The sequence below is a fragment of the Flavobacterium pasteuri genome (genome assembly GCF_048286615.1).
Lineage (GTDB): Bacteria > Bacteroidota > Bacteroidia > Flavobacteriales > Flavobacteriaceae > Flavobacterium.
This window is the reverse complement of record NZ_JBLVPN010000002.1, coordinates 461,372-519,042: the sequence shown is the minus strand read 5'-3', so window position 1 is coordinate 519,042 and position 57,671 is coordinate 461,372. Positions and strand designations below refer to the sequence as shown.

At 33.8% G+C, this 57,671-nt stretch carries 36 protein-coding genes (2 of these 36 running past the window's edge); 30 read left to right on the top strand and 6 right to left on the bottom strand.

The features are described 5' to 3' along the window. The 9 genes from ACNQF6_RS04900 to queG all read left to right on the top strand — a co-directional run. A protein-coding gene (locus ACNQF6_RS04900) for a TAT-variant-translocated molybdopterin oxidoreductase (RefSeq protein WP_417963763.1) crosses the window boundary here: on the top strand, window positions 1–1,151 show its end. The gene continues 1,906 nt to the left of window position 1, outside the view; 1,151 of the gene's 3,057 nt are visible here — the last part of the coding sequence; its start codon lies off the left edge, out of view; its stop codon occupies window positions 1,149–1,151. Between the two features lie 38 nt (window positions 1,152–1,189). After that, entirely contained in the window at window positions 1,190–2,593 is a 1,404-nt protein-coding gene (gene nrfD, locus ACNQF6_RS04895) for an NrfD/PsrC family molybdoenzyme membrane anchor subunit (RefSeq protein ID WP_099714288.1), read from the top strand. Then, window positions 2,586–3,110 carry a DUF3341 domain-containing protein gene (locus ACNQF6_RS04890; RefSeq protein WP_315206273.1) on the top strand — a complete coding sequence of 175 codons (525 nt, stop codon included), beginning with the start codon at window positions 2,586–2,588 and terminating at the stop codon, window positions 3,108–3,110. Before nrfD ends, ACNQF6_RS04890 begins: the two co-directional genes overlap by 8 nt. Window positions 3,111–3,118: 8 nt before the next feature. Continuing rightward, window positions 3,119–3,664: a c-type cytochrome gene (locus ACNQF6_RS04885; RefSeq protein WP_282710861.1), complete on the top strand. Its 546-nt coding sequence runs from the start codon at window positions 3,119–3,121 to the stop codon at window positions 3,662–3,664. Window positions 3,665–3,691: 27 nt separating this feature from the next. Beyond that, complete coding sequence (locus tag ACNQF6_RS04880; protein WP_417963761.1) at window positions 3,692–5,167, top strand: quinol:cytochrome C oxidoreductase; 1,476 nt, start codon at window positions 3,692–3,694, stop codon at window positions 5,165–5,167. A gap of 19 nt (window positions 5,168–5,186) precedes the next feature. Then, window positions 5,187–6,344 (top strand): cytochrome c oxidase subunit II, encoded by a 1,158-nt coding sequence (locus tag ACNQF6_RS04875; RefSeq protein ID WP_417963759.1) that lies wholly within the window; start codon window positions 5,187–5,189, stop codon window positions 6,342–6,344. A 29-nt stretch (window positions 6,345–6,373) separates the two neighbouring features. Further along, window positions 6,374–8,170, top strand: coding sequence for a cytochrome c oxidase subunit I (locus tag ACNQF6_RS04870; protein WP_417963757.1), 1,797 nt, complete (start codon window positions 6,374–6,376; stop codon window positions 8,168–8,170). A 155-nt stretch (window positions 8,171–8,325) separates the two neighbouring features. After that, window positions 8,326–9,348 (top strand): Holliday junction branch migration DNA helicase RuvB, encoded by a 1,023-nt coding sequence (gene ruvB, locus ACNQF6_RS04865; RefSeq protein ID WP_099714294.1) that lies wholly within the window; start codon window positions 8,326–8,328, stop codon window positions 9,346–9,348. A 142-nt stretch (window positions 9,349–9,490) separates the two neighbouring features. Beyond that, window positions 9,491–10,411: a tRNA epoxyqueuosine(34) reductase QueG gene (gene queG, locus ACNQF6_RS04860; RefSeq protein ID WP_417963815.1), complete on the top strand. Its 921-nt coding sequence runs from the start codon at window positions 9,491–9,493 to the stop codon at window positions 10,409–10,411. A 7-nt stretch (window positions 10,412–10,418) separates the two neighbouring features. Here the strand turns inward: queG and ACNQF6_RS04855 are convergent, their stop codons facing one another. From ACNQF6_RS04855 to ACNQF6_RS04830, 6 genes are all read right to left on the bottom strand, one after another. Beyond that, entirely contained in the window at window positions 10,419–11,459 is a 1,041-nt protein-coding gene (locus tag ACNQF6_RS04855; RefSeq protein WP_417963755.1) for a LacI family DNA-binding transcriptional regulator, read from the bottom strand. A 231-nt stretch (window positions 11,460–11,690) separates the two neighbouring features. Beyond that, window positions 11,691–12,710, bottom strand: coding sequence for a LacI family DNA-binding transcriptional regulator (locus ACNQF6_RS04850; protein ID WP_417963753.1), 1,020 nt, complete (start codon window positions 12,708–12,710; stop codon window positions 11,691–11,693). A gap of 130 nt (window positions 12,711–12,840) precedes the next feature. After that, the gene (locus ACNQF6_RS04845) at window positions 12,841–14,586 is read right to left on the bottom strand and encodes a glycoside hydrolase family 13 protein (protein WP_417963751.1); all 1,746 of its coding nucleotides are present in this window, start codon (window positions 14,584–14,586) and stop codon (window positions 12,841–12,843) included. A gap of 58 nt (window positions 14,587–14,644) precedes the next feature. Continuing rightward, window positions 14,645–15,541 (bottom strand): carbohydrate kinase family protein, encoded by an 897-nt coding sequence (locus tag ACNQF6_RS04840; RefSeq protein WP_417963749.1) that lies wholly within the window; start codon window positions 15,539–15,541, stop codon window positions 14,645–14,647. Window positions 15,542–15,543: 2 nt separating this feature from the next. Then, window positions 15,544–16,872, bottom strand: a complete 1,329-nt coding sequence (locus ACNQF6_RS04835) for a sugar porter family MFS transporter (RefSeq protein WP_417963747.1) — start codon at window positions 16,870–16,872, stop codon at window positions 15,544–15,546. A gap of 46 nt (window positions 16,873–16,918) precedes the next feature. Beyond that, on the bottom strand, window positions 16,919–18,508 hold the full coding sequence (locus ACNQF6_RS04830) for a glycoside hydrolase family 32 protein (protein WP_417963745.1): 1,590 nt from the start codon (window positions 18,506–18,508) through the stop codon (window positions 16,919–16,921). Window positions 18,509–18,734: 226 nt separating this feature from the next. On the opposite strand from ACNQF6_RS04830, the gene ACNQF6_RS04825 reads away from it, so the two are divergent. The 21 genes from ACNQF6_RS04825 to cyoE all read left to right on the top strand — a co-directional run. After that, the gene (locus ACNQF6_RS04825; RefSeq protein WP_417963743.1) at window positions 18,735–20,711 is read left to right on the top strand and encodes a glycosyl hydrolase family 95 catalytic domain-containing protein; all 1,977 of its coding nucleotides are present in this window, start codon (window positions 18,735–18,737) and stop codon (window positions 20,709–20,711) included. A 660-nt stretch (window positions 20,712–21,371) separates the two neighbouring features. Then, window positions 21,372–24,344, top strand: coding sequence for a SusC/RagA family TonB-linked outer membrane protein (locus ACNQF6_RS04820; RefSeq protein WP_417963741.1), 2,973 nt, complete (start codon window positions 21,372–21,374; stop codon window positions 24,342–24,344). A 10-nt stretch (window positions 24,345–24,354) separates the two neighbouring features. Further along, window positions 24,355–25,875 carry a RagB/SusD family nutrient uptake outer membrane protein gene (locus ACNQF6_RS04815; RefSeq protein WP_417963739.1) on the top strand — a complete coding sequence of 507 codons (1,521 nt, stop codon included), beginning with the start codon at window positions 24,355–24,357 and terminating at the stop codon, window positions 25,873–25,875. Window positions 25,876–26,041: 166 nt separating this feature from the next. After that, window positions 26,042–29,359, top strand: coding sequence for a VCBS repeat-containing protein (locus tag ACNQF6_RS04810; RefSeq protein WP_417963737.1), 3,318 nt, complete (start codon window positions 26,042–26,044; stop codon window positions 29,357–29,359). Then, the gene (locus ACNQF6_RS04805) at window positions 29,352–32,612 is read left to right on the top strand and encodes a VCBS repeat-containing protein (protein ID WP_417963735.1); all 3,261 of its coding nucleotides are present in this window, start codon (window positions 29,352–29,354) and stop codon (window positions 32,610–32,612) included. The genes ACNQF6_RS04810 and ACNQF6_RS04805 overlap by 8 nt, the downstream gene beginning before the upstream one ends. Window positions 32,613–32,646: 34 nt before the next feature. Further along, window positions 32,647–34,002, top strand: a complete 1,356-nt coding sequence (locus ACNQF6_RS04800; RefSeq protein ID WP_417963813.1) for a vanadium-dependent haloperoxidase — start codon at window positions 32,647–32,649, stop codon at window positions 34,000–34,002. Then, on the top strand, window positions 34,002–34,919 hold the full coding sequence (locus ACNQF6_RS04795) for a GyrI-like domain-containing protein (RefSeq protein WP_417963733.1): 918 nt from the start codon (window positions 34,002–34,004) through the stop codon (window positions 34,917–34,919). Before ACNQF6_RS04800 ends, ACNQF6_RS04795 begins: the two co-directional genes overlap by 1 nt. Window positions 34,920–35,054: 135 nt before the next feature. Further along, window positions 35,055–36,359 carry an MFS transporter gene (locus ACNQF6_RS04790; RefSeq protein WP_417963731.1) on the top strand — a complete coding sequence of 435 codons (1,305 nt, stop codon included), beginning with the start codon at window positions 35,055–35,057 and terminating at the stop codon, window positions 36,357–36,359. 16 nt (window positions 36,360–36,375) lie between these two features. Further along, window positions 36,376–37,302 (top strand): carbohydrate kinase family protein, encoded by a 927-nt coding sequence (locus tag ACNQF6_RS04785; RefSeq protein ID WP_417963729.1) that lies wholly within the window; start codon window positions 36,376–36,378, stop codon window positions 37,300–37,302. 6 nt (window positions 37,303–37,308) lie between these two features. Then, the gene (locus ACNQF6_RS04780; RefSeq protein WP_417963727.1) at window positions 37,309–39,045 is read left to right on the top strand and encodes an alpha-amylase family glycosyl hydrolase; all 1,737 of its coding nucleotides are present in this window, start codon (window positions 37,309–37,311) and stop codon (window positions 39,043–39,045) included. Between the two features lie 95 nt (window positions 39,046–39,140). Then, window positions 39,141–40,355 carry an MFS transporter gene (locus tag ACNQF6_RS04775; protein WP_417963725.1) on the top strand — a complete coding sequence of 405 codons (1,215 nt, stop codon included), beginning with the start codon at window positions 39,141–39,143 and terminating at the stop codon, window positions 40,353–40,355. After that, window positions 40,352–42,217, top strand: a complete 1,866-nt coding sequence (locus ACNQF6_RS04770; protein WP_417963723.1) for a trehalase family glycosidase — start codon at window positions 40,352–40,354, stop codon at window positions 42,215–42,217. Before ACNQF6_RS04775 ends, ACNQF6_RS04770 begins: the two co-directional genes overlap by 4 nt. Before the next feature lie 70 nt (window positions 42,218–42,287). Then, window positions 42,288–42,713 carry a CBS domain-containing protein gene (locus ACNQF6_RS04765; RefSeq protein ID WP_099714312.1) on the top strand — a complete coding sequence of 142 codons (426 nt, stop codon included), beginning with the start codon at window positions 42,288–42,290 and terminating at the stop codon, window positions 42,711–42,713. Between the two features lie 159 nt (window positions 42,714–42,872). Then, entirely contained in the window at window positions 42,873–45,161 is a 2,289-nt protein-coding gene (locus ACNQF6_RS04760) for an NADP-dependent malic enzyme (RefSeq protein ID WP_417963720.1), read from the top strand. Window positions 45,162–45,256: 95 nt separating this feature from the next. Then, window positions 45,257–45,838 carry a Holliday junction branch migration protein RuvA gene (ruvA, locus tag ACNQF6_RS04755; RefSeq protein ID WP_417963718.1) on the top strand — a complete coding sequence of 194 codons (582 nt, stop codon included), beginning with the start codon at window positions 45,257–45,259 and terminating at the stop codon, window positions 45,836–45,838. Window positions 45,839–45,862: 24 nt separating this feature from the next. Further along, entirely contained in the window at window positions 45,863–53,011 is a 7,149-nt protein-coding gene (gene sov, locus ACNQF6_RS04750; protein WP_417963716.1) for a T9SS outer membrane translocon Sov/SprA, read from the top strand. A gap of 93 nt (window positions 53,012–53,104) precedes the next feature. After that, the gene (gcvH, locus tag ACNQF6_RS04745; RefSeq protein WP_099714316.1) at window positions 53,105–53,485 is read left to right on the top strand and encodes a glycine cleavage system protein GcvH; all 381 of its coding nucleotides are present in this window, start codon (window positions 53,105–53,107) and stop codon (window positions 53,483–53,485) included. Next, window positions 53,478–53,855, top strand: coding sequence for a VanZ family protein (locus tag ACNQF6_RS04740; protein WP_417963714.1), 378 nt, complete (start codon window positions 53,478–53,480; stop codon window positions 53,853–53,855). The genes gcvH and ACNQF6_RS04740 overlap by 8 nt, the downstream gene beginning before the upstream one ends. A 221-nt stretch (window positions 53,856–54,076) precedes the next feature. Beyond that, window positions 54,077–54,820: a deoxyribose-phosphate aldolase gene (gene deoC, locus ACNQF6_RS04735; protein WP_417963712.1), complete on the top strand. Its 744-nt coding sequence runs from the start codon at window positions 54,077–54,079 to the stop codon at window positions 54,818–54,820. A gap of 19 nt (window positions 54,821–54,839) precedes the next feature. After that, on the top strand, window positions 54,840–56,963 hold the full coding sequence (locus tag ACNQF6_RS04730) for a gliding motility protein RemB (RefSeq protein WP_417963710.1): 2,124 nt from the start codon (window positions 54,840–54,842) through the stop codon (window positions 56,961–56,963). Window positions 56,964–57,044: 81 nt separating this feature from the next. Then, window positions 57,045–57,671, top strand: partial view of a heme o synthase gene (gene cyoE, locus ACNQF6_RS04725; protein WP_417963708.1) — the 5' portion only. 276 nt of this gene lie beyond the right edge of the window; the window shows 627 of its 903 coding nt (coding positions 1–627); the start codon lies at window positions 57,045–57,047; the stop codon falls past the right edge of the window.

Genomic DNA, 57,671 nt, shown 5'->3' with positions numbered 1-57,671 from the left:
TTCAACCAGGTCAAGCTGTTGGGACTATTGGTCTAGCATTAGGTTACGGTCGTAAAGCGGCTTTGAAAGAAGAAATGATAGTGGGTTTAAATGCCTACTCTTTATATAAAGGATTTGATAATGTACAGTCCGTAACATTGGCGAAAGCTGGAGGAGAACATGAGTTTGCTTGTGTTCAAGGTCAGAAAACATTGATGGGAAGAGGTGATATCATTAAAGAAACTTCTTTAGAGATTTTCAATACAAAAGATGCTAAAGAGTGGAATGAGCAACCAATGGTTTCATTGGATCACAAACTAGTTGAAGCAACTAAAGTTGATTTATGGGATTCATTTGATCGTTCAACTGGACATCATTTTAATCTTTCTATTGACTTGAATGCTTGTACCGGTTGTGGTGCTTGTGTAATTGCTTGTCATGCTGAAAACAACGTTCCTGTTGTTGGAAAATCAGAAGTTAGAAGAAGCCGTGATATGCACTGGTTGCGTATTGACAGATATTATTCTTCTGAAAGTACTTTTGAAGGCGATAACGAAAGAAAAGAAAATATTGCAGGTTTATCAAGTTCATTATCTACATTTAATGAAATGGAAAAAGCTGGGGATAATCCACAAGTTTCTTTTCAACCTGTAATGTGTCAACATTGTAATCATGCACCTTGTGAAACAGTTTGTCCAGTTGCTGCAACTTCACACTCTCGTCAAGGTCAAAATCATATGGCTTATAACAGATGTGTTGGAACGCGTTATTGCGCTAACAACTGTCCATATAAAGTACGTCGTTTTAACTGGTTCTTGTACAATAAAAACAGTGAATTCGATTATCATATGAATGACGATTTAGGACGTATGGTATTGAATCCAGATGTTAATGTTCGTTCTCGTGGAGTTATGGAGAAATGTTCAATGTGTATTCAAATGACACAGGCGACTATTTTGAAAGCAAAAAGAGAAGGAAGAGCAATCGTTGATGTTGAATTCCAAACTGCATGTTCAAATGCTTGTTCTACTGGAGCAATGATTTTTGGAGATGTAAATGATAAAGAAGCGGAAGTGACTAAGTTAGCTGCTGACGAAAGAATGTATCATTTATTGGAGCATGTTGGAACAAAACCAAATGTGATTTACCACGTTAAAGTTAGAAATACCTAGTACAAAAAATAATTAATTAAGAATCAATATAAAGGATTATGTCGTCTCACTACGAAGCAACCATTAGAAAACCCTTAGTTATAGGTGATAAATCTTATCACGATGTAACTGTAGATGTAGCTGCGCCTGTTGAAGGTAAAGCAAACAAACATTGGTGGATTGTATTTTCAATCGCATTAATAGCCTTCCTTTGGGGACTTGGCTGTATAATTTACACCGTATCTACAGGTATTGGAACATGGGGATTAAATAAAACTGTAGGATGGGCTTGGGATATCACGAACTTTGTTTGGTGGGTTGGTATTGGTCACGCAGGAACTCTTATTTCGGCGGTATTATTACTTTTCCGTCAGCGTTGGAGAATGGCGATTAACCGTTCTGCAGAAGCAATGACAATTTTCTCGGTTATTCAAGCAGGTTTATTTCCAATCATCCACATGGGTCGTCCATGGTTAGCATATTGGGTTTTACCAATTCCGAATCAATTTGGTTCTCTTTGGGTAAACTTTAACTCACCATTACTTTGGGATGTATTTGCAATTTCAACATATCTTTCTGTTTCATTAGTATTCTGGTGGACTGGTTTATTACCTGATTTTGCGATGTTACGTGATAGAGCTATTACTCCTTTCAACAAAAGAGTGTATTCTATATTAAGTTTTGGATGGAGCGGTAGAGCAAAAGACTGGCAACGTTTTGAAGAAGTGTCATTAGTACTTGCAGGTTTAGCTACTCCACTTGTACTTTCTGTACATACTATTGTATCGATGGACTTTGCTACATCTGTTATTCCAGGATGGCATACTACAATTTTCCCTCCGTACTTTGTTGCTGGAGCAGTTTTCTCAGGATTTGCGATGGTTAATACTTTGCTTATCATTATGAGAAAAGTATCTAATTTAGAAGCTTACATTACGATTCAACACATTGAGTTGATGAATATAGTTATCATGATTACTGGTTCTATTGTTGGGGTTGCCTATATAACGGAACTATTTGTTGCATGGTATTCTGGTGTAGAGTACGAACAATATGCTTTCTTAAACAGAGCAACCGGACCTTACTGGTGGGCATATTGGTCAATGATGACTTGTAATGTTTTTTCTCCGCAATTCATGTGGTTCAAAAAATTAAGAACAAGTATCATGTTCTCGTTTATAATTTCGATAGTTGTAAATATTGGAATGTGGTTTGAGAGATTTGTAATTATCGTAACTTCGTTACATAGAGATTATTTACCATCTTCTTGGACAATGTTTTCACCAACATTTGTTGACATTGGAATTTTCATCGGAACAATAGGTTTCTTCTTTGTATTGTTCTTACTGTATTCAAGAACATTCCCTGTAATTGCACAAGCAGAGGTAAAAACAATTTTGAAAGGAACTGGAGATAATTACAAAAGAGAAAGAGAAGCAAATAAAGATTCACATCATGAGTAATAAAGTAATATACGCCATTTATAATGACGATGATATATTGATGGATGCGGTTAAAAAAACCAGAGCAGCTCATCATCATATTGAAGAAGTTTTTACTCCATTCCCTGTACACGGTTTGGATAAAGCTATGGGAATTGCACCTACAAGATTAGCTATTTGTGCTTTCCTTTATGGTTGTGTTGGAATCTCAGTAGCAACAGCTATGATGAATTATATTATGATTCAAGATTGGCCACAAGATATTGGTGGTAAGCCAAGTTTTAGTTATATTGAAAACATGCCAGCTTTCGTTCCAATTATGTTTGAACTTACAGTTTTTTTTGCTGCTCACTTAATGGTTATTACTTTTTATATGAGAAGTAAATTATGGCCTTTCAAAGAAGCAGAAAATCCAGATGTAAGAACTACAGATGACCATTTTTTAATGGAAGTCTCTGTAAATGATAATGAAGAAGAATTAGTTTCTTTTTTCCAAAGTACGGGAGCTGTAGAAGTTAAAGTAATAGAAAAGCATTAATTATAGATATGAAAAGCGTATATAAAATAACACTTTTATTTGGAATAACTATTTTAGTTTCATCTTGCCATAATAATGCGAAACCGAACTATCAGTATTTTCCAAATATGTATGAGTCAGTAGGGTATGAAACTTATTCTGAATCAAATGCATTTAAAGATGGTAAAGAGGGTCAGCTTCCTGCTGCAGGAACTATCAATAGAGGTTTTGAACCTTTTGAATATGAAAATTCTACTGCAGGGTATGAGTTGGCAAAAGCAAATCTTAAATCTCCTTTAGATTCGTTAAGTAGAGATTCTGATAAAGGAAAAGAGCTTTTTGAAATATATTGTATCAGTTGCCATGGAGCTTCTGGAAACGGTAAAGGAAAGCTTGTAGAAAGAGAAAAATTTCTGGGTGTTCCTAGTTATAAAGATAGAGTTATCACTGAAGGAAGTATTTTTCATGTTATAACTTATGGTTTAAATTCAATGGGTTCACATGCTAACCAATTGAGTGCCCATGAACGTTGGTTAGTTACTGACTATGTTCTAAAACTAAAAAGCGAATTATAATTGTTGAACAAACTGATCGTAATAGATATGTATACATTTTCAAGTAAATTAAAAACTTTTTCTTTCGTCTTAATGGCTGTAGGTCTTTTAGGAATTGGATATGGTTTTTTAACTGCACCTAAAGATATTCAAGAAGTTGAAAAGCTTCTTGCGGCCGAAAGTCATGGTGGTCATGGTGAATCTAAACATGAAGCGACTTCTGCTGCTGAACCTTCACATGAAGCTTCTGCTGGTCATAGTGAAGCTACCGAAGAGAAAAAAATGGAAGAATCTCATGAAGCTGTTGCTCTAACTGATGATACTACTAAAGTTGCTGAAGCAACGCATGCTGAACCAGTACACGCTGAGGCAGCTGTTAAAAAAGAAGGTCATGAAGTTAGTGAAGAGGCTGAACATACTGAGCATTTGAATCATGTTTTACACCAACTACAAAACAAACCTTGGTCTGCTTTATACGTTGCTTGTATTTTCTTTATGCTTGTCTCTCTTGGTGTTTTAGTATTTTATGCTATTCAACAAGTAGCTCAGGCTGGATGGTCTCCTGTATTATTTAGAGTTATGCAAGGTATAACTTCTTATTTACCGGTTGGTTCTATTATCTTTTTTGTTATTCTAATATTATGTGGTTTGCATCTTAATCACATTTTTATATGGTTAGATCCGGAAGTTGTAGCTAGTGACAAACTGATTGCTAATAAATCTGGTTATTTAAATTTTCCTTTTTGGATTATTAGAGCTGCTATATTTTTGACTGGTTGGAGTTTATATCAATATTTTTCAAGAAAGAACTGTTTGGCACAAGACGAAGCAAATGATAACTCATTTTACAAAAAAAACTTCAATATTTCAGCGATGTTTTTAGTTTTCTTCATTGTATCAGAATCTATAATGTCTTGGGATTGGATAATGTCTATTGATCCTCACTGGTTCAGTACATTATTTGGATGGTATGTATTTGCTAGCTTCTTTGTTAGTGGAATTACGACTATTGCTTTAATTACTTTATATTTAAAATCTAGAGGATATCTAGAGCATGTAAATACAAGTCATATTCACGATTTAGCAAAATTCATGTTTGGATTAAGTGTTTTCTGGACGTATTTATGGTTCTCACAATTCATGTTGATTTGGTATGCAAATATTCCTGAAGAGGTAACATATTTTATCACTAGAATTGAATTGTATAATCTTCCATTCTTTGGTGCTGTAGTAATGAATTTTTTATTCCCTTTGTTAATATTAATTAATACAGATTTCAAGAGAATTACTTGGGTACTAGTTATGGCAGGTATTGTAATACTAGCTGGTCATTATATTGATTTCTTTAATATGATTATGCCGGGAACTGTAGGAGACAGATGGTTTATTGGTATACCTGAAATAGCATCAGTTCTTTTCTTCTTAGGATTATTTATTTATGTTGTTTTCACAGCCTTAACTAAAGCTCCTTTGTTAGCAAAAAGAAATCCTTTCATTGAAGAAAGTAAACATTTTCATTATTAATATTTAAAGAAAAAAACAGATGACAAGTTTGTTGGTAATTATAGTTTTAGTTTTATTAGCTGTTGCTTTATGGCAATTGACTAAAATATTCGACCTGACGCAAGTTGGATCTAATTCAGATAGTTCAGAAATAGCTACAGATAACGATAATAACGTTCAAGGTTATTTGATGTTTGGGTTTTTGGCTTTCATTTATATTTTTTCAATTTACGGATTGTTTAAATGGGGACCTCTTGTTCTTCATACTCCTGCTTCAGCCCATGGAGGTGAAGTAGATAATTTGATGAATATTACATGGATTCTTATCTTTATAGTACAGGCTATAACTCAAGTGTTATTGCATTATTTTGCATTCAAATACAGAGGTAAAAAAGATCAAAAAGCACTTTATTTCGCAGATAATAATAAGTTAGAAGCTATCTGGAGTGTTATTCCAGCTGTAGTTTTAGCAGGTTTGATTCTTTATGGTCTTTTTGCTTGGACAAATATTATGTTTGTTGATGAAGACGAGGATACTATAGTTATTGAATTATATGCACAACAGTTTAACTGGAAAGCTAGATATTCAGGTAATGATAATGTATTAGGGAAAGCTAATGTTAGATTTATCGAAGGAGCTAACGCTGTAGGTGTTGATTTAGCGGATCCTTATGCACAAGATGATATTGTTGTTACAGAATTACATATCCCTAAAGGAAAAAAGATTCTTTTTAAAATGAGATCACAAGATGTTTTGCATTCAGCTTATATGCCTCATTTTAGAGCACAAATGAACTGTGTTCCTGGTATGGTTACGCAATTTGCTTTTGAACCGATATACACGACATCAGAATATAGAGAATTGCCATTTATGGTAGAAAAAGTAGCTAATATTAATGCTCTTAGATCTAAGAAAAGTATTGATTTAGTTGCTAAGGGTGAAACTGCTCTAGATCCTTACACGTTTGATTACTTATTGCTTTGTAATAAAATTTGTGGAGCATCTCATTATAATATGCAAATGAAAATTATTGTAGATACACCTGAAGACTATAAAGCATGGTTGAAAGATAAAGCTACAATTGTAAGTGAAGTAAAAGCTGCAATGGCTGAACCTGCTGCTACTGATGGAGCAACTGGTACAGATTCTACTAAAGCAAAGGATACTGCAGCAGTTGCCGTAATGGCCATGAAATAATTAACAAGAAAAATTTAAAGTAAACATATATGTCAGCAGAAGGTCACGATCACGCAATAGATCACGAACACGAACATCACCATAAAGACACTTTTATTACTAAATATATTTTTAGTATTGATCATAAAATGATTGCCAAACAATACCTAATTACGGGTATTATTATGGGAATTATAGGAGTAGGGATGTCTATGCTATTTAGAATGCAATTAGCATGGCCAGAAGAATCATTTAAAATTTTTAATATTTTACTTGGTGATAAATTTGCCCCTAACGGAGTAATGACTAATGATATTTATTTGGCTTTAGTTACCATACACGGTACGATAATGGTATTCTTTGTATTAACAGCCGCTCTAAGTGGTACTTTTAGTAACTTATTGATACCGCTTCAGATTGGAGCACGTGATATGGCATCTGGTTTTATGAACATGGTATCATACTGGTTGTTCTTTCTGTCCAGTATTATTATGGTTAGTTCCCTTTTTGTTGAAGCTGGACCAGCCTCTTCAGGATGGACAATTTATCCGCCTTTGAGTGCATTGCCACAAGCTATTCCTGGTTCAGGTTTAGGTATGACGTTATGGTTAGTCTCAATGGCTATCTTTATCGCATCTTCCTTGATGGGTTCTTTGAATTACGTTGTAACAGTAATCAATTTAAGAACTAAAGGTATGACTATGACTAGATTGCCTCTTACAATTTGGGCTTTCTTTGTAACAGCAATTATTGGTATCGTTTCTTTTCCTGTTCTTTTATCTGCAGCTTTATTGTTGATTTTCGATAGAAGTTTTGGAACATCATTTTTCTTGTCTGATATTTATATTGCTGGAGAAGTATTGCATTATCAAGGAGGTTCACCAGTATTGTTTGAACACTTGTTTTGGTTTCTAGGGCATCCTGAGGTTTATATAGTTTTATTACCTGCTTTGGGTATTACTTCGGAAGTTATAGCAACAAATTCACGTAAACCAATTTTTGGTTATAGAGCGATGATTATGTCAATTTTGGCTATCGCTTTCTTATCAACAATTGTTTGGGGTCACCATATGTTTATCTCGGGTATGAATCCATTTTTGGGATCAGTATTTACCTTTACAACATTATTGATTGCTATCCCTTCAGCTGTAAAAGCGTTTAATTACATCACAACACTGTGGAAAGGCAACTTACAGTTGAATCCGGCTATGTTGTTTTCAATTGGTTTAGTTTCTACATTTATTACAGGTGGTTTGACGGGAATTATTCTTGGAGACAGTACTCTTGATATTAATGTTCATGATACGTATTTTGTTGTAGCTCACTTTCACTTAGTAATGGGTATTTCTGCTCTTTATGGAATGTTTGCCGGTATTTACCATTGGTTTCCAAGAATGTTCGGAAGAATGTTAAACAAGAACCTTGGATATGTACACTTTTGGGTAACTGCAATCTGTGCTTATGGAGTTTTCTTCCCAATGCACTTTATCGGATTAGCTGGTTTACCAAGACGTTACTATACAAACACAAACTTCCCATTATTTGATGATTTACAAAACGTAAACGTTTTAATCACAACATTTGCATTAATTGGTGGAGTTTTTCAATTGGTTTTCTTATACAACTTTTTCGTTAGTATCTTCTACGGTAAAAAATCTGTAATGAATCCTTGGAAATCGAATACATTAGAATGGACAGCACCAGTTGAGCACATTCACGGTAACTGGCCAGGTGAAATTCCTCACGTATATCGTTGGCCTTATGACTACAGTAATCCAGCACACGATGTGGATTTTGTACCTCAAAACGTTCCAATGAAAGAAGGTGAAGAAGTTTTACATCACTAAAATATAAAGAAAAGCCTCTGCAAAAGTAGAGGCTTTTTTTGTGGCGTTTATTATTCTTGTTTCCCTTGTCATACTTTTTGTTCAGATCCTTTTTTAATTTTTAGCATTTAAAATTTAAAATTTATAATTCAAAATTGCTTTGCTATCTTTGTTACATGAATGAAAATTTAGACCCAACATCAAACAGTTACAATTCCGAAGAACTTGATCTTGAAAAAAAATTAAGACCGCTTTCTTTTGATGATTTTGCAGGACAAGACCAAATATTAGAAAATCTAAAAGTTTTTGTGCAAGCTGCAAACCAACGAAATGAAGCACTTGATCACACGCTGTTTCATGGTCCTCCCGGTTTAGGAAAAACGACTTTAGCTAATATTCTAGCTAATGAACTTCAAGTAGGAATCAAAATTACTTCTGGTCCGGTTTTAGACAAGCCAGGGGATTTAGCAGGTTTATTGACTAATCTTGAAGAAAGAGATGTTTTGTTTATTGATGAAATTCATCGTTTGAGCCCTATAGTTGAGGAGTATTTGTACTCTGCTATGGAGGATTTCAAAATTGACATCATGATTGAATCAGGGCCAAATGCAAGAACTGTCCAAATCAATCTAAACCCATTCACATTGATTGGAGCCACTACGCGTTCCGGTTTATTGACGGCTCCTATGAGAGCTCGTTTTGGAATATCTTCCCGTTTGCAATATTATACAACGGAGCTATTAACCACAATTGTGGAAAGAAGTGCTACGATATTTAAAATGCCTATATCAATGGAAGCTGCCATTGAAATTGCAGGTAGAAGCAGGGGAACACCTCGTATTGCAAACGCATTGTTGCGCCGAGTGCGTGATTTTGCCCAGATAAAAGGAAATGGTACAATTGATATAGAAATTGCTCGTTACGCCTTAAAAGCGCTTAATGTTGATGCACATGGCTTGGATGAAATGGACAATAAAATTTTAACCACAATCATCGATAAATTCAAAGGTGGACCGGTTGGTTTAACTACTTTGGCGACAGCCGTATCCGAAAGCAGCGAAACAATCGAGGAAGTCTATGAGCCGTTTCTGATTCAGGAAGGATTTATCATGCGAACACCACGAGGTAGAGAAGTTACGGACAAAGCTTACAAGCATTTAGGGAAATTAAATACAAACATTCAAGGAGGTTTATTCTAATTTTTTAGGAGCTATTTCCCGCTATCCGCTATATTCCCGATTAACAAAAACTACGGCTAAAAAAGCCTTGTTTTTCTAAATCGGGTGATGCCGCTGCTATCAGGGCTAGGGAATCCATTTATTAACTTCTATTTTTATAAGCATCAACCATAAGGCTACATATACGCAATTTATCAAATCCGAAGCACAGCGTCTCGGCTTTTTATCTTGTGGAATATCCAAAGCCGGCTTTTTAGAACAAGAAGCACCACGTTTAGAAAACTGGTTAAAGAACAACAGGAATGGTCAAATGTCTTATATGGAAAACCATTTTGACAAGCGTCTAAATCCAACTTTACTGGTTGATGATGCTAAAAGTGTAGTTTCTTTGCTGCTTAATTATTACCCTGAGCAACTTCAAAATTCAGATTCTTATAAAATTTCAAAATATGCGTATGGGCAGGATTATCATTTTGTAATAAAAGCAAAATTAAAAGAATTTTTATTTTCTATTCAATCAACAATAGGAGAAGTTTCCGGTCGTGCCTTTGTAGACTCGGCTCCAGTACTCGATAAAGCTTGGGCTGCCAAAAGTGGTTTAGGCTGGATAGGCAAAAACAGCAATTTATTGACGCAAAAAGTAGGCTCTTTTTACTTTATAGCAGAACTCATTATCGATTTAGATTTAGAGTATGACAATCCTACAACCGATCATTGTGGCACATGTACCGCTTGTATCGACGCTTGTCCTACCGAGGCCATAGTTGCGCCTTATGTAGTTGATGGTAGCAAATGTATTTCTTATTTCACGATTGAATTAAAAGAGAATATTCCTCAAGAAATGAAAGGAAAGTTTGCTGATTGGGCTTTTGGATGTGATGTTTGTCAGGATGTTTGTCCTTGGAATAAGTTTTCAAAAGCACATAATGAACCTCTATTTAACCCAAATCCAGAATTACTTTCCATGTCAAAAAAGGATTGGATTGAAATTACAGAAGAAACATTTAAAGCAGTATTTAAAAATTCGCCACTTAAAAGAGCTAAGTTTCAAGGAATAAAAAGAAATATTGATTTTTTAGAATAACAGTATCTTACAATTCAATTTGTTTGAATTTTATAGAAGATTCTCTAACGATAACGTTAGTTTCTAATTCAACAGTTCTTGGCGTAAAAGGAATTCCTTCTTTATGACAATTCATTTCTTCCAACAATAAGTTAAAAGATTCAATTCCCATTTCATGACTTGGCTGATTCACAGTGCTTAATTTTGGTGTCAATACTTGTGACATAAACCAATTACTAAACCCAATTACGGCTACTTGTTCTGGTACTTTTATTTTATTTTCATTGAAATAGGCTAATGCGCCTACCGCAACCAAATCAGTAATTGCAAAAACACCTTCGATGTCAGGGTGCTCATTAATAATTTGCTTGGCAAAATCTCTGCCTTCTTCAAAAGTTACGGTTTCACATGTATAGACTAATTTATTGTCAAAAGGTATATTGTTTTTCTCTAACGCTTTCTTATAGCCAATGTATCTGTCTATAGCATTTTGAGGATTCAATGGACCACGAATATGTGCAATTTTCTTGCAGCCATTATCAATTAAGTGTTGGACCGCATTAAAAGCTGCTTTTTGGTCGTCAATTATTACTTTTGAACATTTAGATAGTTTCGCAATCTTGTCAAACATCACAAAAGGAATATTTCTATTCATTATTTCTTTGATGTGATCATCATTGTTAGATTCATTGGATAGCGACATGATAATGCCGTCTACCCTCTTGTTTATAAGAAGTTCTACTTGTTTTTTTTCTAAAGCTAATGTTTCATTAGACTGTAAGATAATAACAAGATATCCATTTTTTTCGGCTTCATTAATAATGGCATTTACCACATTAGAAAAAAAGTGATGTACTACTTCAGGTATGATTAAACCAATAGTTTTTGATTCTTTTGTTCTTAAATTTACGGCAAAACTATTAGGAGTATAATGTAGCTTTTGAGCGAGTTCAATTACCGCTCTCTTAGTTTTTTCACTAACATCCGGATAGTTTTTCAGTGCTTTTGAAACAGTAGTTATTGAAATCCCCAGTTTTGTTGCAATTTCTTTAAGAGTAATATCTTTCATGAATCGAATTTCTACGTATTTAATTTAAGAAAATATTTTTAGAAATGACTTTGTTTTAAGTCTCCATGGGTTTAATTTGTGCCTAAAAAAATAGACTCTAACTTAAAATATTCTTTACCAAGATATTAATTTTTATCTTATTTATGAGTTTTTTGTCAAAATAAACAAATTAATATTGATTCGTTAAAATAAGTAAAGTAGCGTTGGTTGTTTATTGAAGAATCCATTTTTTTATGTAGATTCTCTCTCAATCATATTGGTTTCTAATTCAATTGACTGAAAAGTTACTGGTGAATTATTCTTTTTTAGCTTGATTTCATCAAATAAAATCGATGCAGACCTTCTTCCAATTTCAAATCCAGGTTGGTTGATTGTTGAAAGTTTTGGTGATATAACGCTTGACATAAACCAATTACTGAAACCCAAAACAGCTATTCTTTGCGGAATGGAAATCCCTGTTTCATTGAAGTATTTAATGATTCCAATGGCGACTAAATCAGTAACGGCAAAAATCGCATCAATCTCGGGATGTTCATGAATCACTTTTTTTGCATTTTCATAACCATCTTCAAAATCTGTGTTGTTCTCACATACAAAAACCAGTGACGAATCATAAGAAATACCGTTGTCCTCAAGAGCTTTTTTATATCCTAAAAACCGATCAATAGCATTTTGGGGTAAATAAGAACCTCTAAAATGAGCTATTTTTTTGTATCCTTTTTTTATAAGATAGCAAACCGCGTCGTATGCGGCTTTTTTGTCATTAATGGTTACTTTTGAGCAGTTCACAAGCTTTGCAATTTTATCAAAAAGTACCAGTGGAGTCCTATTAGCAATAATCGATTTTAAATGTTCAAAATCACCAGTTTCATTTGACAAAGACATCAAAATACCATCTACTCTTTTGTTCAATAATAAATCAATTTGTTTTTTTTCAAACTCTAATTTTTCATTGGATTGTAAAATGATAACCATGTAGTCCCGCTTCTCAGCTTCTTCCAGAATTCCCTTTATTACACTCGAAAAAAAATCATGAACAAGTGTAGGGATTATCAATCCTATAGTTTTTGATTCTTTCGTTCTAAGATTTACTGCAAAACTATTAGGAGTGTAATGTAATTTTTGAGCAAGTTCAATAACTGATTTTTTTGTTTTTTCACTGACGTCTGAATATCCTTTTAGTGACTTTGAAACTGTGGTTATTGAAATTCCCAATTGGGCGGCAATTTCTTTGAGAGTGGGATTGTTCATAGTGCAATACTCTATTTGTGAAAGCCAAAAAAACTGCTTCCTGAAAACGAATTTACAATTTATTTATTTATTGTAAATCAATTTTCAAAAAACAGTTTGTTAATTCGACACTGTTTTGAAGGGTTAATTTCTATTTTAGCTCAATTATTACCGCTTCAAATGGACGTAAAATATTCTTTTTTAAATTTTTAGTATTCGTATAATTATCCAAAATAATTTTAGATTTAGTGATGGGAATTCCTATGTTGAATGAAGATTCTTTCTCTGAGAAATTCAATAAAACCAATACTTTTTTGCCTTCTAAATCTCTAGTGTATGCAAATATATTAGGGTTTTCTCTGTCTAGCAGCGTATATTTTCCATAAACAAAAACAGGTTCCTTTTTGCGTAATTGTACTAATGTTCTAAAATAGTTTAAGGTTGAATTTGGGTCTTTTTCTTGTGCTTCGGCATTTATTATCGTATAATTTGGATTTACTTTCAACCAAGGTTTTCCGGTTGTAAATCCGGCGTTTTTAGTTGTATCCCATTGAAAAGGTGTTCTTCCATTTTCCCTTGAAGTTTGTTTTTGCCCTTCTAAAAAAGCTTTCAAATCGCCTCCTTTATTTTTTAATCCAATGTATTTATTTCGGGTATCCACATCGTGATAATCTTCTATAGAATCAAAGCGAATGTTAGTCATTCCTAATTCGTCACCATAATAATAATAGGGAGTTCCACGCATGGTCATTACAAATGTAGAAAGCATCTTTGAAGAGATTTCTCTGAATTCAGGAGTGTCATTGCCAAATTTACTTACCATTCTGGGTTGGTCGTGATTGGCTAGGAAAATCGAAAGCCAACCTTTATCTTTAAAGGTTTCATCATACCTTGAAAAAATATCTTTATATTTAACAATACCAAAATCGTTGATATGTTTACCAATGTCAACACTTTCAAAATGATAGGCCATGTTTAATTCTTTCCGGTCTGGATCCACAAATAGCATTGCTTCTTCTGGAGTACTTCCGGCACCTTCAGCAACGGTCATAATATCATATTTACTAAAAACTTCGCGGTTCATTTCCTGTAAATAATCATGTAAATGCGGACCAACTCCGTAGTATTTTATGATGTTTTTTTCATATCCTTTGGGTAATTCTGGCCATGTAGTATCTTTTGAGGCAAACTGAAAAGCATCCATTCTAAAACCATCAATCCCTTTGTCTAACCAAAAACGCATCATCTCATATATTTCTCGTCTTAGCTTTGGATTTTCCCAATTTAAATCGGGCTGCTTTTGGGAAAAATAATGCAAATAATAGGCGTCAGTTTGTGCATCATATTTCCAGGCATCGCTATTCACATCAAAAAAACTCCATCGGTAAGGTGGTTTTCCTTTTTCGGCTGGCCACCAATGGTAGTAATCTCTGTATTTATTATCTCTTGAACTTCTGGACTGTTTGAACCATTCGTGCTCATCGCTGCTATGATTTACCACTAAATCCATGATGAGTTTGATCCCGCGTTCATGCATCCCTTTTAGCAAAAGATCAAAGTCTTCCATAGTTCCAAAATCCGTCATGATTTGTCTATAATCACTGATGTCGTACCCATTATCATCATTTGGAGAAGTATAAATCGGATTAAGCCAAACCGCATCGATTCCTAGGCTTTTTATATAATCTAATTTTGAAATGATTCCTTTTAAATCTCCAACTCCATCGCCGTCACTGTCTTTGAAGCTTCTAGGATATACTTGGTACACAACAGCTTCTTTCCACCATTTTGAATCGTTTTTTTGACTTGTTTTTACAAAATTGTTCTGAGCAGATGTACTCTCAGAGAAAAATATTGTAAGAGCAGAAAACATGCATAATGAGAGAATAGCTTTCATGGTTGTTTGTATTTATAGTTTTTTACTTTTTAAGTTATTTGAAATTAAGATTAGAAAATTATCGGTTTTGTATAGGATTCATAAATGCATTGATTTCTTTACTGGAAATTTTTGGATTTGCCCCTTCGTTTTTTGCTACAATTGCCCCTAGTGCACAAGCAAAATCAATTGCTTTTTGAGGGTTACTATTAATAAGCAACTCGCTTAGCAATCCTGCTAAAAAGGAATCTCCAGAACCTACCGTATCCACAACATCAATTTTATAACCACTATTGTAATACATTTTTTCATTGTAATACAAAACAGCGCCATGACTTCCTTTGGTTACACAAATGTGTTTAGTGTTTGTCTGTTCTGAGATAAAAAGTATATTTTGTTCTAATGAATGGTAAGGAGAATTCATGAAAGCACTTATTTCATACAATTCATCATCATTAAATTTTATAAAATCTGACTGCATCATCAAATTAATCAGTATTTCTTTTGTGTAAAAAGGAACACGTAAATTAACATCGAAAACAGCATATTTTGCATAGTTTATTATTTCTAAAAGTGATTCTTGCGAAACAGAATCTCGGCATACAAGACTTCCAAAAACAAGTGCATCCGCTTTTTTGACCATAATTTCGTCTTCCGGAATACAAATAATTTTGTCCCAGGCAACAGGGTAATTGATGGTGTAGGAAGCAGAACCCTTCTCGTTTAAATGAACAATAACTTGCCCGGTTGATAAGTTTTTGTCTATTTGAATCGTATCGGTATCAACTCCGTTTTTTTTAATAAAAGCAAGGAGTTCTTTTCCAATTTCATCATTACCTACACGACTTATTATATGGGCATTGATGCCAAGTGATGCCAAGCGCAGTGCCACGTTCAATGGTGCTCCTCCAATTTTTTTATGCGTTGTGAAAACGTCAAACAAAACTTCGCCGAAACAGATTATATTTTTAGTCATAGTTATTCTTTTTTTGATAAACTTTCAGATAGTTCTTCTAATGTTCTTCCTTTAGTTTCCGGCATTTTTGTGAATACCCAAAGCAATTGGAAAATCATCATTATGCAGAATATGGCAAAAACAGTTGTAGTTCCAATTTCTTTAAACAAAAACGGAATAAAAGAAGGAATCAATGCAGCTAAAACCCAATGAACAGAAGTCCCAAAAGAGGTTCCGGCCGCTCTTAGTTTATTTGGGAATAATTCAGAAATAAATACCCAAATTACGGCTCCTTGTCCTATCGCATGGGAGGCTATAAACAAAAAGAAAAATAACGGAACAGCCATTCCTTTCCACTCAAAATAAAAGGCGGTTGTCACTAATCCTAAAGAAATTATATATCCTACAGAACCTAAATACATCAATGTTTTTCTTCCATACTTATCGATTAGCGAGATTCCAATCATGGTAAATATCAAATTAATCACTCCTATTCCGATACTACTCAAAAAAGATGCTGATTTTTCTAATCCTGCCAATTCAAAAATTCTAGGCGCGTAATACAGAAAAGCATTAATCCCGGAGAGCTGATTGAAAAAAGCAATAAAAAAAGCTAATAGTAATGGTTTTCTGTATTTTGCCATGAAAATGGATTCGTTTTTCCCTTCATGAGTAGTTTCTTTTTCGATAGCTGCAATTTCTGCTTCTACTGCTGCGTCACTGTTAATTTGTTTCAAAATGGCGACTGCTTTTGCTCTGTCTTTCTTGTATTCTAAAATCCAACGCGGACTTTCCGGGATTCCAAATACTAGAATTGTGTATAAAAAGGATGGGAAAGCCTGTATTCCTAACATCCAACGCCAGGCATTTTCTCCAATATCCTGTAAATAATAGTTAGATGTAAAAGCGATTAAAATTCCAAAAACAATATTGAATTGGTATAAAGCAACCAATTTTCCGCGGTCTTTTGCAGGAGCAATTTCAGAAACGTAGGTTGGAGCCGCAATAGTAGATGCACCGATACCAATTCCGCCAAGAAATCTAAAAATGGAAAAGAAAATAGGATCATTTGCGAATGCAGTTCCAATGGAAGAAACAAAAAATAACAATCCTATAATTATTAAAGTCTTTTTCCGACCTAAAATATTCGTTGGAAACGCACCAAAAATAGCGCCAATAACCGTTCCCCATAATGCGGATGACATCACTACTAGTCCATGAAACAAATCAGAAGAACCCCATAATTGCTGCAATTGTTTATCGGCTCCCGAAATTACTACAGTGTCAAATCCAAATAAAAATCCTGCAAATGCAACGACAATGGACCAATAAAGTATTTTTTTGTTATTCATTAGTTTGTTTTTTGGTTAATTATTTTGGTTATTATAAAGAATTCTTCTACCAGATTTCCTTTACTTTAGAAATGGTAATGTTTTTAATTTCCTGATTTCCATTTGATTGAATTCTAAGTTTGGTGTACGGTTTGCTAGGGAAAATTTGTTCCGTAAAACTATATACGCCACCGTTCAGAAAAATTTCAATTGAGGACCAATCTACTATGATTTGATAATCAATTGTTTCAGTTCTAATGTTTGGAATTTTGGTGTTGTGAATTTTTCCTCCAAAACTTTTTTCGAAGTTTATTATTCCGGAATGTGTTCTGTCAATAGCAAAAGTCTTTAGCTTCGCATCGTAATTGATAACCAGAGAATCCGTTACTTCATTGGAAAAAACCAATTTTAAGTTTTCATTTTTAGCATTCAATTGTACTACTGACTGATTCAAATATTGGTAATCAACTGTAGTTTTTTGATTCGGTTTTAAGGTGATTTTATCTTTGGAAAAGGCTGTAGTTCCTTGTTTTTTGAACTGCTCAACAGGAGCGCTTTTCAGGATATAATTACCATTAATTTTAGCCAGTGAAAGTTCTCTTGGCAATGTCATAGCGCTTCTCCAGTTTTTTGTTGGCGTGTTTCGGGCATATGACCAATTGCTCATCCAGCCTATGAATATTCGTTTATTGTCAGGTGTATTGTTGTAGGTGACACCGGCATAATTATCAGCGCCATTGTCAATCCATTTGATGTCTTTTTGAGTTGTTTTAAAACTTTCCCCATCAAAATCACCTACGAAATATTGTGTTCCAGAACCTCCATTTGGAGCGCCAGGATTGATACTGATAAGTAAAACCCATTTTTCTTCATTGGTACCGGCAACTTTTAATTTAAAAATATCGGGACATTCCCATACACCGCCATGTGCTCCTATATTTTTACCAAATTCACTTTCAAGAGTCCAACTGATTAAATTTTCGGAAGTGTAAAATTGTGCGTGATCTCCCGCTACTAATACCATATTCCAAAGATTGCTATCGGTATTCCAGAATACTTTAGGATCTCTAAAATCTTTCATACCGGAATTTTTAACAATTGGATTACCATCATATTTTACCCAAGTCTCGCCTTCGTCGAGACTATATGCTAATCCTTGCGTTTGATAGTTTGTTCTTCCCGCTTTTTCACCAGCCATGTCGTGATAGGTGAAAATGGCAATCATTGGTGGGTTTTCTTTTGTCCCAAGGCCAGAAGTGTTTTTTAAATCTACCACGGCACTTCCTGAAAATATCATTCCTAATTTGTCAGGAAACAAAGCGATTTTTTTATGTGTCCAATGGATTAAATCCGTACTTGTCGCGTGTCCCCAATGCATCGGTCCCCACACAATGTCGTCCGGATAATATTGGTAAAACAAATGATAAATTCCTTTGTAGAAAACCATTCCGTTTGGATCATTCATCCATTTTTTTTCTGGAGAAAAATGAAATTGTGGTCTGTAAAGTTCTTTGTATTGCACCGTGGAATCAGTTTTTATACTTTCGGAAGAAGCTATTGTTATAACTCCATTTTCCGCTTCTTTTTTACAAGAAAACAAGAATAAAGAGGCTCCAAATACTAAATAAAAGGGAAGTATTTTATTTGTGAACTTCATTAAAATAAGGTTTAATTATTATATTATCTTCATAAAAATAGAATTATATTCTTTAATTAAACATAATTGAGTTATCGAAAACGTTTTTGATAAGTCGAAAACGTTTTCGTTTTGTATTCGACATACATTATGAAACTATTCAATATTTCTACCTAAAAAATATATAAGTTTGGAAATATTATTAAAAAATTAAACTATGGTTTCAAAAGTTAAAAGTTTGTTGTTTATGCTCTTACTAACTACAGTCGTTTTTAGCCAAAGCAAATCAGATGAGTGGCACTTATTCGCAAATTCCAGGGAAAATTATTATGGTGTTGCCATGGCTAACGGTCAAATAGGAATTGTTACAGACGATACGCCTTTAAAAACAAAAGAAATTATTCTGAATGGCGTTTACGATGGCAGTCCCGAAAATGGAATCAGTAGAATAGTTCGAGGAATTGAGTTTTTGAATCTGCACATGAATATAAATAATCAAGAAATTAAATCAGACAATATTGATAACTGGAGCCAAGTAGTTTCTATGAAAGAAGGGACGAGTACCACTTCATTTTCATTTAAAGATTTGGCGACTATTAATTACACGATTTTAGCCAATAGAGCTATTCCTTTTTCAGCGATGGCAATTGTCGAAATCATTCCTACTAAGGATATAGAAATTACGGCTAACAATTATATGGTTGTTCCTGACGAATTGAAAGACGCTAAAAGTCAGTTTAGGATTTTGAAAGATAATCAATATTTAATGCCAGTTTTTGGAACAACAGCTAAAACGCTAACTGGGAAATATACGGTAGCGGCTTCAACTACATTTCTTTTTGACGGGCTATCCGAAACCTTAAAGCAAACCGGAAATGAAGTTGGTTTTACTAAAAAATTAGTTAAGGGTGAAAAATACCGTTTTGCAGTTGCAGGAGGAATTTGCACTTCAAAAGATGTTACGGATCCTTTGAATGAATCCGAAAGACAGCCCATTTATGCTTTACAAGAAGGAATTGATAAATTATTGAACCGCCATAAACAAGCTTGGGCTGAGTTATGGAATACGGGCGACATACAAATTGAAGGTGATCTGGATGCGCAGCAACGCGTTCGTTTTGCATTGTATAATTTATATTCGTACATCCGTCCTGAAACCAGACAAAGTATAGCCCCTATGGGATTGTCCTCGCAAGGTTATAACGGACATATTTTTTGGGACACCGAACTATGGATGTATCCAACACTTTTAGCACTGCAACCGGATATGGCAAAATCATGTTTGGATTACCGTTCAGATCGTTTGCAAAAAGCAAAACAAAAAGCCTTTATTTATGGATATAAAGGAGCGATGTATCCTTGGGAGTCTGATGATACGGGTGAAGAAGCAACTCCAACTTGGGCCTTGACTGGAATTTTTGAACAACATATCACGGCGGATGTTTCAATCGCATTTTGGAATTATTACAGCTATACACAAGATAAATCTTGGTTGAGAAAAGAATGGGCAGTTTTAAAAGAAACTGCAGATTTTTGGGTAAGTCGTGTAGTTAAAAATCTGGATGGAAGTTTCTCTATTTTAAATGTAGTTGGTGCTGATGAATATGCACAACATATAGATGATAATGCCTTTACAAATGCATCAGCTATTGAGTCTTTGAAAAATACAATTAAAGCGGCAACAATTTTGAACGAACCGATTAATCCGAAATGGATTGAAGTGTCGGAGAAATTAGTCATTCACAAAGAGAATGGGATTACACAAAATTATAAAGGCTATCAGGGGCAAATGATAAAACAAGCGGATGTAAATTTGTTAGCGTATCCTTTACACATAATCACTGACAAAGTTCAAATTGAAAAAGATTTAGAATACTACGCCGAAAAAATTGATAAAAAAGATGGTCCTGCGATGGCCTCGGGTGTTTTATCTGTTTTGTACGCACGATTAGGCGATAGAGAAAAAGCGTATAGTTATTTTGTGAAGTCCTATTTGCCAAATAGCCGCCCTCCTTTTGGAGTGTTTTCGGAATCAGCAAATAGTAATAACCCATATTTTGCTACAGGGGCAGGAGCAATGCTTCAAGCTGTTATTTATGGTTTTGGTGGAGTGGAACAAACAGACCTTGGATTGAAATACAATAAAGGACTGTTGCCAAAACAATGGAAATCGTTAAAGATTGTTGGAATTGGTGCTGACAATAAAACCATTGTCATAAAATAATACGTTAAATAATTTTTTTTGCCACGAATACAGGATTCAATCTGTTTGTAATAGATTTAATTGCTGGATCCGTGGCTTTTTTACTCCCTTTTATGCATTGTAATCAAGGCATGGCATAAACAAACTAAATTTTTAAATGTGTTTGTGAACTTGATGCAATGTAAAACAGATTGATATTTTGCATAAATATATTGATAGTGTATCTAAATCTTTATGTTAATATGTTTTTGTTAGATTACTATTTTGTTAGAGTTATGAAATGGAAAATAAAGCAGATGTGGTTTTTTTAGCCAAATGTTTTGAGGTACATTTATTTAGTCAAATTCAGATTGTTGATTTAGAGCAAAAAACGAGATTGCTTTAAATAATTCGCAATGTTCTTTCTTATTAGGCTCTTTTTTTGATTAAAACGCAATGATTTTTTGCTGTAAAAGCTTAAATAATACAATAATGATTTTTTTATTGCCTTTTTTTTATGTTTATTATAATTTTAGTATTAATTTTTTAAAGGATTAATTTTAAAATCGAAAACGTTTTCGGCACAACGAAAACGTTATAGTTTAGTAAAATCTTAATATTATCATAAAATTATAATTATGTTTGAACTTAATATTTAAACAAACCATTAAAACAAATTATTAACCAACTTATTTATTACGTATGAAAAATAGTCTAATTAAAGGCTTGATGGTGTTTCTAACGATGCTATGTACAAGTTTGACATATTCGCAAGATGTGTCTGGAACTGTATCTGATGCTAGCGGTCCGCTTCCAGGGGCTTCTATCTTAGTTAAAGGAACAACAAATGGAGCGCAAACTGATTTCGATGGAAAATTTACTATCAAGAATGTTGGCTCAAACGCAGTTTTAGTTTTTAGTTACATTGGTCTTAAAACTCAAGAGGTAAATGTAGCAGGAAAAAGCACAGTTAATGTAGTATTAAAAGAAGACTCAGCTGAATTAAAAGAAGTTGTAGTTATTGGCTACGGTTCAGTTAGAAAGAAAGATGCAACTGGTGCAGTTGATCAAATTGGAGCAAAAGATTTTGACAATGTAGCATCTCCTTCGCCTGCTCAATTATTGAGAGGTAAAGTAGCAGGTGTACAAGTAACACAATCAAGTGGGGAGCCAGGAGGTGGAGTTGCAATTAGAGTTCGTGGAAATACTTCTATTCGTTCAGGTAATGGACCACTTATCGTTATTGATGGTGTACCATTAGATGGAGGAAACGTTTCTGGTGGTGGTGATAATTTATTAGGTGCTTCTTCAGCAAGAAACCCTTTGAATTTCGTTAATCAAAATGATATTGAAAGTATCAGTGTATTAAAAGATGCTTCTTCTACAGCGATTTACGGTTCTCGTGGAGCTAATGGTGTAATTGTGATTACAACTAAAAAAGGAAAATCTAAAGTACCACAATTAGCATACAGTTCTTCTGTGACATTTAGTAAAATGGCAGGTGATTTTGATGTAATGACTCCGGAGCAATTCGTTGCTGCAGGAGGTGATGATAAAGGATCAAGAAGTTACAACTGGAAAGATGCTGTTTTGCAAAAAGGTTTTTCTATGAATCACGATTTATCTTTTACAAAATCAACTGAGAATTCTAATACAAGAATCTCTTTGGGTGCATCTAATACAGATGGTATCGTTAAAAACACAGGTTTAGATAAATATTCAGCTACAGTTTATAACTCAAATGACTTCTTTGGAGGGGCTTTGAAAGTAGAAGAAAGAATTATGTATGCTTCATTGAAAGATGATACTACTATCTTGTCTAACGATGCTGGTTATATTGGAAACATCATTGGTACTTCTTTGTACTGGAATCCAACTTTACCTATCTATAAAGCTGATGGTACATATAATGTAGTTAGTAATACCTATTTGAATCCAGTTCAATTGTTGAATTCGTATAAAGATTTTACAAATACTAATAAATTTTTGGGAAGCATCAATACTACTTGGAAAATTAACAGTAAATTGAAATATCAATTCTTATTTGGTATTGAAAGTTCTACTTCTAGTAGAAAAAGTCAATTGTTGCCAACTATGGATATTCAGAATGTGGCACAAGCTTCAGTTCCTGGATCTACAGATGTTAAGTATGGTCAAGCATCAATTAATTCTCAAAATAAATTTAATAAAACTTTTGAGCACACATTGAATTATAACAATGACTTTAGTGATAATTTTAATTTAGATGCTTTAGTTGGTTATTCTTATTATGACTATACTGCAGATGGACATGTTGCAATAGGTAAAGGGTATGATAAGGCTCAAACTAACTTAATTGATAATATTGAAGGTGGTCTCCAAAATGAATTCAGAGTGTTTTCTTATAGAAACAGATCAGAATTACAGTCTTATTTTGCAAGAGTAAATGCTACTCTATTCAATAAGTTAATTCTTACTGGAACGTTACGTTCTGATGGTTCTACTAAATTAGGAGTTAATAACAAATACGATTATTTTCCATCTGCAGGTATCGCTTACAAAGTAGTTGAAAACAAAGACGGAATTGTAAATGATTTCAAGATTAGAGGTAACTTTGGTAAAACAGGTAACCAAGAATTTGCACCTAACTCGGCTATTTCTAGAGGTGCTTATGGTCTAAACGGAAGTTTGAATGTAGATAGTAATGCAAATGCTGATTTGAAATGGGAAACTACTAGATCTTATGGAGTAGGTGCTGATTTTGAATTATTCAACAATAGATTGACTGGTACAGTTGATTATTTCCAAAAAGATACTAAAGATTTAATCTTCCCAGTTCCTGCTGCTGCAACGCAACCAGGTCCTCCATCTCCACGTTTCAAAAACTTACCAGGAAACTTAATCAATAAAGGTTTTGAAGTTTCTTTAAGCTATAAAGTGATTGAGAAAGAAGATTTAACTTGGGATGTTTCTGGAAATGCTTCATTCTTAGCTAATAAAATGACAAATTTTGCTGGGTTTATTTCTACAGGTGGAATTAACGGTCAAGGTTTATCAGGGGCTTATGCACAAGTTATTACAAATGACAAGCCAATTTATTCTTATTACATGTATGAGTGGAGAGGATATGATGCAACTGGAAATTCAATTTATGCTGATGCAGCAGGAAATGATACTGGTTTAGGTACAGCAGCTAAAATATTATTAGACAAACAACCTTTACCAAAAATCAATGTTGGTTTCAATACAAACTTTACTTACAAGAATTTTGATTTAGGAGCTTCATTCTATGGTGCTTTTGGACATTACATCTACAACAATACAACGAATGCTTATTTCTTTAAAGGAGCTTTCTTAGGTGGTAGAAACGTAACTCAAGAAGCAGCTACATCTGCTCAAGCGCAAGGAGATCCAAATTCACCTTCTACTAAATATTTAGAAAAAGGAGATTTCTTGAGAATGGGTAACCTAACTTTTGGTTATACAGTTAAAGGAGCTATTTTAGATAAACTTAAAATGTCTACTGCAAGATTATATGTAAATGCTTCTAATTTATTTATAATCACGGGTTATTCAGGAACAGATCCAGAGGTAGATACTGATAAATCATTGAACGGTGTTCCTTCAGCAGGTATGGAATATTTATCATATCCAAGAGATAAAAGTGTATCTGTAGGTCTTAACGTAACATTTTAATTAAAAAACGATGAAAAGAATTAATATTATAAAAGGCATCTTATTAACTAGTACTATTGTATTAGGTGTAAGTTGTACTAATCTAGATGAAGAAGTATTAGATGGTGTAGTTATATCTAATGCTGGTGGAGGAACAGTAAACGCTGCTTCACTTTTAACTAGTTCTTATGAAGGTTTAAGAGGCTTTCAAACGCAAGGGCAAATGTTTGCTTTAGACGAAATGTCATCTGATGCATTAGTTGGACCAACACGTGGAGGTGACTGGGATGATAATGCCACTTGGAGACAAATCCACGTACATACTTGGGCTCCTGATCATAATGAAGTTAGAAATGCTTGGAATGCTTTATTATCTCAAGTTTACAACTGTAACTTAGTTATTGAAAATGGTTCAGGTTCACAAATAGCTGAAGCTCGTTTCTTAAGAGCATTTTATTACTACAATGTAATCGATTTATTTGGTCAAGTGCCATATAGAGAAGCTGGATCTGCATTAACAGATGATCCTAAAGTTTGGACTCGAACTGAAGCAACTGAATTTGTAATTAGTGAATTAGAAGCTATTGTAGGTTCATTGCCTGCAAGAACTGCTGGAGATGCAAGTATAGCAAATAAAGATGCGGCTCACTTTTTGTTAGCTAAATTATATTTGAACAAAGGAGTATTTACTGCAACTACTGCTGCAGGACCTTATACTTTTGCTGCTGCAGATATGACTAAAGTTGTTACTAATGTTGATGCTATTAATAGTTCATTATCTGCTGATTATTGGGATAACTTCAAGCCTACTAACAATACATCGCCAGAGATTTTACTTTCTTCTAAAAATATTCAAGGTGGTGCAGGTGGTGGAATTCAATATCATTGGAGAATGTCTATGCACTATAATCAGACTCCTGATGGATGGAATGGTTTCTCTACAGTAGCAGAATATTACAATAAGTTTAATCCAAATGATAGACGTATAAAAAATGCTGATCCGGCTATAATTGCTGCTTTTGGTAATCCAGTAGGTCTGCAAGTAGGTCAAATGTACAAACCAGGAGGTACTGTTGCATTGAAAGACAGAAATGGAAATCCATTGTTTTATACTTCTGCAGTTACTTTGATTACTAGTGGAGCTACTCTTGAAACGGCAGGGATTAGAATGCAAAAATACATTCCAGATGCTGCCAATCTTGGTGCCCCTAATAATGACTTTGTATTCATGAGATATTCGGATGCTTTAATGATGAAAGCAGAAGCAATAGCTAGAGGCGGTGCTGGTACTAATGATATTGCTAAATTGGCAAACATAGTATCTAGATCTGGACAAGTTGGTGTTTTCCCAACTACTTTAGATGGAATTTACAAAGAAAGAGGTAAAGAATTGTGGTTAGAAGGATGGAGAAGAAATGATATGATTCGTTTTGGAACTTTCCTAGCTGCAAGAGAATTGAAACCTTATGTGTCTGATAATAGATATGTATTGTTTCCTATACCAGCAGATGCATTATTCAATGCAAACCTTGCTCAAAACCCTGGTTACTAGATTTTTTAAATTATTATTATATTTTTGAGTTAGTTATAAAGAGGGCAATAGTATTGCCCTCTTTATTTTTTTAATTTTAACTCAATTCTTTGTTTTATTTACTGAATATTATATAAATTAGGCCTTTCTTTCCTCTTAAATGTTATAACTAAATACTGCATATAATATGTTTACTCGTTCTATTTTCTTTTCTATTTTAATTCTTCTTTTTGTCAATTGCTCCAAAGAAAACTCAGAAAATAAAGATGCCTTATTCTCCAAATTGGATGCTTCAGAAACCGGAATTAATTTCCTCAATGAAGTTAAAAATGGCGCAGACATGAACATATTCAAGTACAGAAATTTTTATAATGGTGGCGGTGTCGCTATTGGAGATATCAACAATGATGGTCGTTCAGATGTATATTTCACTTCAAATCTTGGAACCAATAAACTCTACTTAAATAAAGGAAATTTTAAATTCGAGGATATTTCTAAAAAAGCTGGTGTTGAAGGAACCAAAACTTGGTCAACTGGTGTTGTAATGGTTGATTTAAATGCCGATGGGTTACTCGATATTTATGTATGTAATGCAGGAAATAGTCTGGGTAATCAACAAAAAAATGAACTTTTTATAAATAATGGCAATAATACTTTTACCGAAAAAGCAGATGAATACAATCTAGCTGACACAGGTATAACTACACATGCTGCTTTTTTTGATTATGATAAAGATGGTGATTTAGATGTATATATTCTGAACAACAGTTTTATCCCGGTAAGCAGTCTTAATTATTCCAACAAAAGAGACTTAAGAGATAAAGATTGGGATGTAGCGGAAATTCTGAAAGGTGGAGGTGATAAACTACTGCGCAATGATAACGGAAAATTTGTTGATGTAAGTGAGAAATCAGGAATATATGGTAGTTTAATAGGCTTTGGTCTTGGAGTTACAGTAGGAGATGTAAATGGAGATTTGTATCCGGATATTTATATTTCAAATGATTTTTATGAAAGAGATTATTTATATATAAATAATAAAAACGGAACCTTTACCGAACAAATTCAGGGATGGACATCACACATTAGTCAATCTTCAATGGGAGCTGATATGGCCGATGTCAACAATGACGGGAAAGCCGATATTTTTGTAACAGATATGTTACCTGAACCGGACGAACGCTTAAAAACGACTACAAATTTTGAAAACTATGATTTATTTACTAGAAAAGTAAATCTGGATTTCTACTATCAATACATGCAAAATACATTGCAAATAAACAATGGTGATAATCAATTCCTTGAAATAGCAAATCATGCCGGCGTTGCTAAAACTGACTGGAGTTGGGGCGCTTTATTATTTGATATGGACAATGATGGTTATAAAGATATCTACGTTTGTAACGGAATTTATAACGATTTAACCAATCAGGATTTTGTTGATTTTTTTGCCAATGAGTTTATGCAAAAAATGGTGGTTACAGGTAAAAAAGAAGAAATTCAGACTATTATCAGTAAAATGCCAAGCACGCCGATACCAAATTACGCCTTCAAGAATAATAAAAACCTGACCTTTAGCAATGAAGCTATGAAATGGGGATTAGATACTCCAAGTTTTTCTAACGGTGCCGCGTACGGGGATTTAGATAATGACGGGGATTTAGATTTGATTGTTAATAATGTCAACATGGAATCTTTTGTATATCGAAATAATTCAGAGAAAAACAAGAAAAATCATTATATTAAGGTAAAACTAAAAGGAGATAATCAAAACAAGTTTGCTGTTGGAAGTGTTGTGGAATTATTCTCTGGTAAAGAAATTCTTAGACAAGAATTAATTCCTTCAAGAGGGTTTCAATCTTCTATCGATTATATAATGACTTTTGGAATTGGAACCAAAAAAATTGATTCATTGCAAGTAATTTGGCCAAATGGTAAATCTCAAACAATTAAAAAAATCACCAATAATAGCACTTTAAATTTGGACATTGCCAATGCTAAAGTAGATTATGTTCCTAAAAATGACAAGCCAAAACCATTGTTTGCTGAAAAGAAAACAATTTTCTCAGCACACAAAGAAAATAATTATGTTGATTTTGATCATGAAGGATTAATCTCCAAAATGCTTTCACAAGAAGGACCTTCACTCGCAGTTGCTGATATAAACGGTGATGGGAATGAGGATGTATTTATTGGCGGAGCCAAAGGGCAATCCGGTAAAATATATTTAAATAAAGGGAATGGTAATTATTCAGTTACAGACCAAAAAGACTTACAGGCAGATGCAACTTTTGAAGATACTGCTGCCAGTTTTTTTGATGCTGATAATGATGGAGACATCGATTTACTAGTAGGTTCTGGTGGAAACGAAAAATCGGATCAGGCTAATTATAAAAACCGTCTGTATTTGAATAACGGTAAAGAAGTTTTTGTAAAAAGCAAAACCAATATGCTAACAACGAATAATAACGTTTCAGTAATAGCGCCAAATGATTTTGATAATGATGGTGATATTGATGTGTTTATAGGAAGTCGAAGCGTTCCCGGTGTTTACGGAATTGATCCTAAGCATTTGTTATTGGAAAATGATGGAAAAGGAAATTTCACCAATGTAACTGATAAAAAAGCATTTAAAATTAATGCAGTTGGAATGATAACAGATGCAATTTGGGAAGATATTGATAACGATTCCAAAAAAGATTTAATATTAGTGGGAGATTGGACTGCACCTATGATTTTCAAAAATAATGGACGCCGATTGATAGAATTCAAATCTAATCTTACAGGGTATCTTGGTTTTTGGAATGCCGTAAGTTGTGTTGACTTGAACAATGACGGTAAAAAAGATTTGATTCTGGGGAATAAAGGAACTAATACAACCTACAAAGCGACCAATACAAATCCTATGAAATTGTTTACCAATGATTTTGATAATAATGGAACTATAGAACAAATAGCAACCAGATCAATTGAAGGTAAAGATTTACCAATAAATCTAAAACAAGAATTGGCCAAACAAATTCCTTCGATTAAGAAGAAAAACTTGAGCTATGCAGATTATTCCAAGAAAACATTTCAGGAATTATTTGCGAAGGAAGTAGTTGATAATTCGATTCAAAGGACAGTGAATATTCAAGAAAGTGTTATTGCAATCAACAAAGGAAATGGTAAGTTTGAGATAAAAGCACTTCCAAAAGAAGTTCAATTTTCTTGTGTAAACACCATTACTACAATGGACGTGAATAATGATGGAATTTTGGATTTAATTTTAGGTGGAAATCAATACGAATTCAAACCACAATTCTCCCGACTGGATTCTAATTATGGCAGTGTGCTTTTAGGAAGCAAAAGTGGAACTTTTTCCTGGTTGCCCTATAATAAATCAGGTTTCTTCATAAAAGGGGAAGTGAAACAAATGAAAATAGTAAAAGACAAAAATAAAACGGTTTCAATTATAGCTGTAGTTAATGATAATACTCCTAAAATATTTACACGCCATGAATAATTTTTTCAGAATAGGACTGGCTTCATTGCTGTTTATGGGTTGTTCCAAAAAAGAAGGACAATTGTTTGAAAAATTGTCTTCTGATGAAAGTAATATTACTTTCAATAACGAATTAGTTGAGTCCAAAAATATCTCTATTTTAGATTACCTCTATTATTATAATGGCGGAGGTGTAGCTCTTGGTGACATCAATAATGATGGTTTGGTGGATGTTTATTTTACTTCTAATCAAGGAAAAAATAAATTGTACTTGAATAAAGGGAAAAATAAATTTGAAGACATTTCAGCAAAAGCCGGAGTAGAAGGACAAAGTGATTGGAACGCCGGTACCGTTATGGCTGACGTAAATGGAGATGGATATCTAGATATTTATGTTTGTGCGGTCGTTGGGATTAATGGTTTTGAAGGTCAAAATGAGTTGTTTATCAATAACAAGGATAATACGTTTACCGAAAGCGCGGCTGAATACGGATTGGATTTAGATAATTACAGCTCTTCGGTAGCGTTTTTTGATTATGATTTAGATGGGGATCTAGATATGTATTTATTGAATCACGCCGTACACTCTGAGTCATCTTTTGGAAATGCGGACATTAGAAATAAAAGAAGCTATGAATGCGGGGATAAATTATTTCGAAATGATAACGGAAAATTTGTAGATGTAAGTGAGCTGGCAGGAATTTTTGGCGGTGCTAATGGATATGGTTTGGGATTGGCAGTTTCTGATTTTAATCTAGATGGTTATCCTGATATTTATGTGGGAAATGATTTTCACGAAGATGATTATTACTATCTAAATAATGGGGACGGAACTTTTACGGAAAGTTTGAAACAATATTTTGGACACACGAGTCGTTTTTCAATGGGGGTTGATGTTGCAGATGTAAATCATGACGGTTTCCCTGACATTTTGAGTTTAGATATGTTGCCTGAAGATGAAAAAGTTTTGAAATCCTCTTTAGGTGATGATAACGTGCAAATGCTAAAAATGAGAACCGAAAAACTAGGTTATCATTATCAGTACTCCAGAAATATGCTACAGCTTAATCAAGCGGGAGGCGGTTTCACTGAAACAGCTTTGTTGAGCGGTGTAGCAGCGACTGATTGGAGTTGGAGCACTTTATTTGGTGATTATGATCAAGATGGAGAGCAGGATATTTTTGTGAGTAACGGAATTCCTAAGCGACCTAATGATTTGGATTACGTGAAATACTATTCCAATGATCAAATAAAAAGTAAAATCAGTACGACGAAGTTATTGGATAAAGAAGCTTTGAAGCGAATGCCAAAGGGAAATGTGACAAATTATGTTTTTCAAGGTGCAGCTGATTTACAGTTTAAAAACCGTTCAAGTGATTGGATAGAAAATGATTCTATAATATCAAATGGTAGTGGCTATGCAGATATTGATAATGATGGAGATTTAGACGTAATTACCAATAATACAAATGCTACGGCTTCAGTTTACATTAATAAAACAGATACAAAATCAAACTATTTAAAATTAAAACTTAGGTTTGCCGGAAAAAACACTTTTGGGATTGGAGCCAAAGTAATTTCTTATTCAAAAGGAAAAAAACAATTCAAGGAACTGCAAACTACAAGAGGATTTCAGTCTTCATCAGAACCAATGATTCATTTTGGTTATGGAAAAATAACTAAGATAGATTCGTTAGTGGTGATTTGGCCAGATAAAACGTATCAAACAATAAAGAATGTTAAAACGTGCCAAACGCTTGCCATAAAAGCCAATCAAAATAGAAAAGCTTTTGATTATAAAAAATTGCATCCAAGTGTTTTGCCAATTTTCAAAAAGTTGGAAACGGGTTTAGGAATCGACTTTGTGCATCAGGAAAATGATTTTATTGATATTTTAAGCCAAAAATTAATTCCATACCAACGCACTGATCGTGGTGCAGCTACTGCAATTGGTGACTTGAATGGTGATGGTAAAGAGGATATTTTCTTTGGGGGCTCTAAAGGTAAAAAAGCTGCAATTTATTTTCAAAATGCTACCGGATTTTCTAAAAAAGGGCTAGCTGAAATTGAAAAGGATTCTGTTTTTGAAGATGCTTCAGCTGTTATAGGCGATTTCAATAACGATAAAACAAATGATTTATATGTGGCTTCCGGTGGAGGTGAAAATGCATCTAATTTGCAAGACCGTTTATATTTAAATACAAACAATCAATTGCTGAATGCTAAGTTGCCTAAGTTGACTCAAAATGCATCCGTGGTAAAGGCTTTTGACTATGATAAAGATGGTGATTTAGATGTTTTTGTTGGGAATAATTCAATCAATAATAGATTTGGAAGCATGCCAGATTGTTATTTGTTAAACAACAATAAAGGAGTGTTTACTATTGTTCAAAACAAAACTTTTGAGAAAATAGGGATGGTAACGGATGCTATTTTCAGTGATTTTAATAAAGACGGAAAAATAGATTTAATTGTAGTGGGTGAGTGGATGAAACCTACTTTTTTTGCTAATAAAAACGGTAAATTTACGGATGTAACAGCAACCATTCTTCCAGAAAAAAGCAATGGATTGTGGCAATCAGTACTTTCTTTTGATATAGATCATGATGGTGACCAAGATTACTTGGTAGGAAACTGGGGAATGAATTCTAAATTTAAAGCTTCACAGGATTTTCCAATGAAAATGTATTATGATGATTTTGATACTAACGGATCTTTTGAAACAATTGTGGCAATAGAAAAGAAAGGGCAATATTACACTACATTAGGTCTTGATGAACTTGCAGAACAATTCAGCGGGATGCTAAAAAAGAAATTCAACAGTTACAAATCCTTTGCAGGAAAAACACTTGAAGAAGTTTTTGATCCAAAAATGCTGGAGAAAGGAAAGTTGTTCGAAGTTCATAATTTGAAATCGGGCTATTTGAGAAATGATAAAGGGAAGTTTACTTTTGTTCCTTTTTCGAATAAAATGCAAGTCGCTCCTATTACTAGTTTTCTGAAATCTAATTTCGATTCAGATGCGAAAGAAGAAGTTTTTGCAGCAGGAAATTACTTTGGGGTTTCTCCTTATCACAGTAGGTTTGACGGATTTTCAGGAGCTTTAATCAAGAATGATAAAACCATGTTTTTAGGTAATCAAATAGGAATTGATTTGACCCAAAAAGCAGTTAGACACCTGGATATTGTCAATTTCAATGGAAAGAAATATATGTTGATTACTATCAATAATAAGAAGGCGGAATTGTATGAAATGCCTTCAGTTAAAAAATAATTTAATGACAAACAAAACAAGTAAATCCAATAACATGAATTCTAAAATTTTTCTTTTAGGACTTGTGATGCTTTTTTTAACTTCATGTAAAAAAGAGACTCCAATTAAAGTGACGACCGATGACTTCTGTGCTGCAGTTGATACTGTAACAGGAATTATGGTTCATGATATATTTTCGCCTCCGGTTGCCAGTAGAATTTATGTGTATCCTAATGTTGCCGCGTATGAGATTATGGCTCAAAACAACACTAAATATGAAAGTTTACAGGGGCAGTTAAAAGGATTAGATTCTATTCCTAAACTAGATCCGAAAAGTGGAGTAAATAAAAATTTAGCAGCACTTATTGCCCATATTGAAGTGAGTAAACAATTGATTTTTTCGGAGGAAGCTTTAGAAAAATACAGAGATAGTCTATATGAAAAGTGGGGTGCTGAAAATCAAAAAGAATTTGATGTTTCTAAAGAATACGCTTTAAAAGTGGTAGACAGAATCAAAATGTGGATGGGAAAAGATAATTACAAGCAAACTCGAACTTCTTCTAAATTTTCAGTTTATTCAGATCAACCCGGAAGATGGCAGCCAACTCCGCCATCTTATATGGATGGTGTGGAACCGCATTGGGGAGAAATAAGGACTTTAGTAATGGATTCGGCATCTCAATTTAAACCCATAGCACCTCATCCTTTTTCTACTGATAAAAATTCTGCTTTTTACAAAGAAGCAAAAGAAACCTACGATGTCGGGAATTTGATTTCCAAAAAATTAATTGAAGTAGAGAAAAATCAAAGCAAACCAATTCCAGAAGAATCAGAAATTGCCTCATTTTGGGATTGTAACCCATATGCGACAGTGATACAGGGTCATATGATGTTTGCGAAGAAAAAAAACACACCAGATGCACATTGGATTAACATTACTAAAATTGCTTTAAAAAAATCAAAATCAGATTTTGAAACTACTGTTTTTGCTTACACTATAACATCAATTGGAATTTTTGACTGCTTCATTAGTTGCTGGGACGAAAAGTATAGAAGTAATGTTGTACGTCCTGAAACATATATTAATCAAAACATAGATGAGAACTGGAGACCACAATTACAAACACCTCCTTTTCCGGAATATGTAAGCGGACATTCAGTGGTGTCTTCGTGTTCGGCAATTATTCTAACCTCTATTTTTGGAGATAATTTTAGTTATATCGATGATTCAGAAGTTCCTTTTGGGTTGCCTAAAAGAGCTTTTAAATCATTTAAACAAGCTGCCGAGGAAGCATCAATTAGCAGACTTTATGGAGGAATTCATTACAGAGCTGCTATTGAAAATGGTGTTTCTCAAGGTAATACTATTGGAGATTATATTAATAATAAATTAAAGATGCTTAAGAAATAATGGCTGTTAGAAAAAAAATTATTATAGGATTTAGTGCCTTATTCTGTTTATTTTTAGTTTGGTATTTGTTCATAAAAGAAACCGATTATTGTGTTTCTTTTAAAGTAAAAGCGGCTACAGGAACAGTTTTCCAAGGAATTCAGGAATGGTCTGCTATTCAAATGATAAGTGAAAAAGAAAGTTTTACCATTTTAGAAAAGAGAAATTTTGATTTCATTAGACAAAAAATGAAAAAAGGTGATGCTCAAATGGAATACATCTGGAATATTACGTACATAAATGATTCAGTGACAAAAGTGAATGTTGGGATTAAAGATTTAAATCACAGCTTGTATAATAAATTAACGGCTCCATTTTTTAATACTAAGTTCAAACAAGAACAAATTAGAAAAGTTACTGATTTTAAGAAAGGATTGAGCGATCATTTGAAAAATTTTAAAGTAAGAATTGACGGAGAAGGTTTTTCTGAAGAAACATTTGTTGCCTACATTAGTTTGAAAAGTGTTTTACAGGAAAAAGCACAAAATATGATTGCTAATGATGCTTTAATTACCGGATTCCTTTTTGAAAATCAAATCAAAATAATAGGAAGACCTTATGTTGAAATTACAAATTGGAATTTAGACAAAGAAACTATCGATTTTAATTATTGCTTCCCAATTGATAAAAACACCAAAATCATTGAAAATGAAGTTGTAAAATTCAAAACCTTACCTGCTGTCAGAGGATTGAAGGCTACTTATTACGGAAATTTTAGGACATCAGACAGAGCTTGGTTTGCCTTGATGGATCATGCCAAAAAGCACAATCTTAAATTGGAAAATAAAGTACTGGAACATTTCTTGTCCAATCCATTTAATGGCGGAGAAGAGCTACAATGGGAAACGAAAATAATCATTCCTTTTGCTTCAAAATAAAGAGTAATTTTTTAGATGATTTAAAATTATCGAAAACGTTTTCGGGTCTTCCGAAAACGTTTTTGTTTTTATTCTATTTTTAATTGGCAATTTTAAAATTAAATTTATAAAAAATTAACAAATTAATCATCTAGAATGAATTTAAAAGTAAAATTGAGCTTTTGGCAGATAATCAATATGAATGTTGGTTTTTTTGGAATACAATACAGTTTTGGTTTGCAACAAAGTGCCGTAAATCCTATTTATGATTTTTTACATGCAAGTCCAGATCAAATTCCGATACTTAATCTTGCAGGTCCTTTAACGGGCTTATTGATTCAACCCATAATTGGAGCAATGAGTGATAAAACCTGGCATCCAAGATGGGGAAGACGAAAACCATACTTTTTTATTGGAGCAATAATTTGTAGTATCGCTTTATTTCTATTCCCATTTAGCAGTTCCTTGTGGATGGCAGCAGGTTTGCTTTGGATTTTAGATATTGGAAATAATACTGCTATGGAACCTTATCGTGCTTTTATTGCAGATACACTAGACGAAGAGCAGCAGCCAACAGGTTTTCAGGCGCAGAGTTTCTTTACTGGTTTCGGGCAGTTTCTCGCTTATATTTCTCTTTTTCTGTTTCCAATTGTTTTTGTTGGTTATACCGGATCGTTACCCACTTGGATTTACGCATCCTTCTTTTTAGGTGCAATCCTTTCAATCTCGTCAATATGGTGGAGTATGAACAAAACGAAAGAAATCCCGCCAACGGCAGAAGAAATAGCCATTTTAAAAGCAGAACCATTAAAGATTTTTTCACCCTTTATTGATATTTATCAGGCCGTTTTAGAAATGCCAACAGTGATGTGGCAACTTTTTCTGGTGTATCTTTTTCAGTGGTATGCTATGATGTGCTATTGGCAAAACAATTCAAAAAGTATTGCCTTATCTGTGTGGAATGTAACTCCAAAGAACGTGATGGGGTATGAAAAAGCAGTAGAATGGAATGGATTAATTGGTGCTTTTGGTTTTATTGTTACCTTTTCAATTGCTTTTTATTTGGCAAAATTAGCCAAGAAACACGGTGCTAAAATGATTCATTTTGTATGTCTGTTATTTGGAGCCGTTTCTTTTTTATGGTTTCCGATGGTGCAAAATCAATATGTATTTTTTGCAGTGATTATAGGTTACGGAATTGCTTGGGCAAGTATGATGGGAATACCGTATTTGATGGTTGTTGCTGTTGTTCCAAAAGAGCGTTATGGAGTTTACATGGGAATTATTAATATGATGATTGTTATTCCGATGATAATTCAAAATCTGTCATTTGGTTACATTCTAAAGAACTTCTTAGATAACGATCCCCGTCAAGCAATTACTTTTGCAGGAGTATTATTAGTTCTTGCTGCAATCTGTACTTTATTAATCAAAAACAAAAAAACTAACGTAAGTGAATAATATAATAAATAATAAGATGAAAACTATAGATATTCTTTGTGTTGGTGAAGTACTGGTTGATTTTATAGGGCATCAAGAGGGTGTGCTGATTAACGAAACCAGGGATTATCATAGGTATTTAGGAGGCTCACCTACTAATGTGGCGATGAATTCCACACGATTAGGTTTGAATACTATTATGGTTGCCACGGTGGGGAACGATGGTTTTGGTTCTTATATTACGGAACGCTTAACAAGTGTTGGAGTGAATACAGAACATCTTAACGTTCTAGACGATAAGTCGACTAGTGTGATTTTTGTTTCAAGGTCTGAGGGTACACCTGATTTTATACCTTATCGTTCGGCAGATTGTTGTATTTATGAAGAACAAATCTCAAAGGAAATACTATCTAATACAAAGATATTCCATACCACTTGTTTCGCATTGAGTAAGAATCCGGCGCAAAAAACAATCTTGAAGAAAGCCCAAGAAGCGCACGATTTAGGATGTAAGCTAAGTATTGATCTTAACTATGCAAGAAAATTATGGAAAAGTCAAAAAAAGGCTTTCAAAGTTATCAAAACCTATTGCCAGTTCAATCCACTAATAAAAATTAGTGAGGATGATATGTTGCGTCTTTTTGAAAAAGAACTTCCACATGAAGAGATATTCGAATTTTTTCACCAGCAAGGTGTGGATTTGGTTTGCTTAACCTTAGGTAGCAAAGGGGTGAAATTATCTCAAAAAGGGAAAGAAGTAATACAAATGCCGGCAATAAAAATTGACAAAGTGATGGATTCTACGGGAGCGGGTGATGCTTTTTGGTCTGGATTTTTGTTTGCTTACATAAAAGAAAAATCAATTCATGAATGTTTGGATATCGCTTTAAAGTTAGCCGCTTTAAAACTGCAAAATGTAGGTCGACTTCCAGATAATATCAATATCCTTTCTAAACTTCTTTAAAATACAATGATACAAGACAATAAAAATATCAGCAATGGTGTAATGCTTAATGTTTATCCGGATAGTATTGGAGAAAAATTTAGGGATTCAATAGCCATGCTTAAAATGGAAGAATTTAAAGATGTGTTTTCTCTAATATACGTTTTGCCTACCTTTTTTAACAGTGATTTAGATAGAGGTTTCTCTATTATTGATTATGATATAAACAAGGAGTTAGTAGATGAGAAAGATTTAAAGGACTTGAGTGAACTCCAAATAAAACTGAAATTTGATATTGTATTAAATCATCTCTCTGTTGCTTCTCCTCAGTTTAAAGACATGCTGCAACATGGGGATAAATCTAAATTCAAAGATTTTTTTATCAATTGGAATGAATTCTGGGAAGGAAACGGAACGAAGAATGAAGTTGGAGTTATAATACCAAAACCAGAATTTCTCAATAAATTATTCATGAGAAAGTCAGGTTTACCTATATTAAAAGTACGTTTTCCGGATGGGAGTGAACAACCCTATTGGAATACCTTTTATCAGCAAATCACCTACAATCCAATTGCCGAAGCTGATTTGCAGTCTATTGAAGGGTTGACTGAGACGCAAAAACAATCGGTTGTTGCTCTCGTGAACGCAGCTGTAAGTAATAATCAAGACTTTGCTATCCTAAATTTTCATGATTGTACTCCTTTTAAATTAGAAATTTTACAAATAGCAGAACAAAAAAGATCTTATTTAGGACAAATGGACGTTAATGCTGCTTCGCCATTAGTGTGGGAATTTTATGAGGAGACTCTAAAAAAATTAAGTGGATACGGATGTTCTATTCTTAGATTAGATGCTTTTGCCTATCTGCATAAACAAGTGGGAGAATCCAATTTTTTTAATATACCAGGAACCTGGGAATATTTAGAGCTTATTAAGAAAATAGCACAACAAAATAATTTGATGCTTTTGCCAGAAATTCATGCAGAATATGGTTTGCATTTGCATGATGAGGTCGCAAATGAAGGGTATTATATCTATGATTTTTTCTTGCCAGGCTTAACCATTCACACTATCGAAAGTCAAACTTGCAGCGCTTTAATTCGATGGGCTAAAGAAATTATAACCAAAGGATATAAAACGGTCAATATGCTTGGTTGCCATGATGGAATACCAGTTTTAGACCTGAAGGGCAAGGAGGTAAATGGCGTTTATAATAAAGGATTGTTAGAAGATGCTGAGATTGAAAGTATCATGAATACAATCATGGAAAGAGGTGGTCGTGTCAAAAATCTATATGACCCATCCGGAAACAAAATTTCTTATTATCAAATAAATGCCACGTTTTTTAGTGCATTGGGTGAAAATGAACAAAAGTTACTGCTTGCTAGAGCCATTCAAATGTTTATGCCAGGAATACCGCAGATTTGGTATCTAGATATTTTTTCAGGTAAAAATAATTATGAAGCGGCGGATAATGGCGGTAGTGGTGGTCATAAAGAAATTAATCGCACTGCATTGTCAATGAATGATATTGAAGAAGGTCTGAAAACAGAAATTGTCAAGAAACAGCTCGAAATAATTCGCTTAAGAAATACTTCGGATGCATTTTCTGGTGAAGTAGAAATAAATGATTTTGCGGATGATATCTTAGATATCAAATGGACTAATGGTACAAGCATTGCGCACCTAATTGCAAACCTTAACAACAAAGCTTTTACAATTAAACATACTGATAATGAGATAACAACCACTAAGAGTTATTAATTTTTCTCTAATCAAAATAACAAATAAAAAGCTATAGTAATAGGTATAATTACCTGAAAGCACTGAAATCTAATAATTATTCAAAAAAGTAAAAAATGAAAAAAAGTACGGTTAAAATTGCGATGTATCTCAATTACTTCGTTTTTGCTATTCTGCTTAATAGCGTAGGAATTGTGATATTAAAGGCGCAAAAAAATTATGGTGTAGATGAACTGCAGGCTAGCGTTTTAGAGGCTTTCAAGGATTTACCCATTGCGATAGTTTCTTTTTTAATCGCTTCTTTTTTGCCCAGAATAGGATATAAAAGAGCCATGCTTATTGGCTTAGCCCTAGTTTCTGTTGCTTGTATAAGTATGTATTTTGGAAATTCTTTTGGAACGGCAAAATTACTTTTTGCTACCGTAGGTGTTTCTTTTGCATTGATAAAAGTATCGGTGTATTCGCTTATTGGGACAATAACAGAAAATCAGCAGGAACACAATAGTTTGATGAGTAGCATTGAAGGCGTTTTTATGATAGGAATTGCTTTAGCGTATTTCCTGTTCCCGGCTTTTAATTCAGATGCAAATCCAGATGCTTGGCTGAATGTTTATTGGTTATTAGCTGGAATTTCGTTACTGTCTTTTGGCTTTTTATTTTTTACCAAATTCGAAAATCAAACAGAAATTCCGGGCGTAGATTTAGCAGATGACTTCAAACAAATGTTCAAATTATTCGCAAAACTGTTAACCATAGTTTTTGTAATTAGTGCGTTCCTATTTGTAATGATTGAGCAGGGAATTATGTCTTGGCTCCCTACTTTCAATAGTAAAGTGTTGCATCTTCCGGAGAATATCAGCATTATGATGGCAAGTATTTTGGCTATTTCATTAGCTGTAGGACGACTTTTGGCGGGTGTAATTACTAAAAGAATCAATTGGATTTGGGTACTTAGTTTTTGTATCGTAGCGGCTATGCTTATTGTGATTTTTGTACTTCCTAAAGCAGTAGGTTTAGAGGTCAAAGAAATCAATTCGCTTGGTGATATTCCTTTGATAGGATTTGCTTTTCCATTAGTAGGACTTTTTATTGCGCCTATTTACCCCCTTTTAAATTCAGTGGTTTTAAGTGCCTTGCCTAAAAAACTACACAGTTCGATGACTGGTTTAATAGTAGTTTTTTCTGCACTTGGAGGTACTTTGGGCTCCAGAGTTATTGGTTATTTATTTAAAAATGAAGGTCCGGAAAATGCATTTTATTATACATTAATTCCAATGACGCTATTACTTATTTCTTTCTTTATTCTAAAAAAACTTACTGCTAAACAATGAAATTCTTACTCAACATAGACAAAGTATTCCGAGAACTATTGCTTCAAGAGGATACGGATCTGGACAAAAAAATCACTAAAGACGATAATGGCCCAAAAAAATTTATTTTGATAGACGAAACCACTAAACAAGAGGAAGCGATTGTGGGGACGTATCATTTGTCCAATTTATTACAGGAATTAGCACAACTTAAGGATACAAAATCAGAAATGGGTGAAGTTGATTTGAGTCGCATTCAAGAGAATCCAGTACAACGAATTTCAAGAAAAATCAAAGAGGATTATTGGCAGGAACTCACTCGTACAATTGATAAAAAAGGTTTGACACAAATTATTGAAGACGAAAAGACCTCCAGTGATGTGGCTACACTTTATGTTTCTGCCAAAGACAAACAGGGAGTTACTTATTTTCAGGAATTGGAAAAACAATTGCCAAATTTTAAAGTTGAAATTCTGCCTGAGAATTATTCGGTGGAATATGTGGAAACTTTAAATGAGAAACCGGGAATTCTGGCTTTGGCTTTGGAACAAAAAATTTACAGTCTGCAAGGCGTACCCTTTATAGTTCCTGGCGGAAGATTTAACGAAATGTATGGTTGGGATAGCTATTTCATTAGTGTAGGTCTATTAATCGACAATCAATTAGACAAAGCGATTGCGATTGCCGAAAATTTTAAATACCAAATTATCCACTACGGAAAAATTCTAAATGCGAATAGAAGTTATTACTTAACACGAACGCAACCACCATTATATTCTTCTTTGCTAATAGAAATTGCCAAAAAGAAAATACCAAGTTTAGACTGGTTAAGAAGTCATTTGGAAACGGTCATTTTGGAATACAATACGGTTTGGATGGTTCAAGGAAACCGATTAACACCAACGGGTTTAAATCGATACAAAGCGGATGGAATTGGAATGCCATTTGAAGTGGAACCCGGACATTTTGATGATGTTTTAGAACCGTATGCTAAAAAATATAATTTACCCATTAGGGAATTCGAAAAGCAATATTTACAGCGAACGCTTGTTGATGATGAACTCGATATTTATTTCGTTCATGATAGAAGTATGAGAGAAAGTGGTCACGACACCACAAATCGGCTTATTAATACATGTACTAATTTGAATTCAGTAGATGTCAACAGTTTTCTTTATAAGTATGAAAAAGACGTCGCCAATCTAATTAAAACTTATTTCGGGAACGCTTTTCAAGTTGGTGATATCATTTATACTTCGGAGGAATGGGAACAACAAGCGCTTTTTCGTAAGGATAAAATAAATGAACTGTGCTGGAATGAGGACGCAAGTATGTATTTTGATTATGATTTTGTGAATCATAAGCAGTTCCCGTTTGAAGCTGCAACAACATTTTTTCCTTTGTGGGCTGGTTTGTGTGATGAAAATCAGGCTAAAAAATTAGTTGAAGTAGCCTTGCCACAATTTGTGAAAACAGGTGGAATTACAGGAAGTACTAAGGCGAGTATAGCAGATGCTTTAGAAGAAGCACCACAACGACAATGGGATTATCCTTTTGGTTGGGCGCCCCACCAAATGTTGTTATGGGAAGGATTGATTAACTATAATTATCTTGATAAAGCACAAGAAATGGTATACCGTTGGTTGTGGTTAATTACCAGAAATGCGGTGGATTATAATGGGACGATTCCTGAAAAATTTGATTTGGAAATTAGTTCACATAAAGTTTTTGCTGAATATGGTAATGTAGGAACTGAATTTGATTACATCGCAAAAGAAGGTTTCGGCTGGGTGAATGCCTCCTATCAATATGGATTGCAAATTTTGAATGCGGAATTAAAAGAGAAATTAGGAGGGCTGATTTCTCCTGATGACATATTTTAGTGCTAAAAAATATTTTTGTTATTTGAATGTATATTTTTTTTAACTTTATAATTCACTAAATGAATCAATTATGACGGTTAATCAAATTTTAAGCACTAAAGGAAAGGAAGTTTTTTCCATACTTTCCACTAACACTGTATACGAAGCATTGACAGTGATGAGCGAAAAAAACATCGGGGCAATTCTTATTATAGAAGATACTGTTCTCAAAGGGGTTTTGTCTGAAAGAGATTATGCTCGAAAAATTGTTTTGAAAGCAAAATCTTCAAAGAAAGCCTTTGTTCATGAAATCATGGAAACAGATGTGGTAACGGTAAGTCCATCGGATAATTTAGAGTACTGCATGGAATTGATGAGTACAAAAAGAGTTCGACATTTGCCAGTTCTGGAAAATGAAATTGTAATTGGGATTATCTCTATTAGTGACGTTGTAAAAGCTATAATCGAGATGCAAAAAGATACCATTCAACATTTAAACTCTTATATTACGCAATAAAAAGAACCAGAAAAGTTATAATTATAAAAAGCTGCCGGTAGTGCAGCTTTTTTTTTGGAATCAAAATACGCTTGTTTTTATACAAAAGAATGGGGGAAAAGTCCTCTTTTTTTAAATCAAGAGCCCTATCTTTGTACGCTAGAATAAAATCTAAAAACAATGGACAAAAATAGCAAAAGAAGAGAAGCATTATTATACCACGCAAAGCCTACTCCTGGTAAAATTCAAGTAGTTCCCACTAAGAAATATGCAACACAAAGAGATTTATCTTTGGCATATTCTCCTGGTGTAGCTGAGCCGTGTTTAGAAATTGCCAAAGATGTAAACAACGTTTATAAATATACTGCAAAAGGAAATTTAGTTGCCGTAATCACAAATGGAACTGCAGTTTTAGGATTGGGTGACATTGGTCCCGAAGCTTCAAAACCAGTAATGGAAGGGAAAGGATTGTTGTTTAAAATTTTTGCTGATATTGATGTATTTGACATCGAAATTGGAACTAAAGATATTGAAGAATTCATTCAAACGGTTAAAAATATAGCACCAACTTTTGGTGGAATAAACCTGGAGGATATAAAAGCTCCGGAATCTTTTGAAATTGAAAGAAGATTAGTCGAAGAGCTAAATATTCCTGTAATGCACGATGATCAGCATGGAACAGCCATAATATCATCTGCAGCATTGTTGAATGCATTGGAATTAGCGGATAAAAATGCAGAAGATGTAAAAATGGTCGTTTCAGGAGCAGGTTCTGCTGCTTTAGCTTGTGCTGATTTGTACGTTTTATTAGGAGTAAAAGTGGAGAATATATTAATGTTTAACAGTAAAGGAGTTTTGACAAAAGACAATCCTTCTCTGTCTCTTTTACAACAAAAATATGCCAAAGATGTTAAACCAATGAGTCTTGAAGAAGCATTAGTTGGTGCTGATATCTTTTTAGGTCTTTCCACGGGAGGAATTATGTCCCCGCAAATGTTACTTGGCATGGCTGATAATCCTATCGTTTTTGCGATGGCAAATCCAGATCCGGAAATAGATTATAATCTGGCTATTGCAACTCGTAAAGATGTTATTATGGCAACAGGACGTTCTGATTTTCCTAATCAGGTGAATAACGTTCTTGGATTTCCTTATATTTTTAGAGGAGCATTAGATGTTCGTGCTACCAAGATAAATGAAGCTATGAAAATGGCAGCCGTTAAGGCATTGGCTTTATTAACTAAAGAATCGGTGCCTGAACAAGTAAATATTGCTTACGGAGCTACAAAATTAAACTTTGGAAGAGAATATATTATCCCAAAACCATTTGATCCACGATTAATAACTATTGTTGCGCCTGCTGTTGCAAAAGCAGCTATGGACTCTGGTGTGGCATTGAATCCTATTACGGATTGGAAAAAGTACGAAGAAGAATTATTAGACCGTTTAGGGAATGATAATAAAATGGTTCGTTTGATTACAAACAGAGCTAAGATGGATCCTAAGAAAATTGTTTTTGCTGAAGCAGATCATTTAGATGTTCTTAAAGCTGCTCAAATTGTATTGGAAGAAGGTATCGGTTTTCCAATTTTATTAGGGAACAAAGAAATTATTTTAGAATTAAAAGAAGAAATTGGTTTTGATGCCGATGTTCAAATTATAGATCCTAAAATTAAAGAAGAGGAAGCGCGTAGAAATAAGTTTGCAAATACCTATTGGTCTTCCAGACAAAGACGCGGTATTTCCTTTTTGGACGCACAAAAATTAATGCGCGAAAGAAACTATTTTGCAGCAATGATGGTCAATGAAGGGGAAGCTGATGCATTAGTTACCGGACATTCCAGAAGTTATCCATCTGTGGTGAAACCAATGTTGCAGCTTATTGAAAAAGCACAAGGAGCTTCAATTGTTGCTACTACAAATATGATGATGACGGCTCGTGGGCCAATGTTTTTATCAGATACCGCAATAAACATTAATCCTTCTGCGGATGATTTAGCTAAAATTGCTATTATGACTGCAAAAACAGCTAAAATGTTTGGTGTTGAACCAGTAATTGCAATGATATCATTTTCTAATTTTGGATCATCTACAAATGAAAGTGCTGGAAAAGTTAGAGAGGCAGTAGCTTATTTGCATAAAAATCATCCTGATATGGTTATTGATGGAGAACTTCAAGCAGATTTTGCATTGAACCCTGAAATGTTAAAAGAGAAATTCCCTTTTTCGAAGTTAGCAGGAAAGAAAGTAAACACGTTGATTTTTCCCAATTTAGAATCAGCTAATATCACCTACAAATTATTGAAAGAATTGAATAAAGTAGACTCAATAGGACCTATTATGTTAGGAATGGGGAAACCAGTTCACATATTTCAATTAGGTGCAAGTGTTGAGGAAATGGTAAACATGGCGGCAATTGCGGTGATAGATGCTCAGGAGAAAGGAAAGAAAAAAGTAAATTTACTTTAGTTTAACAAGCTGTAAATTATAAGCGAAGTTAAATTCATGAATATAATAAAATTATGTGCTAATTTTATTATATTTGGTGCTATATTTAAGAATTAATGATAGCACATTTACAAGGAAAATTAGTAGAGAAATCGCCCACGCATATAGTTATTGATTGTGGAGGAGTTGGTTATCATGTAAATATTTCTTTACATACATATTCTTTGCTTCCAAATACGGATTTTATAAAAGTATATACGCATCTTCAAATAAAAGAGGATGCGCATACACTTTTTGGTTTTGTGGAAAAGTCAGAAAGAGAGATTTTCAAGATGTTATTATCAGTCTCCGGAATAGGGGCTAGTATAGCACGAACGATGCTTTCTTCATTAGACCCAAAACAAATCACAAATGCAATTGCATCTGGTGATGTGGTAACCATTCAGTCTATAAAAGGGATAGGGAGCAAAACAGCGCAAAGAGTAATACTTGATTTGAAAGACAAAGTATTAAAATTGTATGATTTAGATGAAGTTTCTATGTCGCAAAGCAATACAAATCGAGATGAAGCGTTATCAGCTTTGGAAGTTTTGGGGTTTTTACGAAAATCTTCAGAAAGAGTGGTAGAAAAAATTGTCAAAGAAGACCCAGAGGCTTCTGTGGAGTCAATCATCAAAAAAGCTTTAAAAAACCTATAGAGGTATTCAAGTAACACGAGTTGTATGCATAAAATTTGTACTTTTTTGCTTGTACTATTCTGTGGTTTTGCATCGCAAGCCCAAGTAAATCAGGCCACTCAGGATACCGTTAAAACAGGATTTTCTACAGGAAAAGTCCAGATGAAAAACCCAAAGAGTATTCTCTCAGCCTATACCTATGACCCTATTTCAGACAGGTACATTTACACTAATTCTGTAGATGGATTCTCTATCAATTATCCTATTATATTGACGCCAAAAGAATACGAAAAATTGGTTTTGAAAGAATCTATGCGCGATTATTTCAAAAAAAAGGTGGATGCTATTGAAGGGAAAAAAGAAGGCAGTGAAGAAGCTAAAAAAGATTTATTGCCAAGATATTATGTGAAATCAGGACTTTTTGAGTCTATTTTTGGAAGTAATACCATTGATGTAAAACCAACCGGATCTATAGAAATGGATTTAGGAATGCGTTATACAAAACAAGATAATCCCTCTTTTTCTCCTAGAAACAGATCCAATCTTTCTTTTGATTTTGATCAAAGGATAAGTATGAGTTTGATGGGGAAAGTAGGAACGCGACTTAGTGTAAATGCTAATTACGATACGCAATCAACATTTGCTTTTCAAAACTTAATGAAGTTGGAATATGCACCTTCAGAAGACGATATTATCCAAAAAATTGAAGTAGGAAATGTAAGTATGCCTTTGAATAGTTCTTTGATTCGAGGAGCGCAAAGTTTATTTGGTGTAAAAACACAATTGCAATTTGGGAAAACGACGATTACCGGAGTTTTTTCTGAGCAAAAATCACAAACGAAAACTTTAATCGCTCAAGGCGGAGGGACAATTCAAGATTTTGACATGTTTGCATTGGATTATGATAATGACAGACATTTTTTCTTATCCCAATACTTTAGAAACAGATACGATAAATCATTAGTGAATTATCCATTTATAGACAGTAGGGTTCAAATTACCCGACTTGAAATTTGGGTAACAAACAAACAAAATAGGGTAGTAGCTACCAACAATAACCTCAGAAATATTATTGCACTTCAGGATTTAGGGGAAGGACAATTAAATGGTTTGACGGATAATGAAGTAGTTGTTTTGGACCCTATTCCTTTCAGTCCTCCTTTTTTTATTGCTGGACTGGATACTCCAACAGATAATAAAAACAATGCATACAATCCTGAATTAATACAATCCGGTGGTGGTTTGTTGAATCCAAATATCCGTGAAATTGTAACTTCAAACTCAGGTTTTAATGTTACAGTAAGCGAAGGACAGGATTATTCTAAATTAGAAAATGCTCGAAAGCTGAATCCAAATGAATATACGTATAACGCGCAATTAGGATATATCTCATTACAACAAAGATTGGCTAATGATGAGGTTTTGGCGGTTGCTTATCAATATACAATTGGAGATCAAGTGTATCAAGTGGGGGAATTTGGTAATGACGGAGTTGATGCAACAGTAGTTACAGGAAACAGTCCTTCAAATCAAGCTATTATTTCTCAGAGTTTAATTTTGAAAATGCTGAAAAGTAATTTGACCAATGTTAAGAATCCTGTTTGGAACCTGATGATGAAAAACATCTATCAGATTCCGGGTGCTTATCAAGTAAAACAAGAAGATTTTAGATTTAATATTCTTTACACAGACCCATCTCCTTTAAATTATATTACGGAAGTTCCGGGAAGTCCTTTTCCGCCGAATCCATTGCCTCAAAATGAAGTTGCCGAAACACCTTTGTTAAAAGTATTTAACTTGGATAAATTAAATTATAACAATGATCCTCAAGCTGGAGGTGATGGTTTTTTTGATTTTATGCCGGGCTTAACTATGGATGCTCAATACGGAAGGATTATTTTTACTACGAAAGAGCCATTTGGCGAATTATTGTTTTCGAAATTGTCAACTGGAGGAGAAAGTTATAACAATACCAGTTCTTATAATGAAAATCAAAAGAAATACGTGTTTCGTAGTATGTACCGAAACACACAATCTGGAGCTTTACAAGACAGCGATAAAAATAAATTTTTATTAAGAGGAAAATATAAATCATCAGGTGGAGACGGAATACCTATTGGTGCTTTAAATGTGCCGCAAGGTTCTGTTGTGGTTACTGCTGCAGGTAGAGTTTTAGTCGAAGGAATTGATTATAGCGTAAATTATCAATTGGGAAGAGTTCAAATTTTAGACCCATCACTTCTTGCTTCCAATACGCCTATCGAAGTGTCATTAGAAAATAATTCTGTTTTTGGTTTACAAACCAGAAGATTTATGGGCGTAAATGTAGAACATAAAATTTCAGAAAATTTCTTGATTGGAGGAACTTTCCTTAAAATGACTGAAAGACCGTTTACTCAAAAATCAAGCTTTGGTCAGGAATCAGTTAACAACACTATTTTTGGATTCAATACTAATTTTTCAACCGAAGTTCCTTTCTTGACTCGATTAGTCAATAAATTACCAAATGTTGATACTGATGTGCCATCTACTCTTTCGGTAAGAGGTGAAATTGCTTTTTTGAAACCTGATACTCCAAAAGCAGATCAGTTTCAAGGTGAGTCTACCATTTATGTAGATGATTTTGAAGGGTCACAATCTACAATTGATATGCGTTCTCCCTATGCCTGGAGTCTGTCATCAACACCGGAAAGAAATACCATGAGCACGTATGATTTCAATGCTAATGCCAATAATTTGAGTTATGGATTTAAAAGAGCCAAACTATCTTGGTATTCTATTGATCCTATTTTTTATACTCAAAAACCAGCAGGAATTTCAAATCAAGATTTATCCTTCAACAATACCAGAAGAATTTTTAGTGAGGAATTGTATCCTTTGACGGATATTGCACAAGGACAGTCTCAGGTTATAAATACATTGGATTTAAGTTATTATCCTTCTGATAGAGGTCCGTATAATAACAGTTTGAATTCGGCTACAAATCCAAGAGATAATTTTGGAGGAATTATGCGATCATTAAATTCGACTAATTTCGAACAAGGAAATGTTGAATATATTCAGTTTTGGGTACTAGATCCTTATGTAGGAAACGGTCAGGTGCCACAAGCAAATACGGGAAAAATTTATTTCAATTTAGGAGAAATATCTGAAGATGTTTTGAAAGATGGAAGAAAACAATATGAAAACGGACTTGGACCAGATCAGATATTAGTAAATCCTCGACCTTTATGGGGTGATGTTCCGGCTTCACAATCACTAATTTATGCTTTTGACACTAATATAGCAAACAGAACGAATCAAGATGTTGGTTTGGATGGTTTGGCTAATGACAATGAAGGAGCTGTGTATACAAATTTTGCCTCAGAGTTAGATCCAGCCGCAGATGATTATACGTTTTATTTGAATGCTTCCGGAGGAATTTTAGACCGATATAAAATGTATAACGGTACTGATGGAAACTCGGCGGTTGATATTAGTGATCCAAACAGAGGATCTACAACTGTTCCTGATGTAGAGGATATCAACAGAGACAACACCATGAATACCATCAATGCATATTACGAATATAGTATTGATGTACAGCCAAACATGAATGTAGGGGAGAATTATATTACTGATATAAGAAATACCCAAGTGACTTTACCGGATGGCTCAACAACTGATGCGAGATGGCTGCAGTTTAAAATACCGGTTTCACAACCCGAAAACACGATAGGAAATATTTCTGATTTTAGATCTATAAGGTTCATGAGAATGTTTATGACAGGTTTTAGTGAAGAAGTAACCGTTCGTTTTGGTGCGTTGGATTTGGTGCGAGGAGAATGGAGACGCTATACCAATACGCTTGATTTTAATGATACTAATGTTGCTGATGATGATACTAATCTAGATGTTTTAGCGGTTAATGTTCAGGAAAATAACGAGAGATGTCCAATTAATTATATTGTTCCTCCAGGAGTGCAACGGGAACAACTATACAACAATAACACGGTTATCAATCAAAATGAGCAGTCGTTAGCATTGAGAGTATCCGGAAACGGATTAGAGCCGGAAGATTCCAGAGCGGTTTTTAAAAATGTAAGTATTGATATGCGTCAATTCAAAAAACTGAAGATGTTTTTACACGCAGAATCATTACCAAATGAAGTTGTTCTGCAAGACAATCAAATGGTTGGATTCATCCGTTTTGGAAATGACTTTACTCAAAATTTCTATCAAATTGAAATTCCTTTAAAAGTGACGAGCCCAACTTCTGCTTCAAATACAGATTGTTCGCCTTTGAGCGCTGAGGAAGTTTGGCCTGAGGAAAATGAGATTGATTTGTCATTGGCTTTATTGACAAAATTGAAGATTCTCGCAATGAGTATTAATCCAAGTACATTGCCATTGGATGGTATATATTATCCGGATAATGATCCGGCAAATACGGAAGGGGACGGAAGTGATAGATTGCGATTGGGTATAAAAGGGAATCCTAATTTCGGATTAGTGCGAACGCTGATGGTTGGTTTAAAAAACAACGAATCCAGAAATGATGTCAAAGGAGAAGTTTGGTTCAATGAACTGCGCTTAGCTGATATGGATAATCAAGGTGGAATGGCTGCTGTATTGAATGTTGATACAAATTTAGCTGATTTTGCTACAGTTTCTGCTTCAGGTAAAAAGAGCACTATTGGTTTTGGAACTTTAGAACAAGGACCAAACGAAAGAAACCGTGAGGATACAGAGCAATATAGTATTGTGACAAATGTGAATCTTGGTAAATTATTACCTCCAAAATGGCAAATTAATCTGCCTTTCAATTATGCTATTGGCGAGGAGACTATAACTCCGGAATATGATCCTTTTAATCAAGACATAAAACTAAAACAATTGCTTGCTAATACGGCTAGTCAGAACGAAAAAGACAATATTGAAAAAAGAGCCATTGATTATACAAAACGTAAAAGTATAAACTTCATTGGGGTTAGAAAAGACCGTAGTCCAGAACAAAAACAGCGTGTATACGATCCGGAAAATTTTACTTTTTCTCAGTCTTTTAATGAAGTGGAAAGACATGATTTTGAAATTGAAGATTATGTAGACCAACAGGTAAATACATCAGTCGACTATTCCTACACTTTTAAACCAAAATCAGTAGAGCCTTTCAAGAAGACAAAATTCATTAAAAAAAGTAGTTATTGGAAATTGTTAAGCGATTTCAATTTTAATTATTTGCCTTCTAATGTATCCTTCAATACCAATATCATCAGACAATACAACCGTCAGCAATTTAGACAGGTAGATGTAGAAGGAATTGGATTAGACCCTTTGTATCGAAGAAATTTTGCCTTCAATTATCAATATGGATTTAATTATAATTTGACTAAGTCATTGAAATTAAATTATACGGCTTCTTCCAGTAATATCGTGAAAAATTATTTGAATGAGGACAATGAACCTATCGATACTTTTACAATCTGGGATAGTTATTGGGACATTGGAGATCCAAATCAACACATGCAACAATTGGTTGTGAATTATGAAATTCCAATTAATAAAATTCCATTATTTAGTTTTGTCAAAGCTAATTATTCCTATACGGGAGACTATAGCTGGCAGCGTACTTCTAATGCATTGTCTCAAATAGAAATTGAAGGAAATAGTTATAATTTAGGAAACACCGTTCAAAATGCGAGTTCAAACAATTTGAATGCAACTTTAAATATGGACATGTTGTATAAATATTTAGGACTTACAAAAAATGCTAATAAAACGGTTCCAAAACCTAAAACAACTGCTCCAAAACCAGGTGAAAAAATAGTAAATACAAATCCCAATCAAGTACCAAAAAACAATGAATTTGTAGATGGTTTTATAGGTGTTTTGACTAGTATTAAAAACATTCAGATGAATTACACCTATAACAGCGGTACGGTTTTACCCGGTTATACACCAAGTGTAGGATTTTTGGGTTCATCAAGACCATCGTTAGGATTTATTTTTGGAAGTCAAGCCGATGTACGATATGAAGCAGCGAAAAGAGGTTGGTTGACTAACTATCCTGATTTTAATCAAAATTTTTCTCAGGTAACCAATAAATTATTTAAAGCTACTGCAAATGTAGATTTGTTACCAGATTTAAAAGTTGACCTGACATTAGACCGCGCTTATTCTGAAAATTCTACAGAACAATATGATGTTACGGATGGGGTTTATAATCCTAGATCGCCATATGATACAGGTATTTTTTCAATTTCTACGATGTTAATAAAAACTTCGTTTTCTGCTAGTGATGAAAATTCATCGGTTGCATTTGATGATTTTAGAATGAACAGACTTACGGTAGCCAATCGATTAGCTTCGCAACGAGGAATTGACATTAATAATCCAGGTAATTTAGACCCAGATGGATTTCCTATAGGATATGGAAAAAATAATCAAGCAGTATTGTTGCCTGCATTTTTAGCTGCTTACTCAGGTGGAAATGCTTCGGATGTTTCTCTTGGGATTTTTAGAAATTTCCCAATTCCAAACTGGTCGATAAAATACAGTGGCTTGATGCGTTATGGTTTGTTTAAAAAGAATTTTAAACGTTTCTCTTTGCAACATAACTACAGGGCGTCCTATACGATAAATGCGTTTAGGTCAAATTTTGAATATGACAAAGACCCAGGCGGAAAGGATGCTAGTGGTAATTTTTTCAATCAAACTATAATGTCAAATATAAACTTAGTGGAACAATTTAATCCACTGTTACGAATGGATTTTGAATTGAAAAGTTCATTAAAAGTATTGGCTGAAATTAAAAAAGACAGAGCTTTGTCTATGAGTTTTGATAATAATTTGTTGACAGAAGTTAAAGGAATAGAATATGTGGTAGGATTGGGTTATCGTTTCAAAGACGTAATTTTCTCTTCTAGACTTGCTGATAACCCAACAGGAATAATAAAAAGCGATATCAATTTGAAAGCAGATGTGACCTATAGAAACAATCAAACAATTGTTAGATATTTGGATTATGACAACAATCAATTGGCTGGAGGACAAAATATATGGTCTTTGACAGTCAAAGCAGATTATGCTTTTAGTAAAAACCTTACTGCTATTTTCTACTATGATCACTCTTTTTCAAAAGCCGTAATATCAACCTCTTTTCCGTTGACAAATGTTCGTTCCGGAATCACACTTCGTTATAATTTTGGGAATTAATTTTTCTAAAAGGGAACAATTTTGATTAGAAGATTATTACATTTGTGGTATAAAATTTAAATTATCAATAAATAATTATCAATTACAATTTATATGAACATACCAGTAAATTTAAAGTACACTAAAGATCACGAATGGGTTAGTATTGATGGCGATACAGCAACTGTAGGAATCACTGATTTTGCACAAAAAGAATTAGGAGATATTGTTTATGTTGAAGTTGAAACTTTAGACCAGACTTTAGATAAAGATGAGGTTTTTGGTACGGTAGAGGCTGTTAAAACCGTTTCGGACCTGTTCCTTCCATTAACAGGTGAAATTATTGCTTTCAATGACGCTCTTGAAAGTACTCCTGAAAGTGTAAATTCTGATCCATATGGAGCTGGATGGATGATCAAAATAAAAATTGCAAATATGGCAGAAGTAGATGATTTATTATCTAGTGATTCTTACAAAGAACTTATTGGTGCATAAACAACTCTATTTTTTGGCCGCTTTATTATGGGCTGGAGTAATTGCTTTTTTTTGTTTGGTTCAACTGAATGATGTTCCACTGGGAGATGTTTCAAATCTGGATAAATTAGTGCATGTCTTTTTTCATTTTGTTTTAACGGTGCTTTGTTTTTTATTTTTTCAAAAATATACAAATGCATTAAACAGTTTAAAACCCGGACTAATTTCTTTTTTATTTTCTGTTTTTTTTGGAATAAGTATTGAAATTGCACAAGAATTATTTACAACCACAAGGCATGCAGATGTATTTGATGTTTTAGCAAATTTATCTGGTGCAATTTTAGGAATAGCTGCTGTCATTTTATTGGATTTAAAAAGAAAAATCAGATAAAATTTAATTTATTACAGAGTCCCACTTTGGTGGGACTTTTTATTTTATTCCATTCAAACACATGAATGTTTATTTAGTATGGTTCATCTTTTTTTAAAAGTATGCAGAAACTTCAGTTCTAGCGTTAAAAACACAAAAAGTAAAATTTTATAGTAAACTTATGTTTATATAAAATGTATTTTTGTGCTTAATAATCTACTCTAATTAAGAAATCAAAGCGCATGAATATCAAGCAGTATTTAGATTCTACCTATTTAAAAACGGCAGAACAAGCGGGACTCAGCGAAAAAGAAAATACTTTGGTTGTCAAAGATTTTATCCAAGAAGCAATCGAGGATCATTTTAAGCTTATTATGATTCGTCCTAATATGGTTTCATTGGCAAAAAAAATGATTGTTGAGGCAAATTCAGTTGTATCAATAGGAACTGTAATTGATTTTCCGGAAGGGAAATCTTCATTAGAAAATAAACTTAGCGAAGCTATTCAAGCGATACATGATGGTACTGATGATTTAGATTTTGTGTGCAATTATGAAGCTTTTAAAAGAGGAGAAATAGCCTTGGTTAAAGAAGAAGTTTTGAAATGTACCCAATTGGGTTTAGATAATAATAAGGTAGTAAAGTGGATTATTGAAGTGGCGGCTCTAAGTGATAAAGAAATTATCCAGTTGTCAAGTTTGATAAAAAATGTAATCGTTTCTAATTTTAAACAAGAGCTTTTCGCATCGGTTTTTGTGAAGTCCTCGACTGGATTTTATAAAACAGAAAATAATTTGCCAAATGGCGCCACTATTCCTTCAATACTGATGATGCTCGAAAACGCATCGCCCCTTCCGGTGAAAGCTGCAGGAGGTGTAAGAACTTATGAGGAAGCGGTTAAGATGATTCAACTGGGAGTTAAAAGAATAGGTACATCAGGTGCGAAAATTATTGCTAATGGACAAAATTCACATAATGAATATTAAATTCACAAAAAATATAAACATGAAAAAAGGGTTGCTAGCTTTATTTTTATTTTCGTTTTCCTTTTTTACTTATAGCCAAGATTTAAATAGTACTTCAGTACAATCGGGCAACTCGGCAGAGCGATTTCCTGTTTTTCCTGATTGTGTCAATTTACAATCCAAAGTGTTAGAAAATTGTTTCTACAGCCAAGTTCAGGATTTTGTTTTTGAAAATTTTCAAGTTTCGGATAATTTAAAGCAAACTAATTTTCAAGGGAATGTAAAGGTTCTTTTTGAAGTAGACAGTAATGGAGTTTTTAAAGTGATTTATGTTGACGCCATTGATGAGGCATTGATAAAAGAAACAAAAAGGGTTTTTGGTACATTTCCAAAAATACAACCGTCAACATATAATGGAAAACCAACCTATTCTAAGTTTACAATAACTATTGCCATACCTTTAAAAAGTAGGGATGAAATTGAGGCTGAAGCTTTGGCGAAAGCCGAAATCGTTTCAAATAATAAACCGAAACTTACGGAATTAGATAGTATTGTGTATAAAAAATTTACTAATCCTGAGTTTGAAAGTCATTTAAATGTTCCTTTTTCGCATAGTTATTACGCTCAGTTTGATGGGGCCTTAAATCAAATGGGAAGTAATAATCACACCGCTTCAAAACCATATACGTATGCTGAGGTTTCAAAATATTACGACTTGAAAGCAGTTAATGAAAAGATAAAAAAGAAAGCTTCTAATTGGTGGGCAAGAAAATTATGGAATGAGAGCACTGTAGAAATCCAGGGTGATGGGTATTGGTTTACATTAAATCCTATACTTGATTTACAGGTTGGTAAAGCTTCAAAAAGTGAGGCGTCTTACAGCTATATAAATACACGAGGACTCAATTTTAGAGGAGGTTTGGGCAAGCAACTTAATTTTTCTACCACGGTTTTTGAGAGCCAAGGACGTTTTGCAGATTACTTCAATCGTTATGCAGAATCTATTAAGCCCGCTGGAGGAAATCCTTCGATTATTCCAGGGATAGGAATTGCAAAAGACTTCAAAACAGATGCGTATGATTTTCCTTTGGCTGAAGCCAATTTGACTTTTACGCCTAGTAAATATTATGATTTACAATTGGGTTACGGCAGAAATTTTATTGGTGATGGATACCGTTCTTTGTTAGAAAGTGATGGTGCCAGTCCATATCCTTATTTTAAATTGAATACTAATTTTTGGAAAATAAAATATACCAATACCTACATGTGGCTAAAAGATGTTCGCCCTGAGGTGACACTAGAAAGAACGTATGCCACGAAATTTATGGCAAATCATTATTTGAGTTGGAATGTTTCAAATAAATTAAATCTTGGTTTCTTTGAATCAGTGATTTGGACCAATACGAATGACAGAGGGTTTGATGTGAATTTTGTGAATCCAATTATATTTTATCGTTCGGTTGAATTTGCTTCTTCGGCAAGAAGTGGAAATGCAGTTTTAGGATTGACTTTTAAGTACAAATGGAGTAATCAAATCAATTTTTACGGACAGTTTATTTTGGATGAATTTTCTCTTGGAGACATCAAAGAAGGAGATAATAGTTGGAAAAATAAGTATGGTTATCAGTTAGGTATTAAGTACTACGATGCTTTCAAAGTAGATAATTTACTGTTGCAATTAGAGTACAATCATGTGCGTCCTTATGTGTATTCTCATAGTATGCCAATCACTAATTATGCGCACAACAATCAGAGTATTGGGCATCAATGGGGAGCAAATTTCAAGGAATTTATTGCCATTGCTCGTTATCATAAAGGAAGGCTTTTTGCTGATGCAAAAGTTACTGTGGGAACACGAGGACTGGATTTTGATACTGCCGAAGACAGTTTTAATTACGGTGGGAATATCTATAAAGATTACGATGAAAATAGGGCTTTTGATAGTGGTGTGAAAGTAGGTCAGGGAAATAAAACGGCTGTTTTTATTGCTGATTTTCAAGGTGGTTATTTGGTGAATCCGGCTACGAACCTGAAGCTTTTTGGAAGTTATATTTACAGAAGTTTTGATCCTACAAAAAACACAGCAACCACTTTTATCGAAAGTACTAATTGGTTTACTTTAGGATTGAGGGCTGATATTTTTAATTGGTATTTTGATTATTAATCTTTTGTGAATTGTTTTTTGTCAAATCCCTTTTGATACACTACTTTTGCAAAAGTTTTTCAAAACAAACAAATTCTAGTATTGGACGCAACACAAAATACATTTTCATTAAAATCCATTTATATTGATTTCCGAGAGATCACTAAGGCGCGTTTAGCTATTAGTGTTGTGTTTTCGTCTATCGCGGGATTTATGCTTGGGATTTATGATTTGCATTCATTGGATTGGATGGTTTTGCTAAAATTGGCAGTTGGTGGCTATTGTATGGTAGGAGCATCAAATGCTTTTAATCAAGTTATTGAAAAAGATTTGGATTCTTTGATGGATAGAACGAAAAATCGTCCCGTTCCAGCTGGCAGAATGTCTCAGACTACGGCTTTGATTATAGCGAGTCTTTTAACGGTTGTTGGAATTGCATTGTTGTATACAATCAATCCAAAAACTGCTATGTTTGGCGCCGTTTCAATATTTTTATATACAAGTGTTTATACTCCTTTGAAAACGATGACTTCATTGTCTGTTTTTGTTGGTGCTTTTCCTGGAGCTATTCCTTTTATGTTAGGTTGGGTTGCGGCAACAGGAGAATTTGGAATAGAAGCAGGAACCTTATTTTTAATTCAGTTTTTTTGGCAATTTCCCCATTTTTGGGCGATTGGGTGGTTTTTGTATGAAGATTATGAGAAAGCCGGTTTCTTTATGTTGCCTACA

Bases quoted from the DNA above. Each gene is read 5' to 3' on its own strand.
- nrfD (WP_099714288.1), top strand. From the start codon at position 1,190: ATGTCGTCTCACTACGAAGCAACCATTAGAAAACCCTTAGTTATAGGT.
- ACNQF6_RS04890 (WP_315206273.1), top strand. From the start codon at position 2,586: ATGAGTAATAAAGTAATATACGCCATTTATAATGACGATGATATATTG.
- ACNQF6_RS04885 (WP_282710861.1), top strand. From the start codon at position 3,119: ATGAAAAGCGTATATAAAATAACACTTTTATTTGGAATAACTATTTTA.
- ACNQF6_RS04880 (WP_417963761.1), top strand. From the start codon at position 3,692: ATGTATACATTTTCAAGTAAATTAAAAACTTTTTCTTTCGTCTTAATG.
- ACNQF6_RS04875 (WP_417963759.1), top strand. From the start codon at position 5,187: ATGACAAGTTTGTTGGTAATTATAGTTTTAGTTTTATTAGCTGTTGCT.
- ACNQF6_RS04870 (WP_417963757.1), top strand. From the start codon at position 6,374: ATGTCAGCAGAAGGTCACGATCACGCAATAGATCACGAACACGAACAT.
- ruvB (WP_099714294.1), top strand. From the start codon at position 8,326: ATGAATGAAAATTTAGACCCAACATCAAACAGTTACAATTCCGAAGAA.
- ACNQF6_RS04855 (WP_417963755.1), bottom strand. From the start codon at position 11,459: ATGAAAGATATTACTCTTAAAGAAATTGCAACAAAACTGGGGATTTCA.
- ACNQF6_RS04850 (WP_417963753.1), bottom strand. From the start codon at position 12,710: ATGAACAATCCCACTCTCAAAGAAATTGCCGCCCAATTGGGAATTTCA.
- ACNQF6_RS04845 (WP_417963751.1), bottom strand. From the start codon at position 14,586: ATGAAAGCTATTCTCTCATTATGCATGTTTTCTGCTCTTACAATATTT.
- ACNQF6_RS04840 (WP_417963749.1), bottom strand. From the start codon at position 15,541: ATGACTAAAAATATAATCTGTTTCGGCGAAGTTTTGTTTGACGTTTTC.
- ACNQF6_RS04835 (WP_417963747.1), bottom strand. From the start codon at position 16,872: ATGAATAACAAAAAAATACTTTATTGGTCCATTGTCGTTGCATTTGCA.
- ACNQF6_RS04830 (WP_417963745.1), bottom strand. From the start codon at position 18,508: ATGAAGTTCACAAATAAAATACTTCCCTTTTATTTAGTATTTGGAGCC.
- ACNQF6_RS04825 (WP_417963743.1), top strand. From the start codon at position 18,735: ATGCTCTTACTAACTACAGTCGTTTTTAGCCAAAGCAAATCAGATGAG.
- ACNQF6_RS04820 (WP_417963741.1), top strand. From the start codon at position 21,372: ATGAAAAATAGTCTAATTAAAGGCTTGATGGTGTTTCTAACGATGCTA.
- ACNQF6_RS04815 (WP_417963739.1), top strand. From the start codon at position 24,355: ATGAAAAGAATTAATATTATAAAAGGCATCTTATTAACTAGTACTATT.
- ACNQF6_RS04810 (WP_417963737.1), top strand. From the start codon at position 26,042: ATGTTTACTCGTTCTATTTTCTTTTCTATTTTAATTCTTCTTTTTGTC.
- ACNQF6_RS04805 (WP_417963735.1), top strand. From the start codon at position 29,352: ATGAATAATTTTTTCAGAATAGGACTGGCTTCATTGCTGTTTATGGGT.
- ACNQF6_RS04800 (WP_417963813.1), top strand. From the start codon at position 32,647: ATGAATTCTAAAATTTTTCTTTTAGGACTTGTGATGCTTTTTTTAACT.
- ACNQF6_RS04795 (WP_417963733.1), top strand. From the start codon at position 34,002: ATGGCTGTTAGAAAAAAAATTATTATAGGATTTAGTGCCTTATTCTGT.
- ACNQF6_RS04790 (WP_417963731.1), top strand. From the start codon at position 35,055: ATGAATTTAAAAGTAAAATTGAGCTTTTGGCAGATAATCAATATGAAT.
- ACNQF6_RS04785 (WP_417963729.1), top strand. From the start codon at position 36,376: ATGAAAACTATAGATATTCTTTGTGTTGGTGAAGTACTGGTTGATTTT.
- ACNQF6_RS04780 (WP_417963727.1), top strand. From the start codon at position 37,309: ATGATACAAGACAATAAAAATATCAGCAATGGTGTAATGCTTAATGTT.
- ACNQF6_RS04775 (WP_417963725.1), top strand. From the start codon at position 39,141: ATGAAAAAAAGTACGGTTAAAATTGCGATGTATCTCAATTACTTCGTT.
- ACNQF6_RS04770 (WP_417963723.1), top strand. From the start codon at position 40,352: ATGAAATTCTTACTCAACATAGACAAAGTATTCCGAGAACTATTGCTT.
- ACNQF6_RS04765 (WP_099714312.1), top strand. From the start codon at position 42,288: ATGACGGTTAATCAAATTTTAAGCACTAAAGGAAAGGAAGTTTTTTCC.
- ACNQF6_RS04760 (WP_417963720.1), top strand. From the start codon at position 42,873: ATGGACAAAAATAGCAAAAGAAGAGAAGCATTATTATACCACGCAAAG.
- ruvA (WP_417963718.1), top strand. From the start codon at position 45,257: ATGATAGCACATTTACAAGGAAAATTAGTAGAGAAATCGCCCACGCAT.
- sov (WP_417963716.1), top strand. From the start codon at position 45,863: ATGCATAAAATTTGTACTTTTTTGCTTGTACTATTCTGTGGTTTTGCA.
- gcvH (WP_099714316.1), top strand. From the start codon at position 53,105: ATGAACATACCAGTAAATTTAAAGTACACTAAAGATCACGAATGGGTT.
- deoC (WP_417963712.1), top strand. From the start codon at position 54,077: ATGAATATCAAGCAGTATTTAGATTCTACCTATTTAAAAACGGCAGAA.
- ACNQF6_RS04730 (WP_417963710.1), top strand. From the start codon at position 54,840: ATGAAAAAAGGGTTGCTAGCTTTATTTTTATTTTCGTTTTCCTTTTTT.